The organism is Bradyrhizobium sp. SZCCHNR1017, from assembly GCF_032381375.1.
Lineage (GTDB): Bacteria > Pseudomonadota > Alphaproteobacteria > Rhizobiales > Xanthobacteraceae > Bradyrhizobium.
Window position 1 is genome coordinate 57,236 of record NZ_JAUHIR010000010.1, and the last position, 57,671, is coordinate 114,906.

The 57,671-nt window shown below is 64.1% G+C and carries 48 protein-coding genes (2 of these 48 running past the window's edge); 25 read left to right on the forward strand and 23 right to left on the reverse strand.

The features are described from left to right. Positions 1-55, reverse strand: the start of a protein-coding gene (locus QW863_RS23465) for an ABC transporter substrate-binding protein (protein WP_315768767.1). The gene continues 1,124 nt to the left of window position 1, outside the view; 55 of the gene's 1,179 nt are visible here — the first part of the coding sequence; the start codon lies at positions 53-55; its stop codon lies beyond the left edge, outside the window. A 344-nt stretch (positions 56-399) separates the two neighbouring features. Between QW863_RS23465 and QW863_RS23470 the strand changes: the two genes are divergently transcribed. Next, entirely contained in the window at positions 400-639 is a 240-nt protein-coding gene (locus QW863_RS23470) for a hypothetical protein (RefSeq protein WP_315768769.1), read from the forward strand. Between the two features lie 15 nt (positions 640-654). On the opposite strand, the gene purU is transcribed toward QW863_RS23470, so the two are convergent. Further along, positions 655-1,518, reverse strand: a complete 864-nt coding sequence (gene purU, locus QW863_RS23475) for a formyltetrahydrofolate deformylase (RefSeq protein WP_315768771.1) — start codon at positions 1,516-1,518, stop codon at positions 655-657. A 155-nt stretch (positions 1,519-1,673) separates the two neighbouring features. Between purU and QW863_RS23480 the strand changes: the two genes are divergently transcribed. Beyond that, entirely contained in the window at positions 1,674-2,507 is an 834-nt protein-coding gene (locus QW863_RS23480) for a uroporphyrinogen-III synthase (protein ID WP_315768773.1), read from the forward strand. 58 nt (positions 2,508-2,565) lie between these two features. Here QW863_RS23480 and QW863_RS23485 read toward each other — a convergent pair whose 3' ends face one another. The 3 genes from QW863_RS23485 to QW863_RS23495 form a co-directional block, all read right to left on the reverse strand. Beyond that, a complete protein-coding gene (locus QW863_RS23485; protein ID WP_409977956.1) occupies positions 2,566-3,513 on the reverse strand; it encodes a GDP-L-fucose synthase family protein in 948 nt (315 codons plus the stop codon). Beyond that, the gene (gene gmd / locus QW863_RS23490) at positions 3,497-4,579 is read right to left on the reverse strand and encodes a GDP-mannose 4,6-dehydratase (RefSeq protein ID WP_315768775.1); all 1,083 of its coding nucleotides are present in this window, start codon (positions 4,577-4,579) and stop codon (positions 3,497-3,499) included. Before gmd ends, QW863_RS23485 begins: the two co-directional genes overlap by 17 nt. Positions 4,580-4,710: 131 nt before the next feature. Continuing rightward, the gene (locus tag QW863_RS23495) at positions 4,711-5,385 is read right to left on the reverse strand and encodes a Crp/Fnr family transcriptional regulator (RefSeq protein ID WP_315768777.1); all 675 of its coding nucleotides are present in this window, start codon (positions 5,383-5,385) and stop codon (positions 4,711-4,713) included. A gap of 327 nt (positions 5,386-5,712) precedes the next feature. Here QW863_RS23495 and QW863_RS23500 point away from each other — a divergent pair, with 327 nt between their 5' ends. The 10 genes from QW863_RS23500 to QW863_RS23545 all read left to right on the forward strand — a co-directional run bounded on the left by QW863_RS23500 (position 5,713) and on the right by QW863_RS23545 (position 19,862). Beyond that, a complete protein-coding gene (locus QW863_RS23500; RefSeq protein WP_315712912.1) occupies positions 5,713-6,534 on the forward strand; it encodes an ABC transporter ATP-binding protein in 822 nt (273 codons plus the stop codon). Beyond that, positions 6,531-8,462: a long-chain fatty acid--CoA ligase gene (locus QW863_RS23505; protein ID WP_315712913.1), complete on the forward strand. Its 1,932-nt coding sequence runs from the start codon at positions 6,531-6,533 to the stop codon at positions 8,460-8,462. The genes QW863_RS23500 and QW863_RS23505 overlap by 4 nt, the downstream gene beginning before the upstream one ends. A gap of 121 nt (positions 8,463-8,583) precedes the next feature. Further along, entirely contained in the window at positions 8,584-9,477 is an 894-nt protein-coding gene (locus tag QW863_RS23510) for a branched-chain amino acid ABC transporter permease (RefSeq protein ID WP_315712914.1), read from the forward strand. Positions 9,478-9,480: 3 nt separating this feature from the next. Then, positions 9,481-10,554, forward strand: coding sequence for a branched-chain amino acid ABC transporter permease (locus QW863_RS23515; protein ID WP_315712915.1), 1,074 nt, complete (start codon positions 9,481-9,483; stop codon positions 10,552-10,554). Between the two features lie 58 nt (positions 10,555-10,612). Continuing rightward, a complete protein-coding gene (locus QW863_RS23520; RefSeq protein WP_315712916.1) occupies positions 10,613-11,899 on the forward strand; it encodes an ABC transporter substrate-binding protein in 1,287 nt (428 codons plus the stop codon). Between the two features lie 166 nt (positions 11,900-12,065). After that, positions 12,066-12,902, forward strand: a complete 837-nt coding sequence (locus QW863_RS23525) for an ABC transporter ATP-binding protein (RefSeq protein ID WP_315712917.1) — start codon at positions 12,066-12,068, stop codon at positions 12,900-12,902. A 126-nt stretch (positions 12,903-13,028) separates the two neighbouring features. Next, positions 13,029-14,249: a phenylacetate--CoA ligase family protein gene (locus QW863_RS23530; protein WP_315768939.1), complete on the forward strand. Its 1,221-nt coding sequence runs from the start codon at positions 13,029-13,031 to the stop codon at positions 14,247-14,249. A 137-nt stretch (positions 14,250-14,386) separates the two neighbouring features. Next, a complete protein-coding gene (locus QW863_RS23535; protein WP_315712918.1) occupies positions 14,387-15,577 on the forward strand; it encodes a CaiB/BaiF CoA-transferase family protein in 1,191 nt (396 codons plus the stop codon). Between the two features lie 167 nt (positions 15,578-15,744). Further along, complete coding sequence (locus QW863_RS23540; protein WP_315712919.1) at positions 15,745-15,906, forward strand: hypothetical protein; 162 nt, start codon at positions 15,745-15,747, stop codon at positions 15,904-15,906. A gap of 896 nt (positions 15,907-16,802) precedes the next feature. Continuing rightward, complete coding sequence (locus QW863_RS23545; protein WP_315712920.1) at positions 16,803-19,862, forward strand: autotransporter domain-containing protein; 3,060 nt, start codon at positions 16,803-16,805, stop codon at positions 19,860-19,862. Positions 19,863-19,923: 61 nt separating this feature from the next. On the opposite strand, the gene QW863_RS23550 is transcribed toward QW863_RS23545, so the two are convergent. From QW863_RS23550 to QW863_RS23575, 6 genes are all read right to left on the reverse strand, one after another. Next, a complete protein-coding gene (locus QW863_RS23550; RefSeq protein ID WP_315712921.1) occupies positions 19,924-21,444 on the reverse strand; it encodes a tripartite tricarboxylate transporter permease in 1,521 nt (506 codons plus the stop codon). 119 nt (positions 21,445-21,563) lie between these two features. Beyond that, positions 21,564-22,106: a tripartite tricarboxylate transporter TctB family protein gene (locus tag QW863_RS23555; protein WP_315712922.1), complete on the reverse strand. Its 543-nt coding sequence runs from the start codon at positions 22,104-22,106 to the stop codon at positions 21,564-21,566. Positions 22,107-22,138: 32 nt separating this feature from the next. Further along, positions 22,139-23,125, reverse strand: coding sequence for a tripartite tricarboxylate transporter substrate binding protein (locus tag QW863_RS23560; protein WP_315712923.1), 987 nt, complete (start codon positions 23,123-23,125; stop codon positions 22,139-22,141). 132 nt (positions 23,126-23,257) lie between these two features. Then, positions 23,258-24,055 (reverse strand): enoyl-CoA hydratase/isomerase family protein, encoded by a 798-nt coding sequence (locus QW863_RS23565; protein WP_315712924.1) that lies wholly within the window; start codon positions 24,053-24,055, stop codon positions 23,258-23,260. Then, positions 24,055-25,248, reverse strand: a complete 1,194-nt coding sequence (locus QW863_RS23570) for a pyridoxal-phosphate-dependent aminotransferase family protein (RefSeq protein ID WP_315712925.1) — start codon at positions 25,246-25,248, stop codon at positions 24,055-24,057. The genes QW863_RS23565 and QW863_RS23570 overlap by 1 nt, the downstream gene beginning before the upstream one ends. A gap of 209 nt (positions 25,249-25,457) precedes the next feature. Continuing rightward, positions 25,458-26,663 (reverse strand): alanine--glyoxylate aminotransferase family protein, encoded by a 1,206-nt coding sequence (locus QW863_RS23575; protein ID WP_315768781.1) that lies wholly within the window; start codon positions 26,661-26,663, stop codon positions 25,458-25,460. A gap of 127 nt (positions 26,664-26,790) precedes the next feature. Between QW863_RS23575 and QW863_RS23580 the strand changes: the two genes are divergently transcribed. The 5 genes from QW863_RS23580 (at position 26,791) to QW863_RS23600 (ending at position 32,874) form a co-directional block, all read left to right on the forward strand. Further along, the gene (locus QW863_RS23580; RefSeq protein WP_315712927.1) at positions 26,791-27,549 is read left to right on the forward strand and encodes a GntR family transcriptional regulator; all 759 of its coding nucleotides are present in this window, start codon (positions 26,791-26,793) and stop codon (positions 27,547-27,549) included. A 113-nt stretch (positions 27,550-27,662) separates the two neighbouring features. Then, positions 27,663-30,617, forward strand: a complete 2,955-nt coding sequence (locus QW863_RS23585) for an FAD-binding and (Fe-S)-binding domain-containing protein (RefSeq protein WP_315712928.1) — start codon at positions 27,663-27,665, stop codon at positions 30,615-30,617. A 167-nt stretch (positions 30,618-30,784) separates the two neighbouring features. Further along, positions 30,785-31,213 carry a GlcG/HbpS family heme-binding protein gene (locus tag QW863_RS23590; protein ID WP_315712929.1) on the forward strand — a complete coding sequence of 143 codons (429 nt, stop codon included), beginning with the start codon at positions 30,785-30,787 and terminating at the stop codon, positions 31,211-31,213. Positions 31,214-31,419: 206 nt separating this feature from the next. Then, positions 31,420-32,424: an SDR family oxidoreductase gene (locus tag QW863_RS23595; RefSeq protein WP_315712930.1), complete on the forward strand. Its 1,005-nt coding sequence runs from the start codon at positions 31,420-31,422 to the stop codon at positions 32,422-32,424. Positions 32,425-32,511: 87 nt separating this feature from the next. Then, complete coding sequence (locus tag QW863_RS23600; protein ID WP_315712931.1) at positions 32,512-32,874, forward strand: VOC family protein; 363 nt, start codon at positions 32,512-32,514, stop codon at positions 32,872-32,874. A gap of 1 nt (position 32,875) precedes the next feature. Here QW863_RS23600 and QW863_RS23605 read toward each other — a convergent pair whose 3' ends face one another. Further along, positions 32,876-33,742 carry a GNAT family N-acetyltransferase gene (locus QW863_RS23605; RefSeq protein ID WP_315712932.1) on the reverse strand — a complete coding sequence of 289 codons (867 nt, stop codon included), beginning with the start codon at positions 33,740-33,742 and terminating at the stop codon, positions 32,876-32,878. Between the two features lie 101 nt (positions 33,743-33,843). Here QW863_RS23605 and QW863_RS23610 point away from each other — a divergent pair, with 101 nt between their 5' ends. After that, positions 33,844-35,091 (forward strand): DUF418 domain-containing protein, encoded by a 1,248-nt coding sequence (locus tag QW863_RS23610; RefSeq protein WP_315712933.1) that lies wholly within the window; start codon positions 33,844-33,846, stop codon positions 35,089-35,091. Positions 35,092-35,788: 697 nt separating this feature from the next. Here QW863_RS23610 and QW863_RS23615 read toward each other — a convergent pair. The 5 genes from QW863_RS23615 to QW863_RS23635 all read right to left on the reverse strand — a co-directional run bounded on the left by QW863_RS23615 (position 35,789) and on the right by QW863_RS23635 (position 43,612). Beyond that, positions 35,789-36,568: an enoyl-CoA hydratase/isomerase family protein gene (locus QW863_RS23615; protein ID WP_315712934.1), complete on the reverse strand. Its 780-nt coding sequence runs from the start codon at positions 36,566-36,568 to the stop codon at positions 35,789-35,791. Positions 36,569-36,640: 72 nt separating this feature from the next. Further along, the gene (locus tag QW863_RS23620; RefSeq protein WP_315713633.1) at positions 36,641-37,378 is read right to left on the reverse strand and encodes an esterase/lipase family protein; all 738 of its coding nucleotides are present in this window, start codon (positions 37,376-37,378) and stop codon (positions 36,641-36,643) included. After that, the gene (locus QW863_RS23625; RefSeq protein WP_315712935.1) at positions 37,378-40,803 is read right to left on the reverse strand and encodes an acyl-[ACP]--phospholipid O-acyltransferase; all 3,426 of its coding nucleotides are present in this window, start codon (positions 40,801-40,803) and stop codon (positions 37,378-37,380) included. The genes QW863_RS23620 and QW863_RS23625 overlap by 1 nt, the downstream gene beginning before the upstream one ends. 267 nt (positions 40,804-41,070) lie before the next feature. Next, positions 41,071-41,337, reverse strand: coding sequence for a hypothetical protein (locus QW863_RS23630; protein WP_315712936.1), 267 nt, complete (start codon positions 41,335-41,337; stop codon positions 41,071-41,073). A gap of 187 nt (positions 41,338-41,524) precedes the next feature. After that, positions 41,525-43,612 carry a molybdopterin oxidoreductase family protein gene (locus tag QW863_RS23635; protein ID WP_315712937.1) on the reverse strand — a complete coding sequence of 696 codons (2,088 nt, stop codon included), beginning with the start codon at positions 43,610-43,612 and terminating at the stop codon, positions 41,525-41,527. A 361-nt stretch (positions 43,613-43,973) separates the two neighbouring features. Here QW863_RS23635 and QW863_RS23640 point away from each other — a divergent pair, with 361 nt between their 5' ends. From QW863_RS23640 to QW863_RS23650, 3 genes are all read left to right on the forward strand, one after another. Beyond that, positions 43,974-44,660, forward strand: a complete 687-nt coding sequence (locus tag QW863_RS23640) for a GntR family transcriptional regulator (protein WP_315713634.1) — start codon at positions 43,974-43,976, stop codon at positions 44,658-44,660. Positions 44,661-44,715: 55 nt separating this feature from the next. Further along, the gene (locus tag QW863_RS23645; protein ID WP_315712938.1) at positions 44,716-45,714 is read left to right on the forward strand and encodes a TRAP transporter substrate-binding protein; all 999 of its coding nucleotides are present in this window, start codon (positions 44,716-44,718) and stop codon (positions 45,712-45,714) included. A 206-nt stretch (positions 45,715-45,920) separates the two neighbouring features. Continuing rightward, positions 45,921-46,166: a TRAP transporter large permease subunit gene (locus tag QW863_RS23650; protein WP_315712939.1), complete on the forward strand. Its 246-nt coding sequence runs from the start codon at positions 45,921-45,923 to the stop codon at positions 46,164-46,166. A gap of 29 nt (positions 46,167-46,195) precedes the next feature. Here the strand turns inward: QW863_RS23650 and QW863_RS23655 are convergent, their stop codons facing one another. Both QW863_RS23655 and QW863_RS23660 read right to left on the reverse strand, forming a co-directional pair. Continuing rightward, positions 46,196-46,927, reverse strand: coding sequence for a Crp/Fnr family transcriptional regulator (locus QW863_RS23655; RefSeq protein WP_315712940.1), 732 nt, complete (start codon positions 46,925-46,927; stop codon positions 46,196-46,198). Between the two features lie 571 nt (positions 46,928-47,498). Beyond that, positions 47,499-48,212 carry a helix-turn-helix domain-containing protein gene (locus QW863_RS23660; RefSeq protein WP_315712941.1) on the reverse strand — a complete coding sequence of 238 codons (714 nt, stop codon included), beginning with the start codon at positions 48,210-48,212 and terminating at the stop codon, positions 47,499-47,501. A 138-nt stretch (positions 48,213-48,350) separates the two neighbouring features. Here QW863_RS23660 and QW863_RS23665 point away from each other — a divergent pair, with 138 nt between their 5' ends. Then, positions 48,351-48,668 carry a cytochrome c gene (locus QW863_RS23665; RefSeq protein WP_315712942.1) on the forward strand — a complete coding sequence of 106 codons (318 nt, stop codon included), beginning with the start codon at positions 48,351-48,353 and terminating at the stop codon, positions 48,666-48,668. A gap of 10 nt (positions 48,669-48,678) precedes the next feature. On the opposite strand, the gene QW863_RS23670 is transcribed toward QW863_RS23665, so the two are convergent. From QW863_RS23670 to QW863_RS23680, 3 genes are read right to left on the reverse strand one after another with little or no spacing between them, the layout of a single operon-like run. After that, entirely contained in the window at positions 48,679-49,779 is a 1,101-nt protein-coding gene (locus QW863_RS23670; protein WP_315712943.1) for an ABC-type transport auxiliary lipoprotein family protein, read from the reverse strand. Positions 49,780-49,782: 3 nt separating this feature from the next. Then, complete coding sequence (locus tag QW863_RS23675; RefSeq protein ID WP_315712944.1) at positions 49,783-50,562, reverse strand: ABC transporter ATP-binding protein; 780 nt, start codon at positions 50,560-50,562, stop codon at positions 49,783-49,785. Positions 50,563-50,564: 2 nt separating this feature from the next. After that, a complete protein-coding gene (locus QW863_RS23680) occupies positions 50,565-51,701 on the reverse strand; it encodes an ABC transporter permease (protein WP_315712945.1) in 1,137 nt (378 codons plus the stop codon). A gap of 430 nt (positions 51,702-52,131) precedes the next feature. Here QW863_RS23680 and QW863_RS23685 point away from each other — a divergent pair, with 430 nt between their 5' ends. Further along, positions 52,132-52,638 (forward strand): phage holin family protein, encoded by a 507-nt coding sequence (locus tag QW863_RS23685; protein ID WP_315712946.1) that lies wholly within the window; start codon positions 52,132-52,134, stop codon positions 52,636-52,638. A 38-nt stretch (positions 52,639-52,676) separates the two neighbouring features. On the opposite strand, the gene QW863_RS23690 is transcribed toward QW863_RS23685, so the two are convergent. Further along, positions 52,677-55,370: a bifunctional acetate--CoA ligase family protein/GNAT family N-acetyltransferase gene (locus tag QW863_RS23690; protein ID WP_315712948.1), complete on the reverse strand. Its 2,694-nt coding sequence runs from the start codon at positions 55,368-55,370 to the stop codon at positions 52,677-52,679. A 246-nt stretch (positions 55,371-55,616) separates the two neighbouring features. Here QW863_RS23690 and QW863_RS23695 point away from each other — a divergent pair, with 246 nt between their 5' ends. After that, entirely contained in the window at positions 55,617-56,606 is a 990-nt protein-coding gene (locus QW863_RS23695; protein WP_315712949.1) for a zinc-dependent alcohol dehydrogenase family protein, read from the forward strand. A 22-nt stretch (positions 56,607-56,628) separates the two neighbouring features. Further along, on the forward strand, positions 56,629-57,671 hold the 5' portion of the coding sequence (locus tag QW863_RS23700; RefSeq protein WP_315712951.1) for an AAA family ATPase. It continues 502 nt past the right edge of the window; 1,043 of the gene's 1,545 nt are visible here — the first part of the coding sequence; it begins with the start codon at positions 56,629-56,631; its stop codon lies off the right edge, out of view.

Below are 57,671 nucleotides of genomic sequence, written 5' to 3' on the forward strand. Positions count from 1 at the left end.
CAGCCGCGGCAAGAGCCGCACTGGCGAGCGTCAGTGTCTTGCTTCGCACGAACATTGAAACTACCTCCCTGGTCGGATCAGGACCGCAGCCCCCGGCCATTGTTGTCTTAACCGTGCGATCTCGTTCACGATATCGCGGGCGCATCGCTGCGGACTCGGGACCCCGTTGTCAATGGCGATCATGGGAGGCTTCGTGAACGGTAGGTTTCCGCAACGGACCACCAATCCGTGATTGGTATATTAATACCCAAATCATCGAACGGCCAAATTTTGCCAATTGATGGCAAGTCGTTAGGGTCCAGGCCGCGGGTCGCCCGCAGCACGAAAGGTCACCCATCAATGCCGGCCAGACACCCCCACCGGACCAGACTGTTTCCGGCCGCGATGATGCTTCTCGCCATGGCCGGGCCGATCCTTTCCGGCTGCTCGTCGATCAATGAGAAGGTCGGCGCGGGGATGGGCGATCTGATGCCGCAATGGGCCGGCGGTCTGCCGGCCGACGCGCCACCCCGGCCGGGCACCGCCGAATACGACCGGTTCATGCAGGAGCGCGAGCGGCAGCGGCAGATGCCGGCCGCCGAACGCGACAAGGAGACGCAGTCCAATGCCAACGCGCAGGCGACCGTCCCCGGCCGCTGACAAGCGGTGACGACATCAATCCATGAAGACGACGGTCTTGCGGCCGTTGAGGATGACACGGTCCTCCAGGTGATAGCGGATCGCCCGTGCCAACACGCGCCGCTCGATGTCGCGGCCCTTGCGCACGAGATCGTCCGGGGTGTCGCGATGGCTGATGCGCTCGACGTCCTGGTCGATGATCGGGCCCTCGTCGAGATCGCGGGTGACGTAATGGGCGGTCGCACCGATCAGCTTGACGCCGCGCTCATAGGCCTGGTGGTAGGGTTTGGCGCCCTTGAAGCCTGGCAGGAACGAATGATGGATGTTGATGCAGCGGCCCGACAGGCTGGCGGACATCTCGTCAGACAGGATCTGCATGTAGCGCGCCAGCACGACGAGATCGGTCCTGGTCTCCTCGACCAGCTTCAGGATCGCCTGCTCCTGGTCGCGCTTGGTGTCCCTGGTGACGGGCATGTGGTGGAACGGAATGTCGCCGAAATCGAGCCCGGCATAGGTCTCACGCGGATGATTCGACACGATCGCGGTCGGAATCATCGCCAGGTCGCGGGTGCGCCAGCGATAGAGGATGTCGACCAGGCAATGGTCGAACTTCGACACCAGCAGCATCACCCGGCGCTGCCCGGCGCGGTCGCGCATCTGCCAGTCCATCGCAAAGCGCTCGGCGATCGCGGCGAAGCCGGTCTGCAGCGCCGGCAGGTTGACGGCGAGATCGGCGGCCGTGAACACCACCCGCATGAAGAAGTGACCCGTCTCGAAGTCGCCGAACTGCTGGGCATCGAGAATGTTCTGGCCATTGTGGGCGAGGAAGGTCGAAACGGCCGAGACGATGCCGGGACGATCCGGGCAGGACAGGGTCAGGACATATTGGTGGTCGGACATGGCGATGACGTACCGGGCGGATGATATGAGGGGAATGATGCGGCAGGCTTGGCGCCCGTTCGGGCCCTGCTCTACCACCCTCCGCGCCCTTGCGCCAACGCTCGGCGCGGGGGCAGGATGAACAAAACATCAACTCTCATACTTCGAGCATCGCCATGGCTGACAGGCTGACCGGCAACCGCATCCTGATCCTGGAAACCCGCGAGGAGGCGCAGTTCTCGCGGCTGCTCGCCGAGCAAGGCGCCGACGTGCTGCAATGTCCGATGTTCACGATCCAGGATGCGCCGGACCCCGCGCCGATCGAGGCCTGGATCCGCCGCTGCATCGAGCGGCCGTTGGATGATCTCGTGCTGATGACCGGCGAGGGTCTCAGGCGGCTGATGACCGTGGTGCGCCGGATCGGCGTCGAGGCCGAGTTCATCGCCGCGCTCGGCAAGGCCCGGAAGTTCACCCGCGGCCCCAAGCCAGGGCGTGCCTTGCGCGAGCTCGGCTTGGAGGCGCAGGTCACCACGGAGAAGCCGACCTCGGAAGGTGTTGCCGAACTACTGGCAAGCTACGACCTCAAGGGCCATCGGCTCGGCCTGCAGCTCTATCCCGACAAAGATCATTCCGCGCTGATCGGTGCAATCAAGGCTGGTGGCGCCGAGGTCGATCCGGTGCTGCCCTATGTCTATGACGCCAAGGCGGCGGATGCGAACATCCTCATCGCGATCGACGAGATGATCGCCGGCCATGTCGATGCGATCGCGCTGACGAGTTCGGGCCAGCCGCGGCGGCTGTTCGACGTCGCCAAGGCGCACGGCGTGGAGGATCGACTGCGGCAGGGCTTGGCGCGTACGCCGATCGCCTCGGTTGGGCCCGTGGTCACGGAGGAGCTGGCTGCGCATGGGCTGGCGCCGTCGATCACGCCAGCGGGCGAGGCCTATTTCATGAAGCCGCTGATCTCGGCGATGGCGACCGCGCTGGGCGCGAAGGCGCAGCGGGTTTGATCGCGCTCCTGGAGAGCCGTCATTGCTTCGGCGCTTCGCGCCTCGCAATGACGGAGAACTAACCCTGCCCTGTCTCGCGCAGGAACGCCTGATAGGCCCGCGCGATGCCGTCCTCCAGCGTCGTCGTCGCGCGCCAGCCGAGCGCGGCGAGGCGCGACACGTCGAGCAGCTTGCGCGGCGTGCCGTCTGGCCGCGAGGTGTCGAAGCTGATCCGTCCCTGATAGCCGACCGTCGCCGCGACCACACGGGCGAAATCGGCAATCGTGATGTCCTCGCCGGTGCCGATGTTGACCAGCCCGGCGTCGGAATAGGTCTTCATCAGGTGCACGCAGGCATCCGCCATGTCGTCGACATAGAGGAATTCGCGCCGCGGCGTTCCCGTGCCCCAGACGACCACCTCGGGCGCATCGGCGAGCCTGGCCTCGTGGAAACGGCGGATCAGCGCCGCGACCACGTGGCTGTATTCAGGATGGTAGTTGTCACCGGGACCATAGAGATTGGTCGGCATCACGTTGATGAAGTCGGCGCCGTACTGGCTGCGATAGGCCTCGACCATCTTGATGCCGGCGATCTTGGCGATCGCATAAGGCTCGTTGGTCGGCTCCAGCGGCCCGGTCAGCATGGCGTCCTCGCGCAGTGGCTGCGCGGCAAGCTTCGGATAGATGCAGGAGGAACCGAGAAACATCAGCTTCTCGGCGCCGTTCACATGCGCGGCGTGGATGACATTGGCAGCAATGGCAATGTTGTCGTAGATGAACTCGGCGCGCAGCGTGTTGTTGGCGACGATGCCGCCGACCTTCGCCGCAGCGAGGAACACGACCTGCGGCCTGGCGCGCGCGAACCATGCGAACACCGCCGCCTGGTCGCGCAGATCGACCTCGCTACGCGGCACCGTCAGCAACTCGACGCCTTCGCTCGCCAACCGCCGCACCAGCGCGCTGCCGACCATCCCGCGATGGCCGGCGACGAAGACACGCTTGCCGCGGAGATCAAACGGCGTGGCCACTGCTCGCCTCCCGCCGCGCGGCGCACAGATCGCTGGCGACCATCTCCTTGACCAGTTGAGCGAAGCTCGTCCTTGGTTTCCATCCGAGCTTGTCGCGCGCCTTGCTGCAATCGCCGATCAAGAGGTCGACCTCGGTCGGGCGGAAATAGGTCGGGTCGATCCGCACCACCGCCTTGCCGGATTTGGCGTCGATCCCGGTCTCCTCGACCCCCTCGCCGCGCCATTCGATGCGGCGACCGACCTCGGCGAAGGCGAGCTCGACCAGTTCGCGCACCGAATGGGTCTCACCGGTCGCCAGCACGAAATCGTCGGGCGTATCGGCCTGCAGGATGCGATGCATGCCCTCGACATAGTCGCGCGCATGGCCCCAGTCGCGCTTGGCCTCGAGATTGCCGAGATAGATCGTCTCCTCCAGGCCGGTTTCGATGCGGGCGACGCCGCGGGTGATCTTGCGGGTCACGAAGGTCTCGCCACGGATCGGGCTCTCGTGGTTGAACAGGATGCCGTTGCAGGCGAACATCCCGTAGGCCTCGCGATAGTTCACCGTGATCCAGTAGCCGTAGAGCTTGGCGCAGCCATAGGGCGAGCGCGGATAGAACGGCGTGGTCTCCCGTTGCGGGATCTCCTGGACCAGGCCGTACAGCTCCGAGGTCGAGGCCTGGTAGAACCGCGTCTGCTTCTCCATTCCGAGAATGCGAATGGCTTCCAACAAGCGCAGAACCCCGAGCGCGTCGGCATTGGCGGTGTATTCCGGACTCTCGAAGCTGACGCCGACGTGGCTCTGGGCGGCGAGATTGTAGATCTCGTCGGGGCGGATCTGCTGCACCAGCCGGATCAGGTTGGTGGAATCGGTCATGTCGCCGTAGTGCAGCAGGAACGGCACGTTGCCTTCGTGCGGATCCTGGTAGAGATGGTCGATCCGCGCGGTATTGAAGGACGATGACCGCCGCTTGATCCCGTGCACCGTGTAGCCGAGACCGAGCAGATATTCGGCCAGATACGCGCCGTCCTGGCCCGTGACGCCCGTGATCAGCGCCACGCGGCCGCTGCAGTCCTTCCCCGCCATGCTCACTCCAACACCGTCTCGGCCCTTCAAGGCCGGAGTTCCCGGTGAGCAGTCCACAGCCGAGGCCGCGGGTCAAGCTCAACGACGAACCAGCGCCGGATAGACCCTGAAGGGCCTGCGAAAAGCGGAATCTAATCCCCGTAACAGCGCAGGCGGTCGAGATCGATGACCGTCACTCCGCCATATTCCACGCGCAGCAAGCCTTCGCGCTCCAGCGTCTTCAGGCATTGGTTTGCATTCTGCCGCGACAGGCCCGAGAGCGCTCCGATCTCCTCCTGGGTGATCTCCAGGTGACGGGTCGTATTCGGGTAGAGGATCGGGTTGAACAGCGAAGCGATGCTGCGGGCGAGCCGCGCCGTCGCATCCAGCGTGCGGCCGACCTCGACCAGGCCGATGAACTGGCCGAGCCGCTCGTTGAGCTGGGTGACGAGGAATCGGTTGAAGCCGACGCTGTTCTCGAACAGCCACATGAAGGTCGGCCGCTCCATCAGCGCGACGCGCGTATCGCGCAGCGCCACGACGTCATAGCGGCGCGGCTCGTTCTTCAGCACGCTGCCCTCGCCGAACCAGGCGCCCGCCGACATGCCGGCGAATGTCGTCGCCTTGCCGCCGCGCGACACCGTGCTCATCCGCGCGAGACCGGTGACGATCCCGGTCCAGTAGTCGAATTGGTCGCCGCGAAGGAAGATGTGCTCGTTGGCCGCAAACGACCGCTCGACGATGCCGGCCGCAGCCGTGTCGATTTCCTCGGGCTTCAGATGGCGAGACCAGGGCGCGATGCGCAGAAGGGTATCGGGAGAGATCAAGCCGGCATCTCGTCTCGTCGAAGCTCGCGGCGACCATATTGCATCGCAACAATCCTGCAGTGAATTTTGCCTGGGAATTGTCAGGCGCAAGACAATTCCTGATAGCGCTTTCCCCTATCGAGGACCACCGTCTTCGACTCGCGCCTCTGGACACGGACGAGGCGCATCGAGATGCGGCAAAATGCGCCCGCCCGGGCGGCCCGTCATTCGTCGGATGGCGCGGAACCGATGCCCGGGATAGGATTGCACCAATGCGACGAACTCAACGTCGCACGACACGATGCCTGAAGAGCGCACCAAGCGCCGAAGACAGTTCGGGAGGACGACTTGGACTATACGTTGGAAGCGCGCGGAGTGTCGCTGCGTTTCGGTGGGGTGCGAGCCCTGACCGACGTCAGCTTCGGCGTGCGCGAGGGCGAGTTGTTCTCGATCATCGGCCCCAACGGCGCCGGCAAGACCTCGATCGTCAACTGCATCTCCGGCCGCTACAAGCCGACCGAAGGCCGCCTGTTCCATCGCGGCCGCGACATCACCGGCCTGCCGCCGAGCGCGCGCGCCAACATCGGCATCGGCCGCACCTTCCAGAACCTCGCGCTGTTCCACCACATGAGCGTGCTCGACAACATCATGGTCGGGCGCCATCACCTGCTGAAGAACAATTTCCTCACCGGCTCTCTGTATTGGCTCACCGGCGCGCGGCGCGAGGAGCTGAAGCATCGCGAGAAGGTCGAGCAGATCATCGACTTCCTCGACCTGCAGTCGGTGCGCAAGGCGCCCGCCGGCACCCTCTCCTACGGTTTGCGCAAGCGCGTCGAACTGGCGCGCGCCATGGCGCTGGAGCCGCATCTGATCCTCCTCGACGAGCCGATGGCCGGCATGAACTTCGAGGAAAAGGAGGACATGGCGCGCTACATCGTCGACCTCAATGAGGAATTCGGCATGACGGTCGTGATGATCGAACACGACATGGGCGTGGTCATGGACATCTCCCATCGCGTCATGGTGCTCGATTTCGGCCGCAAGATTGCCGAGGGCGACCCGGCCGCCGTGCTCGCCGATCCTCACGTCAAGCGTGCCTATCTCGGCGAGGAGGACGAACTGCTGGTCGATCCCGACGAGGCGCCGTCCATCGCGGAGGACGCGGCATGATGGACTATGCGGGTCGCGTCAAGCAGGCCGACACCTATCCGAAGCTGCTACGGCTGAACGCGAAAGAGCACGGGACGGAGATCGCGCTGCGCGAGAAGAATCTCGGGCTGTGGCGCACCTTCACCTGGGCCAACTACCAGGCGCGCGTGCGCGATTTCGCGCTCGGCATGGTGGAGCTCGGCCTCGGCAAGGACGACGTGATCGGCATCATCGGCGACAACCGGCCGGACTGGGTTGCCGCGGAGGTCGCGACGCATGCGATCCGGGCCATGAGCCTCGGGCTCTATCGGGACGTGCTCGACGACGAGGCCGCCTACCTGCTCAATTACGGCGAGGCACGACTGGTGTTCGCTGAGGATGAGGAGCAGGTCGACAAGCTGCTCAACCTCGCCGAGCGCGTGCCGGCGCTCAAGCACATCGTCTATTCCGATCCGCGCGGCATGCGCAAATATGACGATCCCAGGCTGCTGCCGGCGGACAAGCTCGCCGAGCTCGGCCGCAACCGGGCGGCGCGCGAGCCCGATCTCTACGACCGCATGGTCGATGCAACCGTCGGCGACGACGTCGCCATCCTCTGCACCACCTCGGGCACGACCTCGCATCCAAAGCTCGCGATGCTTTCGGCCGCGCGCGTGCTCAAGCATTGCGCCACCTATCTCGCCTTCGACCCCAAGGGACCGCAGGACGAATACGTCTCGGTGCTGCCGCTGCCCTGGATCATGGAACAGGTCTATGTGCTCGGCAAAGGTCTGCTCTGCCGGATGAAGGTCAACTTCGTCGAAGAACCCGATACGATGATGAACGACTTCCGCGAGATCGCGCCGACCTTCGTGCTGTTTGCACCGAGGGTGTGGGAGCAGATCGCGGCCGACGTCCGTGCCGCCGTCATGGACGCCTCGCCGCTGAAGCAGCGGCTCTATCATCTGGGCATGTCGACCGGCCTTGCCGCGCTGGAGAGGGGCCAGCATTCGAGCCTTGCCGACATGCTGCTGTTCCGTGCGCTGCGCGACCGGCTCGGCTTCACCCGGTTGCGCTCGGCCGCCACCGGCGGCGCCGCGCTCGGGCCCGACACGTTCAAGTTCTTCCGCGCCATGGGCGTGCCCTTGCGCACGCTCTACGGCCAGACCGAGCTGCTCGGGGCCTACACGCTGCACCCGGCCGACAAGGTCGATCCGGACACGACGGGCGTGCCGATGGCTGAGGACATCGAGATCAAGATCGACCAGCCCGACAGCCAGGGGATCGGCGAGATCCTGGTACGCCATCCGAACATGTTCCTGGGCTACTACAAGGCCCCGGAAGCCTCGGCCGCCGACGTCAAGGACGGTTGGATGCATTCGGGCGACGCCGGCTATTTCAACGAGGCGAAGCAGCTCGTCGTCATCGACCGCATCAAGGACCTCGCCGAGACCGCGCGCGGCGAACGCTTCTCGCCGCAATATATCGAGAACAAGCTGAAGTTCTCACCGTATATTGCCGAGGCCGTCGTGCTCGGCGCCGGCCGCGAGCATCTCGCCGCGATGATCTGCATCCGCTACTCGATCATCTCGAAATGGGCGGAGAAGAACCGCATCGCGTTCACCACCTACTCCGATCTCGCCTCGCGCAACGAGGTCTACGCGCTGTTGCAGAAGGAGGTCGAGACCGTCAACGCCCACCTGCCGCCGGCGCAGCGCATCGCCCGCTTCCTCCTGCTCTACAAGGAGCTCGACGCCGACGACGGTGAGCTGACACGTACGCGCAAGGTGCGTCGCAGCGTCATCAACGAGAAGTACGCCGATATCATCGACGGCATCTATGGCGGCAAGCCTGCCATCCCCGTCGATACCGTCATCCGCTTCCAGGACGGCACCACCCAGCGCATCCGCACGACGCTGAAGGTGGTGGATCTGGGTGGACATGGCGCCATGGCGGAGGCCGCGGAGTGATGCGCCTTCTGCCACATGAGGTCGTCATGCGCGGGCTTGACCCGCGCATCCATCCTCTTCCGAAAACCTCCTTCGCGATGGATCGCCGGGTCAAGCCCGGCGATGACGAGTGAGAACGATCATGAACACCGCCTTCCTCATCCAGCTCCTCGTCAATGGCCTCGTCGTCGGAACGCTCTATGGCGTGGTCGCGATGTCGTTCGTGCTGATCTACAAGGCGACCCAGGTCGTCAATTTCGCGCAAGGCGAGCTGCTGCTGATCGGCGCCTGGGTGTGCTGGGCATTGCTGACGAAATATCAGGTGCCGTTCTGGGTCGGCATGCCGCTGACGCTGGTCTTCATGTTCGCGTTCGGCATCGCGATCCAGGTCGTGATCCTCCGTCCGATGATCGGGGAGCCGATCATCTCCGTCATCATGGTCACGATCGGCCTTTCGACCGTGTTCCAGGCGGCGCTGAAATGGATGTTCGGCGTCAACCCGCAGCCGTTCCCGCCAGTGTTCGCCAGCACGTCCGTCGACCTCTTCGGACTTCAAATCCAGACGGTCTACGTCATGAGCCTCGTGGTATCGATCCTGATGATGCTCGGCATGGCGTGGTTCTTCAAGGCCTCCAAATATGGCCTGGCGATGCGGGCGACCGCCTTCAACCAGCAGGTCGCGCAATCGCTCGGCATCTCCGTCAAGAACGTGTTCGCGATGGCCTGGGCCATCTCGGCAACGGTCTCGGCCGTGGCAGGTGTTGTCGTCGCCGTGGTCAACGGCGTCTCCTCCGGCCTGTCGGCCTACGGCATCAAGGTTTTTCCGGCGGCGATCCTCGGCGGCCTCGACTCGGTCGGTGGCGCCGTGCTCGGCGGCATCATCATCGGCCTCCTCGAGAACATCGCGCAATATGTCGACAGCCAGTATCTGCACTGGGGCAATCTGTACGAGATCGCGCCGTTCTACGTGCTGATCATCATCCTGATGATCAAGCCCTACGGCCTGTTCGGCACCAAAGACATCGAGCGGATCTGAATCATGGTTGCGCGCTCCACGATACCCGCCGGCGACTTCCGCACCTCCTACGCGGCCGACACCACGATCTTCCCGACCAGAACCAGCCGCAATTTCGCGATCGCCGGCGTGATCCTCCTGTGCTTCGCGCCGCAGGTGTTCTCCGAATACTGGCTGTCGGTCTCGATCCAGATCGGCATCTTCGCCATCGCCGCCCTAGGCCTCAACATCCTGGTCGGCTTCACCGGCCAGATCTCGATCGGACAGGCCGGCTTCTTCCTGCTCGGCGCCTTCACCTCGGCCTATATCAACAACACCTACGCGATCCCGGTGTTCTTCGCGATCCCGCTCGCCGGGGTGATCACAGCACTCGTCGGGCTGATTTTCGGACTTCCGGCGGCGCGGCTGAAGGGTCTCTATCTCGTCATCGCCACCCTCGCCGCGCAATACATCCTGCTCGACTTCTTCTCCCGCGCCGAGTGGTTCTCCGGCGGCTCGGTGCCGGCCTCCGCCAATCCGTTCTCGATCTTCGGCTATACGCTGCGCGGCGACCGGCAATATTTCTACGTCGTGCTGGCCTATGTCGTGGTGTGCTACCTCCTGGTCACCAACCTGATGCGCACCCGCGACGGCCGCGCGCTGATCGCAATCCGCGACCACTATCTCTCGGCCGAGATCATGGGCATCAACCTGACGAAGTACCGGACGCTGTCGTTCGGCCTCGCCGCGTTCTTCGCCGGCATTGCCGGCGCGCTCTACGCGCACTACCAGCTGGTGATCTCGCAGGAAGGCTTTGGCATCGAGCGCTCGATCCTGTTTCTCGCCATGATCATCATCGGCGGCACCGGTTCGATCATGGGCACCCTGATGGGGACAGCATTCGTCGTTCTGCTGCCGGAATCGATGGAATGGCTGAGCCACCACCTCAAGGGCGGCGCGATCGACAAGGCGCTCGCGCTCAACAACAACATCACTTTTTTGCGCGAGATTGCGATCGGCCTGATCATCATCGCCTTCCTGATGTTCGAGCCCGACGGGCTGGCGCATCGCTGGCGCCAGATCAAGACATACTGGAAGCTCTATCCGTTCTCACATTGAACTCAACCAACAGGGACCGGCGACAATCCGGCCCGAACGCATCACAGGAGGAAGCACTATGACGATGAAATCATTGCTCGGCTCGGCGGCGCTGGCGCTGCTCGCAGGCGCCTTCGCCTCAACGGCGCAGGCGCAGCAGATCGCAATCGGACATCTGCAGGATCTCTCGGGCGGCACGTCCGACGTCGGCACGCCCTATGGCCAGGCCGTGATGGACACCTTCGCCTGGGTCAACAAGAACGGCGGCATCGGCGGCAAGCAGCTCGCGGTCGACAGCAACGACTACGGCTACCAGGTGCCGCGCGCGATCGCGCTGTACAAGAAGTGGTCGGCCCCGGACAACAAGGTCGCGGCGATCATGGGCTGGGGCACCGCGGACACCGAGGCGCTGACCGGCTTCCTCGCCAACGACAAGATCCCTGACATGTCCGGCTCCTACGCCGCCGCGCTGACCGACCCTGAAGGCACCAGCGGCAAGGCCAAGGCCGCGCCGTACAACTTCTTCTACGGCCCAAGCTACTCGGACGCACTGCGCGCCGAGCTGACCTGGGCGGCCGAGGACTGGAAGGCCAAGGGCAAGCCCGGCAAGCCGAAATTCGTGCACATGGGCGCCAACCATCCCTATCCCAACGCGCCGAAGGCCGCGGGCGAAGCGCTCGCCACCGAGCTCGGCTTCGAGGTGCTGCCGCCGCTGGTGTTCGCGCTGGCGCCCGGCGACTACAGCGCGCAGTGCCTGAGCCTGAAGAGCTCCGGCGCCAACTACGCCTATCTGGGCAACACCGCGGCCTCCAACATCTCGGTGATGAAGGCCTGCAAGAATGCCGGCGTCGACGTCCAATTCCTGTCCAACGTCTGGGGCATGGACGAGAACGCCGCCAAGACCGCGGGCGATGCCGCCGACGGCGTCGTCTTTCCGCTGCGCACCTCGGTGGCCTGGGGCGGCGATGCGCCGGGCATGAAGACGGTGCAGGAGATCTCCAAGATGTCCGACCCGACCGGCAAGGTCTATCGACCGGTGCACTATGTCGCCGCGGTCTGCTCGTCGCTCTACATGAAGGAGGCGATCGAGTGGGCTGCGAAGAACGGCGGCGCCACCGGCGAGAACGTCGCCAAGGGCTTCTACCAGAAGAAGGACTGGGTGCCCGCAGGGATGGAAGGCGTCTGCAGCCCCTCGACCTGGACCGACAAGGATCACCGCGGCACGATGAAGGTCGACCTCTATCGCGCCAAGGTGACCGGCCCGACCGATGGCGACCTCAACGATCTCATGGCCAAGGGCACGATCAAGCTCGAGAAGGTCAAGACCATCGAGCTGCCGCGCAAGGCGGAATGGGCGGGTTGGTAAGTTGCCAGGTGGCCGCTGATTCAACTCAGCAGCCGCTCCGCACGCCATCGTCATCCCCCGCGAAAGCGGGGGATCCAGTACGCCGCGGCTTCTCCACCGAGCATCGGCGGCTCTGGAATACTGGGCCCCCCGCCTACCGCGGGGGACGACAGTGAGGTGAACGGATATGGTTGAGACCCTCGATAAGCCCAATGCAAATGCGACCGCGAGCGCAGCCCCCCTGCTCTCCGTCCGCAACATCGAGGTCGTCTATGACGACGTCATCCTGGTGCTGCGCGGCCTCAGCCTCGACGTGCCCAAGGGCGCGATCGTTGCGCTGCTCGGCGCCAACGGCGCCGGCAAGTCGACGACGCTGAAGGCGATCTCCGGCCTGTTGAAGACCGAGGACGGCGAGGTCACGCGCGGCGAGATCATGTTCGACGGCACGCGCATCGACGGCATCGATCCGGAGAAGATCGTCCGCCGCGGCATCTTCCAGGTCATGGAGGGCCGCCGCATCGTCTCCGACATGACGTCGCTGGAGAACCTCAAGCTCGGGGCGTTCACGCGATCCGATCGCGAGGTCAACAGTGACATCGAGATGGTGTTCAACTATTTCCCGCGGCTGAAGGAACGCACCGGCCTTGCGGGTTATCTTTCCGGCGGCGAACAGCAGATGCTGGCGATCGGACGGGCGCTGATGGCGCGGCCGAAGATGATCCTGATGGATGAGCCGTCGATGGGCCTGTCGCCGCTACTGGTGAAGGAAGTGTTCGCGATCATCAAGGAGATCAACAGGGATCTCGGCGTCACCATCCTGCTGGTCGAGCAGAACGCGCGCGCGGCGCTGTCGGTGGCCAGCCACGGCTACATCATGGAACAGGGAAAGGTGGTGCTCGACGGCACCGCCGACAGCTTGCGCGACAACGAGGACGTCAAGGAATTCTACCTCGGCGGCGCCGGCGACCAGCGCAAGAGCTTCAAGAACCTGAAGAGCTTCAAGCGGCGGAAGCGGTGGCTGTAGCCGAACTCTCTCCTCGTTATGGCCGGGCTTGACCCGGCCATCCACGCACGAGCCGCAACGATGAACGACGTGGATGCCCGGGACAAGCCCGGGCATGACGACCGCAAGATTCAAGGACTGGGTACGATGACCCACTACGATGCCCTCGAAACCCGTGATCCCGCAGCCCGCGAGCAGGATCTGTTCGGCCGCCTGCCCGACGTGCTGCACGCGGCGATGAAGGCGCCGGCCTATGCCGCGCTGCTGCAGGGCATCGATCCCCAGGACATCACGACGCGCGCTGCGCTCGCGCAACTGCCGGTGCTGCGCAAATCCGAGCTGCCTGCCCTGCACAAGGCGGCCCCGCCATTCGGCGGCTTCGTCGCGCAGGCGCCCGGCGCGTTCTCGCGTCTGTTCACGTCGCCCGGGCCGATCTTCGAACCGGAGGCGGCGCACAGCGATCCCTGGCGCGGCGCCCGCGCCCTGTTCGCCTCGGGCTTCCGCAGCGGCGATATCGTACTCAATACCTTCAGCTATCACCTCACGCCCGGCGGCTTCATCTTCGACGCCTCGGCGCGTGCGCTCGGCTGCGCGGTGATCCCGGCTGGCCCGGGCAACACCGAGGCGCAGTTCGAGCTGATCGAGGCCTATCGCCCGATCGGCTACAGCGGCACGCCCGACTTCCTGAAGATCCTGCTCGACAGCGCCGCCTGCGCCGGCCGCGACGTGTCCTCGCTCAAGCGCGCGCTGGTGTCGGGCGCGGCGTTCCCGCCGTCGCTGCAGGCCGAAATCAAGGCGCGCGGCGTCGATGCCTATCAGGCGTTCGGCACCGCCGATCTCGGCATCGTCGCCTATGAGACCGCAGCGCGCGACGGCATGGTCGTCAACGAGGACCTGATCTTGGAGATCGTCCGCCCCGGCACCGGCGATCCGGTGGCGCCAAGCGATGTCGGCGAGATCGTCGTCACCTCGCTCGATCCCCACCATCCCTGGATTCGCCTTGCCCTCGGCGACCTCACCGCCACCCTGCCCGGCACCAGCGCCTGCGGCCGCACCAACATGCGCATCAAGGGCTGGATGGGCCGCGCCGACCAGACGACCAAGATCAAGGGCATGTTCGTGCGCCCCGAGCAGGTCGCCGAGATCGGCAAGCGCCACCCGGAGCTCGGCCGCCTCCGCCTGGTCGTCACCCGCGCCGACGAGACCGATGCGATGACGCTGAAGGCGGAATGCGCCTCGCCATCAGATGGCCTGCAGGACGCGCTCGCCGCCAGCCTGCGCAACATCACCAAGCTCGGCGGCAGCATCGAGCTGATCGCACCAGGCACGCTGCCCAACGACGGCAAGGTGATCGCCGACGAGCGGTGAATTCCTCGTGTTGTTCCCGTAGCAGGAAGCCCTGCGCCAGCGGCATGAGCGGGGCGGCCCGCACCGCCCGCACGCAATTGTCGCCTCCCGCGCGCTCTCCTATACAGCCATGTCACGTTCTCTCGGAGTTCGTCCGCATGGCCTTTCCGCGCGCGTCCAAAGCCCTGTCCCGCTTCACTGTCCTCGATTTGACGCGGGTGCGCGCCGGCCCGACCTGCGCACGGCAGTTCGCCGATTGGGGCGCCAACGTCATCAAGATCGACGCCATGATGGAGGATGGTGGCGAGGCCCTGGGCGGCCCGCGCCGCGGTTCCGACTTCCAGAACCTGCATCGCAACAAGCGCGCGATGACGCTCAACTTGAAAGACCCAAAGGGCGTCGAGGTGTTCATGCGGCTGGCCAAGCGGGCCGATGTCGTCATCGAGAACTATCGCCCTGATGTGAAGACCAAGCTCGGCATCGACTACGAGGCCGTGCGCAACGTCAATCCGCGCATCGTCTATGGCAGCATCTCCGGTTTCGGCCAGGACGGCCCCTATGCGAAGCGGCCGGGCTTCGATCAGATCGCGCAGGGCATGGGCGGGCTGATGTCGATCACCGGCGCGCCTGGCGAGGGCCCGATGCGCGCGGGCATCCCGATCGCCGATCTCTCCGCAGGCCTGTCCTGCGCGATGGGCATCCTCACCGCGCTGCTCGAGCGCGAGGTCTCCGGTGAGGGCCAGTGGGTGCAGACGTCGTTGTTGCAGGCGCAGATCTTCATGCTCGACTTCCAGGCCGCACGCTGGCTGATGGAGAAGGAGGTCGCCCCTCAAGCCGGCAACAACCATCCGACCAGCATTCCGACCGGCGTGTTCAAGACTTCCGACGGCTACATCAACATCGCCGCCACGGGGGGACGGATCTGGGAGCGGCTGTGCCAGACGCTCGGCGCGCCCGAATGGATCGACAATCCGGACTACGCGACCGCGCCGGCGCGCTCCAAGAACCGCGATGCGCTCAACGCCGAGATCAATGCGCGCACGCTGGCGAAGACGAGCGAGCAATGGGTCGCCGAGCTCAATGCCGCCGGCGTGCCCTGCGGGCCGATCTACGCGATCGATCAGATGTTCGAGGACCCGCAGGTGAAGCATCTCGGCATGGCGCAGCAGGTCGCCAGCGACGACGGCCGCGACATCACGCTGGTGGCGCAGCCCTTCACCTTGTCGCGCACGCCGAGCCGGATGACGGCACGGCCGCCCGAGTTCGGCGAGCAGACTGAGGAGATCCTCTCCGAGTTCGGCTTCACCGATGGCGAGATCGCCGATCTCCGGCTGCACCGCGTCGTGTGAGCAGGTGCAATATGACCAAGCTGCGGCATCCCGCCGCTGTGGCCCAGATGTCACCACGTTGGAACTTCGACCTGGGCGGGATTGAGGCCAGAGGGAGACCGCGTTAATCTCTTCGCATCAGTTGATCGCGGACCCCTTCGGCCCGCGCGTGTGAGGAGTAGCCTTCCATGAGCGCGACGGAATTGAACGAGTTTCTGACGGCGATGGACATGGTGCGCGACGTCAACGCGGCCGCTCTGAATCACGTCGGCGTTCTGCCGTTCGACGAAACGATGCTCGACAACGAGTCCGACTGGTACCACATGCCGGTTGCGGAGAAGGCCCACTGAGGCTGACTCGCCTCGGGTCCGCGCGCCCGCTGACCTGCATCATCTTTGCTCGAAGCCTTCGTTCCGAAAGCCGGACGGAGGCTTTTTCTTTTCGAGGGCGACGGGATGAGCTGCGAACTCTGATCCACCGAACGCAAAAAAAAGCCCGACGCACGCGCCGGGCAAGGTGATCGTCTCGGGAGGAAACATCAGGGCGCGATGACCAGAGATCAGGCACCGCGCGTGAGCAGAACGATATCTGCCCATGAATGGAGCCTATCACCGCTCTGCCTAAAATGCTGTCATCGCAAAGACACAACCTCTGGAGAAGCACCGGACGGCTTCGAACATCGGTACGATTGTTTTGGTGTTCCCAGCCAAGTCCTATCCACCACAATCCGCGAACCAATTACGGCATGGTCCCAATCAGAGACTCGCAACTGATGCCGATGGTCGTGGGAGCCTCAGCGTGTGGCCTGTTCACCCGCCGCGTTTGGTCTGCTCGGTCCGCGAGGCTGACGCGCAGGGAGAATCTGGGCAATTCAGGTGCTCGTCGCGGTCTATCCGCAGCGTTTGAGGCAGGATCGCTGATGCCACAGCCCATGCTGCACAAGCCCGCCGCATGCGCGCCATTCGGTTGCGGAACGACCACGCACAACCGGAGGCGGAGGCTGGTTCGTATCGAATGTTGCACGACGGTCACAGGCAGCGACGAACTTAGGCCGTCTCGAAATCCACCCAAAAAATCACAGTACCCGCCGAGACGATCTTGGCTGCGATATGCCGTCTGGCACGATTGGAGGCGCCTGACGGCGCCTGCACGACATGGATTCAATCGCGAAGATGCAAAGGCTGACGTGCTGATCGCAAACCGATCCGGTCCCCATACGGTCTCGCGCTCGAGGCGGTTGTGCTGGTTGTCAGCGGCCGCGCTGGTCACCCCGGTGCTTGCGGCGGCGCCAGCCGTTGCGCAGGCCACCAGAGGCGGCGCCGGCGGCAGCAGCCAGGACACCTTCGCCAATGGCGGTGCCAGCTCGGCCACGGCCGTTGGAAATGTCGGCGCCAATGCACCTATTCCTACCCGAGGCGGCGGCGGTGGCGGCGCCGGCACACTCGGCGGGGCCGGCGGCAGCGATTCGACCGGTGCCGCACCGGGTGGCAGCGGCGGGATCGGTCCGGGCGCCAACGGACTAAGCGGTCAAAGCGGCTTCTCGATTCACAGCGGAGGCGGAGGTGGCGGTGGCGCACATGGCGCCGTCGTAACCACGGACACGAGCAACTCCGCAGCGCTGTCCGGCGGCAATGGTGGACGTGGCGGCGCCACCACCGGGGATTTCGGCGGTGGCGGCGGCGGCGCCGGCGGATACGGGGTGGTCGTCGATGGCAACGGGCTCACCTACAGCAATGGCAGCAGCATCACGGGAGGCAAGGGCGGCAATGGCGGCGCGGCTGCCTCGCTAAATGTCGTCGTGAATGGCTGGGGCGGCAATGGCGGCCAGGGCGGTTACGGTATCTTTCTGACGGGAAGCAGCGTCGTGCTGAACAACGCCGGCACCATCAAAGGCGGTGGCGGCGGAAATGGTGGTGACGCGCCATCCAGCACCCAACCGAATGCGAGTGGCGACGGTGGTAGTGGTGCCGCCGGCGTCGCCTTCGCCGCGGGCGGCACGCTGATCAACTCCGGCACCATCACCGGCGGCGACGCAGGCGTGGCCGGCGCGACGGATACCAGTCACTCCGGCACGGCTGGAACGGCCGGTGCGGGCGTCATCGGCGCCAATCTCGCGATCATCAACAGCGGCACGATCTCGCGCGGTAACGGCTTCGGATTGTTCGCAGCCCCCGCCGCCATCAGCTTCACCGGCGGCAGCAACGTGCTGGAGATCTGGGCGAGCTCGATCATCAATGGCAACGTCGTCGGCACCGGCACCGATACGTTCCGGCTCGGTGGCGCCGCGAACGGCAGCTTCGACGTTTCCACGATCGGCGCGACCGCACAATTCCAGGGCTTCTCGAGTTTCGTGAAGACGGGCACCGCGACCTGGACGCTGACCGGCACGACGACCGCGGTTACGCCGTGGAGCATCAACCAGGGCGCGCTCGCGGTGTCATCAGATGCCAATCTCGGCGATGCTTCCGGCAGCGTGTCGTTCGGTGGCGGCACGCTGCAATATCTCGCCGGCTTCAGCTCCAGCCGGACCGTGACCCTCAATGCCGGCGGCGGCACGTTCGATACCAACGGCAACAACGCGACACTCAGCGGGACGATTTCGGGCACGGGGGGGCTCACCAAGGTCGGCGTAGGCATCCTGACCTTGTCAGGCACCAGCAGCTACACCGGGGCGACGACCATCGACGGCGGCGTGCTCGACGTCGAAGGTGCGATCACGAACACCTCTGGGGTGACCGTGAATGCCGGCGGCACCCTGACGGGTGCGGGTCTCGTCGATCCGCCGATGACGGTCGGCATCAATGCCGGCGGCACGCTGGCGCCGGGCAATGGCACCGCCGGCTCGTCGATGACCATCGTCGGCAATCTCGCCTTCCAGTCCGGTGCGTACTATCTGGTGCAGCTCGATCCGACCACGGCCTCATTCGCGAGCGTCACCGGAACGGCCACCCTCGGCGGCGCCACCGTCAACGCCGTGTTCGGCACCGGCGGCGGTTATATCGACAAGCGCTACACCATCCTGACCACGAGCGGCGGCATCTCGGGCGGCTTCGGATCGGTGGTGAAGACCAACCTGCCCTCCGGCTTCAAGACCAGCCTGAGCTACGACGCCAACAACGTCTATCTCGATCTGATCCTCGCCTTCGCCGTGCCCGGCGGACTCAACGGCAATCAGAAGACGGTCGGCGATACGCTGTCGGCGTTCTTCGATCGCACCGGCGATATTCCCGTCGTGTTCGGCAAGTTGAACCAGGCGGGCCTCACGCAAGCGTCCGGCGAGAGCGCCACCGGCGTGCAACAGACCACGTTCAACGCCATGAGCCAGTTCGCCAGCCTGCTGACCGATCCCTTCGCACAAGGTCAAGCCAGCGGCGGGGGCGCGATCAGCTATGCTGACACATCCCGCAAGCGCACCGATGCTTTCGCGATGCTGACTGACGACAGGCCGGCCGAGTTTGCGCAGCGCTGGAATGTCTGGGCGGCGGGCTTCGGCGGCTCGCAAACGACCAGCGGCAATGCAGTCGTCGGCTCCAACGATACCACCAGCCGCATCGCCGGCACCGCCGTCGGCGCCGACTACCGGATCGCACCGCGCACGATTGCGGGCTTCGCGCTCGGCGGCGGCGGCACCAGCTTCAGCGTCAACGGCCTCGGCTCCGGCCGCTCCGATCTGTTCCAGGCCGGCGCCTATCTGCATCATCATATCGGCCCGAGCTATCTGAGAGCGGCCCTGGCCTATGGCTGGCAGGACGTCACCGCGGATCGCACCGTCACCATCTCCGGTGTCGACCGGCTGCGCGCGACCTATCAAGCCAATGCCTGGATCGGCCGCATCGAGGGCGGCACGCGCTTCGTCGCTCCCATAGGCGGCATCGGCCTGACGCCTTACGCGGCTGCGCAGGTGACGAGCCTGCGCCTACCGGCCTATGTGGAGCAGGCCATCTCCGGCACGTCGACCTTCGCACTGAGCTACACCGGCAAGACCGTCACCGACACACGCACCGAATTCGGCCTACGCACCGACAAGTCCTACGCGCTGGCAGACGGCGCGCTCACCTTGCGCGGCCGCCTCGCCTGGGCGCACGACTTCAATCCCGATCGTTCGGTCGCGGCGACGTTCCAGACGCTGCAGGGCGCAAGCTTCGTCGTCAACGGCGCCGCGCAGGCGCGCGACTCCGCGCTGACGACGACCTCGGTCGAGATGAGCTGGCAGAACGGCTGGAGCGCCGTGGCGACGTTCGAAGGCGAGTTCTCGAGCGTCACCCGTTCCTATGCCGGCAAGGGCAGCGTGCGCTACTCGTGGTAGGAGCGGCGTAGCCGATCGAGCGCAGGCGTCCAGCTGGCAGGGGTGATCAGCGACAACCGTACTAAGCCTCGGCCTTCGCGGCCGGCGCTCCCGACTTGCTGAAGGTCGCGATCACACGATCGATCAGCGGCCAGAACAGCAGCACGATCGCCAGCGTCGTGATGGTGCCCACCAGCCCGTTCGCCCAGAACACCTTCATGTTGCCGCCGGAGATGATCATCGACTGCCGGAACGCGTCCTCGGCACGGCTGCCGAGCACCAGCGCCAAGGTGAACGGCGCCAGCGGGATCTTGATCTTCTTGAAGACATAGCCGACGACGCCGAAGCCGAGCATCAGCCAGACGTCGAACATCGCGTTCTGGATCGCGTAGGCGCCGATGGCGCAGGACACCACGATCATCGGCGCCACGGCCGCGAACGGCACGCGCAGGATCGAGGCGAAGATCGGCACGGTGGAAAGCACGAGCACGAGGCCGACGACATTGCCGAGATACATCGAGGCGATCAGGCCCCAGACGAAGTCCTTGTGCTCCACGAACAGCAGCGGGCCGGGATTGAGGCCCCACACCATCAGGCCGCCGAGCAGGATCGCCGCGGTGCCCGAGCCGGGGATGCCGAGCGCCAGCATCGGCAACAGCGCCGCCGTGCCTGAGGCATGCGCTGCGGTCTCAGGCGCGAACACGCCCTCAATGCGTCCCTTGCCAAAACTGTCCGGATTCTTGGAGAATCGCTTGGCGAGGTTGTAGCCCATGAAGGAGGCCGCGATCGCGCCGCCCGGCGTGATGCCGAGCCAGCAGCCGATCACCGAGGAACGCAGCAGGGTCATCCAGTATTTCGGCAGGTCCTTCCAGACGGCGAGCACCGTGCGCAAGGAGATCGCGGCGGCGTGACCGCGCAGCGCCAGGCGTTCCTCCATCGTCAGCAGGATCTCGCTGATGCCGAACAGGCCGATGACCGCGACCAGGAAGTTGATGCCGCGCAACAGATCGGTCGAGCCGAAGGTCATCCGCAACTGACCGGACACGGTGTCCATGCCGACGCCGGCAAGCAGCAGACCGAGCGCCATCGCAATGACCGTCTTGTGCTTGTCCTCGCGTCCCAAGCCCACGAATGAGCAGAAGGTCAGGAGATACACGGCGAAGAATTCAGGCGGACCGAACTTCAACGCAAACGACGAGATCCAGGGCGCCAGGAAGGTGATCAGCATCACCGCGACCAGCGAGCCGATGAACGACGAGGTGAAGGCGGCCGTCAGCGCCTCCGCCGCCTTGCCCTGCTGCGCCATCGGATAGCCGTCGAAAGTGGTCGCCACCGACCACGCCTCGCCGGGAATGTTGAACAGGATCGAGGTGATGGCGCCGCCGAACAGCGCGCCCCAGTAGATGCAGGACAGCATCACGATGGCCGAGGTCGGGTCCATCGAGAAGGTCAGCGGCAGCAGGATGGCGACGCCGTTGGGCCCCCCCAGCCCTGGCAGCACGCCGACGAAGACGCCGAGCACGAGCCCAACCATCATCAGCAGCAGCGTCTTCCAGGTCAGGAGGACCGCGAACCCGTGCAGCAGCAGACCCAAGGCTTCCATGATTTCATTCCAACTGTTTCCTCGTCATTGCGAGCACAGCGAAGCAATCCAGAGTCGAGTGCGCAGCCCTGGATTGCGTCGTCGCGTTGCTCCTCGCAATGACGGCGGAGAGACCGGTGTCAGTACCCGAACGCCGCTTCGAGCGGGCCCTTCGGCATGATCACGTCGAACACGACATCGAACGTCACGAACATCACGGCGCTGAACAGGAACGCCGTGAGCAGCGATTTCCAGATCGCGATCTTGCCGACGAGACGCATGAACCCGGCGATGAGCAGGAAGCTCGCGACATAGATGCCGAGAAACTGCATGGCGATGCAGAACAGCAGCGTCGGCACGAACACCGCCATCACGCGCCGCAGTTGCGCGCGCGTCACGAAAGTCTCGACCGCTTCTTTGCTGGACAGAAACGCCGCGCCGATCCCGTAAAGGCTGGCGCCGCCGAGGATGACCGAGAGATAGAACGGAAAGTAGCCGGGCTCCGGACCGGTCGAGTCCCAGGACGCACCGGTCCGCCAATTGTCCCAGGCGAGTACGGCCGCGAGCGCGAGCAGCAGCAGCGAAACCGCGACGTCGACGGTCCGGGTGGAGGTGACGGCCGGAGAATTCTCCTCCGGCGCGGTCGGATCGTCGACGGCAATCTCGAGCTCAGCGTTGGACATCGATCCTCCTCATCCCCTCGCCCCGCCCAGCCTCACTTGGCGACGAAGCCGGCTTCCGTCATCAGCTGCTTGTTGAGCGAGCCGTCCTCTTCGAGGAACTGCAGCATGTCCTTGCCGGTGAGGAAGATCGGCTTCAGCGCCTGCTTCTCCATGTAGTCCTTGTACTCCGGCGTCTGCACCAGCTTGCTGAACAGGTCGATGTAGAACTCCTGCTGTTCCTGCGTCACCTTGCCCGGCAGGAACATCGCGCGCAGCATCAGGTATTGCACGTCCAGCCCCTCCTCCTTGCAGGTCGGAATGTCGTTCCAGGACTGCGTCTCCGTGACCTTGGTCGTGTAGGAGATACGCTCCTTGTCGAACACGCAGAGCGGACGCACTTGGCCGGCGCGCCAGACTTCGAGATTCTCGGAAGGATTGTTGACGTTCGCTTCGGTGTGCCCGCCGACCAGTTGTGTCGCGGCCTCGCCGCCCGACTTGTAGGGCAGATAGGAGAACTTGGCGCCGGTCTTCTTCTCCATGAAGACCGTGAGCACGTGATCTTCGCGCTTGGAACCGGTGCCGCCCAACTTGAACGGGGAGCTCGACGCCTTGGCAGCCTCGATGAACTCCTTCACCGTCTTGGGGCCGCTGACGTTGTCCCACAGCACGAACTGATCGAGTGCGATCACCGCGACCGGCGACAGCTCGTGCCAGTCGAACGGCAGCTTGGCCGACAGCGGCAGCATGTAGATCAGCGAATAGGCGATCAGGATCTTGTTCGGATCGCCGTCGCTGGACTTCATGTACATCAGGGCTTCGGCGCCCGACGCGCCGCCCTTCAGCGACACGACAACCGGCTGCTTCAGAAGATTGTTCTTCTGAATGGCAGCCTGCATCATCCGCGCCATCTGGTCTGATGCGCCGCCGGCGCCTGCGGCGACGACAATCTCGACCGGCTTGGTCGGCTCCCAGCCGGCAAAGGCGGGCGCAGTTGCGAAAAAGGCCGCCGTTGCGGCCGCGATCTTGATGAGTTTGCGCACGTGTTTCTTCCCCGTTCGAAGCGCCAGCTTGCATCCTACCAGGATACTGCTGGCTTATTGTGGTCAGTTCAAGAACACAAGCATGATGCGGCCTCATGTTCCTCGGCATAAGGTCGCAAGCACGGCATCGGACTACTTGCCTTTCCAGTTCGGCGTCCGCTTGCTGAGGAACGCCTCCATGCCCTCGCGGAAATCCTCACTCATATAGGCGCGCAGGATCAAATCCTCGCCCTCGTCCCGCGACAGGGTCCGGCGAATGCGGCGCACCGCCTCCTTGGTCACCTCGAGGGTGATCGGCGCGTGCGAGGCGATGAGCCTCGCGGTCTCCAGCGCGCGTGTCTGCAGCGTCTCGACGTCAGGCACGATCTCGTTGAGCAGACCGAGCGCGAGCGCCTCCGGCGCCTCGACCAACCGTGCCTTGAAGATCAGATCCTTGGTGCGCGCCGGTCCGATCAAGGAGACCACGCGCGAGATGTTCGACATCGACAGGCAGTTGCCGAGCGTGCGCGCGATTGGAAAACCGATACGTGTCGTCTCGGTGCCGATGCGAATGTCGCAGCAGGCGGCAATGCCGGCGCCGCCGCCGGTGCAGGCGCCCGCAATCGCCGCAATCACCGGCACACGGCACAGCTCCAGCGTGCCGAGCACGCGGTCGATCCGCGCCTCGTAGTCGAGCGCATCCTGCGCGGTCTTGAAGGCGCGGAACTGGGAAATGTCGGTGCCGGAAGCGAAAGCCTTGTCGCCCGCGCCGGTCAGGATCAGCGCCTTGATCGACCGGTCGGCGTTGATGGCCTCGCAGATCGAGGCCATCCGGTCGTACATCGCGAAGGTCATCGCGTTGCGCGCCTGCGGCCGGTTGAAGGTGATCTTGGCGATGCCGTCGTCGACGGCATAGATCAGATCGTCGGAGCCGGTCACAGGCGCGGTCATCAGGCCACCTTCGGAATTGGCGCCGCCTCGCGCGCCTTCAGGACGTCCATTGCCGCGAGCACGCCACCGGCACGATGCGGCACATTGGCGAGCGCAAGGCCCATCTCGACGCCGGCGAGCGTCCCCATCAGCATCAGGTCGTTGAAGTGACCGATATGACCGATGCGGAAGACCTTGCCCTTGATCTTGTTGAGGCCGGTGCCGAGCGACATGTCGAAGTTTTCCAGCACCGTCTTGCGGAACTGATCGGCGTCGTGGCCCTCAGGCATGACCACGCCGGTCAGCGCCGGCGAATGCGCCTGCGGATCGGCGCATTGCGTATCGAGGCCCCACGCCTTCACGGCGGCGCGCGTCGCAAGGCTGTGGCGGCGGTGGCGGGCGAACACGTTCTCGTGCCCCTCCTCCTCCAGCATCTTCAGCGCCTCGTTGAGGCCCATCAGCAGATTGCAGGCCGGCGTGTACGGGAAGGTGCCGAGCTTGTTGAAGGTGATGATCTCCTGCCAGTCCCAGTAGGAGCGCATGCCGGGATTGGCCTTGGCGGCGGCGAGCGCCTTCTCCGAGACGGCGTTGAAGCCGAGGCCCGGCGGCAGCATCAGGCCCTTCTGCGAGCCCGCGACGGAGACGTCGATGCCCCACGCGTCGTGCTCATACTCCATCGAGCCGAGGCCGGAGATGGTGTCGACCATCAGGAGTGCCGGGTGGCCGGACCGGTCGAGCGCCTTGCGCACCTCGAGCGGCGGCGTCAGGCAGCCGGTCGAGGTCTCGTTGTGCACGACGCAGACGGCCTTGATCTTGTGCGCCTTGTCGTCGACCAGACGCTGCTCGATCGCCGCGATGTCGGCGCCATGACGCCAGTCGCCGGGGATGAAGTCGACGTCGAGCTTGAACTTGTCGGCGATGCCACGCCACAGCACGGCGAACTGGCCGGTCTCAACCATCAGCACCTTGTCGCCGGGCGCGAGCGTGTTGACGATCGCAGCTTCCCACGCGCCGGTGCCCGACGACGGATAGATGATCACCGGCTGCTTGGTGCGGAAGATCCGCTGGCTGGCCGCCAGCACGGCAAAGCCGAGCTCGGCGAACTCGGGGCCGCGGTGGTCCAGCGTCGGCATGTCCATCGCGCGCAGCACGCGGTCGGGCACGTTGGTCGGCCCCGGAATCTGAAGAAAATGCCGTCCCGTGTGCACAGTCATTGGCGTCCATCCCCGGTCGTTTGGTTGGTGCGCGGACGTGGCATGCCACGCGCTGGCCGCGCTTTTCTCCCGCCGGACCGCTGGCGTCAACAAAGAAGACGCAAGCACCGATCGCTTCGGGCCGACATCCCTCAGATGCACACAACCCCCCCTTCTTCTGTGCAGTGCGGCATAGCGGGACGCCCCAGCTTGCTGCACGCGGTTTGGCCTCATTTCACCGCCGCAAGCTGGCGCGGCGCATTGCCCTGCGATGGCTCATCCAGCAGCACCATCGCGGCATCGACACCGCCCGCGCGATGCGGCACGCCGGCCGCACGCAGCCCCATCTCGACTCCGCTCAGCGCCGCCATCAGGGTCAGCGCATTGCACTCGCCGAGATGGCCGATGCGGAACACCTTGCCCGCGACCTTGGACAGGCCCGAGCCGAGCGACATGTTGTAATTGTCGAGCACGACCCGGCGGAACTGATCGGCGTCATGGCCCGGCGGCATCAGCACGGCGGTCAGCACCGGGGAAAAATCCTTCGGCTCCTGGCACAGCACCTCGAGACCCCAATGCTCGACCGCAGCGCGGGTCGCGGCCGCAAGCCGCTGGTGGCGCGCGAACACCTGGTCGAGCCCCTCCTCGAGCAGCATCGCAATCGCTTCGCGCAGGCCATAGAGCAGGTTCGTTGCCGGGGTATAGGGGAAGAAGCCGTTCGCGTTCAGCTTCAGCATGTCCTCCCAGTCCCAGAACGAGCGCGGCATCTTGTTGGCCTTGGCAACAAGGCGCGCCTTGTCCGAGACGGCGTTGAAGCCGAGCCCCGGCGGCAGCATGAAGCCCTTCTGCGAGCAGGATACGGCGACATCGACCTTCCACTCGTCGAAGCGGAAGTCGGCCGAGGCGAGACCGGAGATGGTGTCGACCATCAGCAGCGCAGGATGCTTGGCGCGGTCCATCGCGGCGCGCACCTCACCGATCCGGCTGGTCGCGCCGGTCGAGGTTTCGTTGTGCACGACCATCACCGCCTTGAGCCGATGACCGGCGTCGGCGACCAACGCCTCCTCGATGACGGCAGGGTCGACGCCACGGCGCCAGTCGCCGGGAATGAAGTCGACCTCGATTCCCCACCGCGCCGCCATCTGCCGCCACAGCGTGGCGAAGTGGCCGGTCTCGACCATCAGCACCTTGTCGCCCGGCGACAACGTGTTGACGATGGCAGCCTCCCATGCGCCGGTGCCCGAGGACGGATAGATGATCACCGGGCTCGTGGTCTTGAAGATCGCCTGCGAGCCGCCGAGCACGGCCTTGCCGAGTTCGGCGAACTCGGCGCTGCGATGATCGATCACCGGCATATCCATCGCCCGCAGCACCCGCTCGGGCACCGGACTCGGACCCGGAATATGCAAGAAATGACGGCCTTGGGGACGGGTCACGACAGGGCTCCGGCCGACGACGGCATTCTGGCACCCATGATTGCATTCAATCCTTCAGCATGCAAGAGCTTAAGCGCATGCACGTACGAGGTCGACCACATCTGTAACTACCGCTACAATGCGTAAGATGAATTCCACGATTCCCGATATCGAGACGCCACCCTTGGCCGGGCCAAGCGGTCGATCCGTGCCTGCGCGGGACGAGACCTCGCTGCATGACGAGATCCTGGCTCGGCTGCGCGACTACATCGTCGAGGGCCATGTCGCCGACGGCGGACGCCTGTCCGAGCGCCAGCTCTGCGAAATGCTGGGGGTGTCCCGCACCCCCTTGCGCGAAGCGCTCAAGGTGCTCGCAGCCGAGGGGCTGGTCGAGCTGCTGCCCAATCGCGGCGCCCGGGTGCGCCCGCTCAGCGCCGCCGACATCCACGAATTGTTCGACCTGATGGGAGGCCTCGAAGGCCTCGCCGGACGCCTCGCCTGCGAGAAGATTTCAGATGAAGCGATTGCGGAAATCGAGCAGTTTCATCATGATATGTACGGATTCTACATGCGGCAGGACATGCAGGGCTATTTCCGCATGAACCAGTTGATCCACCGGGCGATCGTCGACGCCGCCGCCAACGCCACCCTTCATACGACCTATGAGAGCCTGGCGGGCCGCATCCGCCGGGTTCGCTTCTCCGCCAATTTCGCCCGCAAGCGCGAACGCTGGAGCGAGGCCATGCGCGAGCATGAGCTGATCCTCGATGCCCTGCGCCGGCGCGCCGGAAGCGAGCTGTCCGACATCCTGTTCCAGCATCTGCGCAACAAGGGCGCGGCTGCGATCGCGTACTTCGCCGAGAGCCAGCCGCCGCTGGCGGGAGCCAAGCCAGACAAGGTCGAATAACGCCGGGGATTGCCCAAATTTGCATGCAATCAGATTGACGCATTTGCGGAAATGAATGACACCGGGCGGAACAGCGCCCGCCGGACGACAGCCGGGCCCGACCAGGGATCACCATGCCGAACGCCAAAGCCGGTCCGTCCAGGCTCGAACAGAAGCTCCGCGCCGAGATGACGGGCGACGTCTTCTTCGACCGCTTCAACCGCGGCCGCTACGCCACCGACGCCTCGTTCTACCAAGTCATCCCGGCGGGCGTGGTCGTGCCGCGCACGATGGACGAGGCGCTGCGTGCGCTCGCCATCGCCCGCGACGATGGCCGCATCGTCACGCCCCGCGGCGGCGGCACCTCGCAATGCGGCCAGACCGTCAACGAGGGGATCGTCGTCGACTTCTCCAAGCACCTGAACCGCATCGTCTCGCTCGATGTCGAGGGGCGTACCTGCGTGGTCGAGCCGGGCATCGTGCTCGACGACCTCAATCGCCAGCTCAAGAAGCACGGCCTGTGGTTTCCGGTCGACGTCTCCACGGCGTCGCGCGCCACGATCGGCGGCATGGCCGGCAACAATTCCTGCGGCGGCCGCTCGCTGCGCTACGGCACGATGCGCGACAACACCATCGCCATCGAGGCCGCGCTGGCCGACGGCACGCTGGCGCATTTCGGCGAGGTGGCGCGAGACCTTCGTGACGTCAGCGCGCCGGAGAGCGCGCGCACGCTGTTTCGCGACATGCTGGCGCTGGGCGAGCGCGAGGCCGCGGAGATCGCCGACAGGTTTCCCAAGGTGCAGCGCCGCGTCGGCGGCTACAATCTCGACGCACTGACGCCGCGCAACGCCGCCAACAACCTGGCGCATCTGCTGGTCGGCTCCGAGGGCACGCTGGCCTTCTCCACCCGGATCGAGCTCAAGCTGTGGCCGCTGATCCGCACCAAGGTGCTCGGCGTCTGTCATTTCGGCAGCTTCTATCAGGCGATGGATGCGGCCCAGCATCTGGTCAAGCTGAAGCCGATCGCAGTCGAGCTGGTCGACCGCACCATGATCGGGCTGGGCCGCGACATCGCGATGTTCCAGCCGGTGATCGCGGCGGCGGTGCGCGGCGATCCCGACGCGATCCTGGTGGTCGAGTTCGCGGAGGAGACGAAGGACGAGAACCTCGCGAAGCTGAAGCAGCTCTCCGAGCTGATGGGTGATCTCGGCTTCTCCTGGAGCAACGAGATCTGCAAATGGGGCGGCGTCGTCGAGATATCAGACCCTGTGCTGCAGACCGCCGTCGCCGACTTCCGCGCCGCCGGCCTCAACGTGATGATGTCGATGAAGGAGGCCGGCAAGCCGGTGTCGTTCGTCGAGGACTGCGCCGTGCCGCTGCCCCACCTCGCCGACTACACCGCGCGGCTTAACGAGGTGTTCGCCAGGCACGGCACGCGCGGCACGATGTACGCGCACGCCTCCGAGGGCTGCCTGCATGTCCGCCCGGTGCTGAACCTGAAGCTGGAGAAGGACGTCAAGGCGATGCGCGCCATCGCCGAGGAAGCTTTCGCCATGGTGCGCGAGTACAAGGGTTCGCATTCCGGCGAGCATGGCGATGGCATCGTGCGCTCGGAATTCCATGAGCAGATGTTCGGCAGCCGCATCGTCGCCGACTTCAAGGAGGTCAAGCAGCGCTTCGATCCGGCGAACGTGCTCAATCCTGGCCGCATCGTCGATCCACCCAGGATGGACGACCGCTCGCTGTTCCGCTATCCGCCGGACTACCGCATCGACGACATCAAGCCGGTGCTCGACTGGTCGGCCTATCCGGGTGCCGCCGGCGGCTTCCAGGGCGCGGTCGAGATGTGCAACAACAACGGCGCCTGCCGCAAGCTCGACGGCGGCGTGATGTGCCCGTCCTATCGCGCCACCCGCGACGAGAAGGATGTCACGCGCGGCCGTGCCAATACCTTGCGGCTCGCGATCTCCGGCCAGCTCGGTCCCGGCGCGCTGTCGTCCGACGAGATGATGGAGACCTTGAAGCTCTGCGTCTCCTGCAAGGCCTGCCGCCGCGAGTGCCCGACCGGCGTTGACATGGCCAAGATGAAGATCGAGGTGCTGGCGGCCCGGGCGACGACGCATGGCCTCACGCTGCGCGACCGGCTCATCGCCTATCTGCCGCGCTATGCCGATATGGCTGCCCGCATCGCGCCGCTCGTGAACCTGCGCAATCATGTTGCGCCCCTGCGCGTGCTGATGGAGCGCGTTGCGGGCATCAGCGCCAAGCGCAAGCTTCCGGCCTTCCGCACCGACACCTTCCGCGTCGACGCCGACGCGTTCGGTCCGGCTGATGGCCCCGAGGTCGTGCTGTTCGGCGACACCTTCAACCGCGTCTATGAGCGCGAAAATCTCGACGCCGCGCTGCGCGTGCTGATCGCCGGCGGCTATCGCGTCTACGTGCCCAAGCCGGCCGATGGCGGCCGCGCCCTGTGCTGCGGCCGCACCTTCCTCTCCGCCGGCCTCGTGGACGAGGCCAAGTCCGAGCTGCAGCGCCTGGTCGAGACCTACGCGCCGTTCGCCTCGCGCGGCGTGCCGATCATCGGCCTCGAGCCAAGCTGTCTGCTGACGCTGCGCGACGAACTGCTGTCGCTGCGCAACGACGCCACCGCGAAAACAATCAGCGCACACGCGCTGCTGCTGGAAGAGTTTCTGGCGCGCGAGGCCGAGAGCGGCCGGCTGGCGCTGCCGCTCGCCCCCCTGCCCGGTAAGGCCTTGTTGCACGGCCATTGCCATCAGAAATCCTTCGCCGCCTTCAAGCCTGTCGAGCAGGTGCTGCGACTCATTCCGGAGCTCACGGTCGAGACCATCGAATCCTCCTGCTGCGGCATGGCCGGCGCGTTCGGCTATGGCGCGGAGACCTACGAGGTCTCGTTGCAGATGGCGGAGGCGTCGCTGCTGCCCGCCGTGCGCAACGCCGACGCCGCAACGTTCATCGTTGCCGACGGCACCTCCTGCCGCCACCAGATCCAGGACGGCGCCGCCCGCGGTGCCGTTCACGCCGCGCAGCTCCTGGCGATGAGCCTGGAGCGGGCGCAAGCATCAACGTAGGTCACGAGAGACCGGACGCCGCGGAGCGCGACCTCAATGTTCGTCATTGCGAGGAGCGAAGCGACGAAGCAATCCAGACCTTTTCCTTCGCCCTGGATTGCTTCGCTTCGCTCGCAATGACGGATGATAGAGCCGACTTTTCATCACAAATCGCAAAGGACACCGACATGGCTGATCTCAAGCTCGACGCCGCTCGCAAGATTCTGGATGCCACGCTCGCGAAGGGCATCGAGAATAAGCTCAAGCCGCTCGCCGTGATGGTGCTCGACGCCCGCGGCTGCCTGAAGGCGGCCGCCGCCCAGGACGGCACCAGCCTGATGCGGGCCGAGGTCGCGCATGGCAAGGCTTATGGCGCGCTGGCGCTCGGCCTCGGCTCCCGCGCCCTGTTCCAGCGCGCCCAGGAGCAGGCCTATTTCATCGACGCCGTGAACACGCTGGCCCAGGGCCGCATGGTCCCGGTGCCCGGCGGCGTGCTGATCATGGACGGCACGACGCTCGTCGGCGCCGTCGGCGTCTCCGGCGACAGCTCCGACAATGACGAGATCTGCGCCGTCGCCGGTATCGAGGCCGCCGGCCTCAAGGCCAATCCGGGCTGAGCTCCGGTCGCACCCGCAAAGCTCAGCGAGCTTTTCCGTCCCACAATCTCGAGGGGGCTGGCCGCCCTCTCGGAGCCTGATCGATCATGCGTCGAATTCCACGGCTCAGATCGCGGCTGACGGAGAATTCATTCGGCCGGCTTGACCGGCCCGAAACATTGCCGGCTGCTGCACGTTTGTATGACGGGGCGCGTGGAGAACCGGACATGCCTCGCAGACGAACTCGCACCATCATCATCACTGGCGCCTCCGCCGGCGTCGGCCGTGCCATCGCGAACCGCTTCGGCGAGGCCGGCGATCGCATCGGCCTGATCGCGCGCGATGAGCATGCGCTGCGCGACGTCCAGCGCGAGCTACAGGCGCGGTTTGCCCATGCCGAATACGAGGCCGTCGATGTCGCCGATGCGCAGGCCCTGTTCGACGCTGCCGAGCGGCTCGAGCAGCGCCTGGGTCCGGTCGACATCTGGATCAATGACGCCATGGAAACGGTGTTCTCGACCGTGGCCGACATCACGCCGGAGGAATTCCGCCGCGTCACCGAGGTGACCTATCTCGGTTTCGTGCACGGCACGATGGCGGCGCTGCGATCGATGCGCCGGCGCGGCGAAGGCCGCATCATCCAGATCGGTTCGGCGCTCGCCTATCGCGGCATTCCGCTGCAGGCGGCCTATTGCGGCGCCAAACATGCGATCCGGGGCTTCACCGACTCGCTGCGGGCCGAGCTGATGCACGAGCGCTCAGGCATCACGCTCTGCATCGTCGATCTGCCCGCGGTGAACACACCGCAATTCGACTGGGCTCGCGCGCATCTTGCGCATACGCCACGGCCAATGGGCCGGCCGGTGGAGCCTGAGGTGATCGCTGACGCCGTCTATCGCGTTGCCGATGGCGGCTTCCGCGAATATTGGATCGGCTGGCCGACGCTGCTGACGATCCTCGGCAACGCCGTCGCCCCGGCCTTGCTCGACCGCTACCTCGCCGCCAAGGCGATCGCCGGGCAGCAGACCGACGTGCCGCTGGTGCCCGACCGCACCGACAATCTCGATCACCCGGTTACACGCCTGCACCGCACACGCGGCTCGTTCAGCCGCGGCGCGGCCCTGCACGCGATGCTCGTGCCCGGCGATGTGGCCCGCGCCGCGACCGTCGCAATCGGGGCCGCTGTCTTCTTTGCGCTGGGAGCGACGCTGAGCCGGCGGGGGAGGCGCTAGGCCGCGCGTTGCAACGCGGTGCTTGCGTGACACCGGCGAGATGCGCTTCTCTGCTCCGCGCTATCCATTCCCATCCGGAGCGCCTGCATGACCATCGAAAGCATCAGCGCGATCACCATTGCCACCCACGATATGGCCCGCGCAGTCGCCTTCTATCGCGCGCTCGGCTTCGACGATATCCCATATGGCGGCGCCGACGGCCCGTTCACGACCTTCCGCATCGGCACTGGCTATCTCAACCTGATTGTCGTGCCCGAGGATAAGCAGTGGAGCTGGTGGGGCCGCATCATCTTCCATGTCTCGGACGTCGACGCCGTCTACGCCAAGGCGCTGGCTGCCGGCTTCTCGCCCTCCACCGCGCCGCGCAACGCCGAATGGGGCGAGCGCTACTTCCATCTCACCGATCCCGACGGTCACGAATTGAGCTTCGCGCGGCCGCTCGGCAAATGAGCTAGCCGAGTTCGAAAGTGGTGACGCCGAACAGCCGCTCGATGCGTAGTGGCGCGATCGGGCGGGTGTACATGCGCGCGGTCTCGAACACCGGCTTCAGTCCGAGACTCTCCGCCAGCGCCACCGCCTCCGAGTTGATCGCCGGCACATCGAGGAAGACCTCGGAGTCGCCGATCTCGCTCAGCAGCGCCGAGACGATGGCCGCGGCATCGGCCCGGCTGTGCGCGACCAGCGGACCGATCTTAGAGCCGGTGCGGCATGGCCGGATCACGCCCCAGGCGGCAAGCGCGCCATCGCGGATGACAGCGCGGCCGACATGGCCGGGGGCTCCGATCCAGGCCTGCAGGAACGCGCGGCGCGGCGCCGGAAACACAGCCGCATCGGAGGCCTCGATATCGGCCAGCGGCACGTCGCTCAGCGCAACGAAGTCCGATCGCGCAGCAGCCGGCAGCACCGTAGCGGCCTTCCCGCCGTAGCGGACATTGGCATAGGCATATTTGAAGCCGGACTTTCGATAATTGTCCTGCTGCGCGACGACACCGTCGAGGCCGACGACACGCGATCCCGCATGCGCCATCGCAGCCTGCCAGAGCCGCAGGCCATAGCCATGCCCGCGCAGATCAGGACGTACGATGTAGAAGCCCAGAAACGCGAAGCGTTCGTCGTAGTTGACGCAGGACACCGTCGCGACCGGCACACCGTCACGTTCGGCGATGAGAAATCCCTGCGGATCGACCACGGAAAAGCACGCGGCGTCGGACAGGCCGGGATTCCAGCCCTCGGCCGCCGCCCAGTCGAGGACTAGTGGAATCTCGTCAGGCCGCATCGTTCGGATGAGGAGGCCGTCGGCTGCATGGGACGAGGTCATGTCCTCATCCTCATGCCTTGAACACAGCCCCGCATCAGCAACGAGGCCTTGACTGAGGCCATCTCCACTGCTCCTGCTTCACCGTCGGCATTGCCGCGCCGATGAGACGTCGTACCACCGAGGTCGATTTGACAGCCCTTCTTAGCAGAGACATCGCGCAAAGTCCGCCTCCCTCCGTCGCGACCACCGACCGTCTTGTCAGCCTCGACATCCTCCGCGGCCTCGCTTTGTTCGGGGTGATGGCCATCAACGTCGTATTTGAGTTCCGTATCTCGATCTTCCAGCAATTTCTGCCGGCAACGACAACGCATGAGACCGGCACAATCTTCTTCGGAGGTTCATTGTCGCCAAAGATGATCGATCTGCTGTGGACCATCATCGGCGACTCGCCCTTCAATCGCGCCATCGAAGATGGTCTCGCGCGCGCCGTCTCCATGAAGGCGTTTGCCCTGTTCTCGCTGCTGTTCGGCATCGGGCTGGCCATGCAGTTCGACCGGATCGCTCCGGAGCGACGTATCCCCCTGCTGCTCCGGCGGCTGCTCGTCCTGCTCGCGATCGGCATTTTGCACCTGACGCTGCTGTGGAATGGTGACATCCTGACCGAATATGCGCTTGCCGGACTGCTCGTGCTGCCGTTCCTGTTCGCGCCAGGCTGGCTGGTGATCGCGAGCAGTCTCACCCTGCTCGGGCTGTACTTCACCGGCTGGCTGATTCCCGTGCTGCCGCTACCAAGCTCCTCTTGGATGATGCAGCATGTCGTCGATGCCAATCGCATCTATGCCAACGGCAACTTCCCGCATATCCTCGCCTTCCGGCTTTCCGAGATCAGCGCTATCGCGCCGCTGCATCTGTGGATCTTTCCGCGCACGCTCGGACTTTTCCTCGCCGGCATCGTCATCTGGCGATCCGGCCTTCTGCGCGATATGCCGCATCACCGCGTCATGCTGCTGCTGACGGCCCTGGCCGCACTCGCTGTCACGATCGACGCCGGCGCATCGCTTGCGACTGTGAGCCTGGCGCTTGCCTATGGCGCGCTGATCCTTTCAGCTGCAAGCACCATCTGGGGCGCCCGCCTGCTCGGCTGGGCGGCTCCCGTCGGCCGGATGGCGTTCACCAACTATCTCATGCAGTCCGTCATCTTCGGCGTCGTGTTCTACGGCTATGGCCTCGGCCTGTTCGGCCGGCTCAGCGTCTCGCTCGCACTCGGCATCGGCGTGGCTGTCTATGTGCTCCAGATGATCGCAAGCTGGTGCTGGCTGAGGCTGTTTCAGTTCGGCCCCATCGAATGGCTGTGGCGCAGCCTGATGTACAACAAGCTGCAGCCGATGCGGCTTCGGCCGCACTCCTGATGCGACTTTACCCGTCGGGTTACTATGTCGCACCCCGACGGGTGTTGCGCCGTCGGGCAAATCAGCTGCACATTTCCCGGCGTCACGGCCTACGAGAGGGGCGCCTCGCGATCGTCACGAGCGTTGGGCCGGTGATGCGATGGCCGTCGCGGCATCAGGCGCGTTTGCGCAAGACGACTGGTGGCGTGGCGGACGGCGAAATCGTGTGGTCCTGACATCCCGACGCTGATGTCAACTCGCGACGAGACTTTGCTTCGCGCGGGGATGGTGGCCAGAAAGCCCGGCGCACCAGGGAGACCACGTATAAGCCGTAAGCCCGTCGCGCAGGGAAGGCCGGTAGTTGCGGCCAAACCTGTGGTGACTGCCGCCTGCTTTTCTTCCTGCAGGCGGGCCATGGGGGCGGCGAGCTCCCGGCCTTCCCTGCGCCCTCTTCGTTCAGAGGGCGAAATCTGACGCAAGACTCGGACGCGAAGCGTCGCGAGATCGCGGATCCATGTATCACCCTATGTGGACAAATATTGTTGGAGCAAAGAACCTTTCCACCCCTCCACTGTCATCGACCGCGAAAGCGGCTACCCAGTATTCCAGAGGCCGTGGTCATCGAACCGGGAGGCCTCGGCGTACTGGATGCTCCGCCTTCGCGGAGCATGACAGCGGCAACAACAGAGCCGCCGTCACACACTCTACCCGCAGCGAGCTACTTCCCCGGCCACACCGGCTTGCGCTTCTCGGCAAACGCCCTCAGGCCCTCCTTGGCGTCCTCGGTCATCGCGAGCAGCGCGATCTGGCTTTCGAGATAGGCGATGGACTCGTCGAACGACATCGAGGCGATGGCGCGCATGGCGTATTTGCCGCGGCGGATGGCGGTCGGCGACTTGTCGACGAGACGGCCGATCAGCCAGTCGATCTTGCCGTCGAGCTCGGCGGCGGGAACGACATGGTTGAGCAGCCCGGCAGCCTGTGCAGTCTTGGCGTCGAACGGCTCGCCCGTGAGCGCCCATTCGTTGACGAGACGCGGCGGCGCGATACTCTGCAAGAGGCTCAGGACCTGCATCGGGAACACGCCGACCTTCACCTCCGGCAGGCCGAAGACCACGTGATCGGCTGCGACCGCCATGTCGGTCATGCACAGCAAGCCCATGCCGCCGGCCATACAGACGCCGCCGACGCGCGCAATCGCCGGCTTGGTGGAATTCTGCGACAGCCGGAGCAAGTCCGCGTAATCGACATTCGGGCGGGAGAAATCCATCGCGAAGGCCGCGCCGGAGTTCTGCAGGTCGGCGCCGGCGCAGAACGCCTTGTCTCCTGCGCCGGTCAGCACGATCACGCGCACCTCGGGATCGTCATGCGCCTTGCGATAGCCGCGCGAGATCCCGGCGATCACGTCGCCATTCAGCGCGTTGCGCTTCTCCGGACGATTGATGGTGATCCAGAGGGCCTGCCCGCGCTTGTCGAGAATCACGCTGTCGTCGGTCATCGCCTTGCCTGTCGCTTGATGTCGAATGCGAGATTGTCGCGGGATAGCTGCCGCGGGCAAGGAAAACTTGCGTCAAGAGGCCGCGCGGCGGCCGATCTCGGCGATGACCCCGTGCAGCAGCGGACGCACCGGCTCGAACTGGCCAGTGCGCAGGAACGCGATGGTCTGCCGGAACGACGTCGGATGCACCAGCAGGCCCATGTGCGACGCCTTGATGGTGGTGTGGTCCGTCATCCCGGCGAGCTTGCAGCTCTCGACGGAGACGCGGCCGTCGTTCGGCCACGGCAGCAGGAACAGCCCGGCGATCGGATCGAGGAAGCGGTTGCCGGCGATCACGCCGATCTCGTAGTCGGCGGGTGGCAGAGAGGCGAGCGTGACGTCCTTCGTGGTCACCAATTGCAGGCCGGCCGGACCGAAATAAGCGCGATAGAGCCCGACGTTCTGCAGCCGGTCGGCAAGCTCGCTGCCGCCATTGGGCGTTCCCAACATGACGACACGGCCGAGCCGCGCCGGCCGATGCTTCGCAATCGCGACCCGTGCCAGCAGCCCGCCCATCGAGTGGGTCACGAAGTGGATCGGACCGTCGATCCCGGCGGTGAAATCGGCGATCGCCGGGCGGATGTCGTCGGCAAGAAACTCGAGCGGTTTCTTGCGGCTTTCATAGTCGAGGTTCAGCGTCGCAAAACCTGCGCGCTGCAACCGCTTTTCCAGTGGACGCAGCATCAATGATCGGCCGGCGATGCCATGCAGCAGCACAACCCCCGCGCCGCGGGGGCCACTGTGCTGAGAACGCCGGCGCAGCGATGCGATCACGCGACTTCCCGCTCCTCCGGCTCGCGCTCCGTCGTAGCGGTTGCCGCACTCGCCTCGGCAAGTGCCTTGGCGCCGACATAGTCGGTCTTGCCGGAACCGAGCAGCGGGATCTTGTCGACCACCATCACGACGGCCGGCACCGCAAGCTCCGGCGCACCTTGGCCCTTGACCTGGCGCTGCATTGCGGAGCGTTCGGCATCCTTCTGCGTCGTGATCAGCACGATGCGCTCGCCCTTGCGCTGATCGGGGATCGACACCGCGACCGAAGCCGCCTGCGGCCACAAGGTCGCGGCGATCTGCTCGACCACCGTCAGCGACACCATCTCACCGGCGATCTTGGCAAAGCGCTTGGCGCGGCCCTTGATCGTGATGAAGCCCTGCGCGTCGATGGTGACGATGTCGCCGGTGTCGTGCCAGCCCTCCGGCAGCGCCTCGAGCACGCCGGGATTTTCGGCCCTGACATAGCCGAGCATGACATTGGGCCCCCGGACCGAAAGCCGCCCGCCCTCCTCGATGCCCGGCACCTTGTCGAGCCTGTACTCCATCAGCGGCGACAGGCGCCCGACGGTGCCGACCCGGTTGGCCATCGGCGTGTTCATCGCCAGCACCGGCGCGGTCTCGGTGACGCCATAGCCTTCGAGCAGGCGGATGCCATAACGCTCCATGTAGATCTGCCGTGTCCGATCCTTGACCGGCTCGGCGCCGGCGATGACCAGCCGCAGCGTGCGGAAATCATAGGCATGAGCGGAGCGTGCGTAACCAGTCAGGAAGGTGTCGGTGCCGAACAAGATCGTGGCGCCAGTCTGATAGATCAGTTCGGGCACGATCCGGTAATGCAGGGGCGACGGGTACATATAGATCGGAATGCCCGCCAACATGGGCATCATCATGCCGCCGGTGAGGCCGAAGGAGTGGAACACCGGCAAAACATTGAACACAAGATCGTTAGCGTTGGCATCGACCCTCGCCAATGCCTGGGCGGCGTTCGCGAGAATGTTGCGATGGGACAGGACGACGCCCTTTGGCGTGCCTTCGGAGCCGGACGTGAACAGAATCACGGCGGGGTGGTCGGCATTGCGGGCGACGCGCGGCCTGGTGCCGTCGATCATCCCCTTGATCTTGTCGGCCAGGCTGACCGAGGCCTTGACGTCCTCGAGATAGACCAGACGGGCCTGCCCCTCGATCGCCGCGATCAGCTTGTCGAGCTTGCCCTTCTCGATGAAGGCCCGCGACGTCAGAACGGTCGTGACCTGCGCCGCCTTCATCGCCGCCAGCACGTTCACCGGGCCGGCGGAGAAGTTCAGCATGGCCGGCACGCGGCCGATCGACTGCAGCGCCATGAAGACCACGGCGACGCCGGCGGAGTTCGGCAGCAACAGGCCGATGTTCTCGCCCACCATCGTTCCCTGCTCGAGCTTGCGGCTGAGCACCTGCGAGCCAAGCAGCAGCTTGCGATAGGTCAGCTTGGTGCCGAGCGGATCCTCGATCATCACCTTGCCGGTGTCGTGGTCGCGATGGGCATGGGCGAGCGCCTCGAACAGCGTTCGATCCAGCATGGCGTTCTTCACCATGGCTTCGATCATCACGTCCTGCAGCGCAGCGCCAGCTGCATTGCGGCGGGTCTTGCCCTTGAGAGCCGCATCGATGGTGAGCTTCACCGGCGGCAGGATCGTCACCGTCACCTTGGGAAACCACGAGCGCTTGATCTGGCCATCCTTGAGATAGCTGAGATGCGAGCGCTGCGCGCCCTCGATACGGACCGGCACCACGACGGCGTCGGCCTTGTCGGCGATCATCGCGGTGCCGTCATAGACCTTCATCAGTGAGCCCGACACCGTGATGCGGCCCTCCGGGAAGATCACCACCGGTTCCTGGCTGGCGACCAGCTTGATCAGATCGCGAGCACCGAGCGGCTTGGTCGGGTCGATCGTGATGTGGCTCACAAGTTTCAGGAAGACCTTCGCCCACCAGGCCTTGGAGATCCCGGTGTCGACGGCAAAGGTGGCATCGATCGGCAGCACCGCGTGGAGCAGCGGACCGTCGATCAGGCTGACATGGTTCGGCGCGATCAGCATGCGGGTGCCGGCCGGCGGCAGGTTCTCCAGCCCACGCACCTCAGTGCGGAATAGCGCGCGGAACAGCATCGCGCCGAAGTCGCGCACGCCCTCCCTGCCCCATTTGTTGAGCACGAACCAAACGGCGCCGAAGCTCGCCAAAGCCAGACCGAAGAATATCCAGGCGATCGAGACGCCTGCGGCCTGCAGACCGGCCACGCCCAGCGAGCCGACCACCATGAAGGCGGCCTGCAGCACGTTGCCGGCAGCGATGACCCGAGCGCGCTCAGTCGGCTCCGACCAGGCCTGCACCGCGGCGAAGGCAGGAACCACGAACAGGCCGCCACCAAAGGCGAACATCGCGAAATCAATCAGCATGCGCGCTCCCGCCCAGGAGCCGACGAAGGCGAGCGGCGAGAGGTCCTTCGCGGTCGCTGTCGTCCCGATCGTCCAGGACAGATCGAGACCGAGCACGCCCATGAGGATGGCGCCGATCGGCACCAGCGCGAGATTCGGCCTGACATGGCTGAGATGCGCCGCGAACAGCGAGCCGATGGCGATGCCGATCGCGAAGACGGCGAGGCACAAGGTGACCACGCCCTCGGTGCCGCCGACGACATCCTTGACCAGCGCGGGCAGCAGCGACAGCACGACGGCGCCGACCAGCCAGAACCACGACACGATCACCATGCCGTCCCACAGCCGGGGCATGGCATGCAACGACTTCAGAAGGTGCGAGGTCGATGTCCAAGGGTTGGCCGTGATGCGCAGATCCGGTGCCGACGGCGAAGTGTGCGGAATGCGCGACGCCGAAGCCCAGGAGATCACCGCGAGGCCGATCACGGCGAGAGCGACCCATCCCATATGCGACGAGCCGGAGACGAGCTGGCCGCCGGCGATGGTGCCGATCAGGATGGCCATGAAGGTCGCACCTTCTACCAGCGCGTTGCCAGTAGCGAGTTCACCGACCGTCAGTTGATCCGGCAGCATGGCGTATTTCACGGGGCCGAACAGCGCGGCGATGACACCGAACATGCCGAGGGCGACGAACAGAAGCGGGATCGAATGCAGAAAGAAGCCCAGTGCCGCGAAGCCTGCGGCGAAGATTTCCGCGAACTTGAGCCGGCGCGCCACGATTCCCTTGACGTATCGATCCGCCAGCTCGCCGCCGAGCCCGGACAGGAGGAAGAATGGGAAGATGAAGACGGCGCCCGCCACGGTCACAAGCGCGTCGCCATGCGTTGCCACGGCGCCGTAGAGCAGCATGATGACCAGCGCATTCTTCAGAACGTTGTCGTTCAGCGCCGAGGAGAATTGGGCCCAGAACAGCGGGGCAAAACGACGCGACGACATCAACTGCTTGATCATGATCGATTCCTGGTGTGCTGCAGCGGCTTGGCCGCAAGGACCGCAAGAGCCTTGGTTGGTGATGAAATGAGGTGGTGCCGGTGATGCATCCCGTTAGACGCGGTCATGCGTTTTCGCGTTCTCTGTTGGTCGCCGACCAGCACGAAGAGTAGCGCGAAGGTCGTGTGCAAAAGGCTTATCCAGACCTGTGGGAGCTGGAGGAGATGTATGGAACGCAAGGACATGGTGACCGCTTCGTTGCGCCTGAGATGGTGATTCGAGACGAGGTCAGGTCAGTTCGCTCAGGTAACGGAAGCAGCCGAATAGGCCGCCACGGCGAAGCCGGTGCCCTTCGCGCCCGGCGGCACGAAAAAGACGTTGTCCGGCCAGCCGCCTCGTTCGTCGCGCAGCGAGCAGACCGGCAACATCACAGGCATTTGCGATGCGCTCGACACGCGCCGTCAAAAGGTGAGACGCGGACCGGGCCAGACCGTTCAGCATCACCATGGGATTGATCGAAAAAAGTTGCGGAGCGCGAGAGCTGAGAACCTGCATGGGACTTCTCCATATTTTTGAGCGTTGCTCAAAAATACTTACAACAAATTTGAGCGACGCTCAAGCGGAGAATGCAAGAGGCCAGATAAAGGTAAAATAATCCTATGAACGGCCCGTCCTAGGCGTGAGAGGTGAATAACGCCTTGGAAGCAAAAGGGATGTTGATAACTCGGCTTTGCCGAGCTGGTCAGCCCGCCGATTTGCGCAGCCAGACCTTGTTGTCGTGGAAGGCAGCGCCCCCGATCGGAGCGACGGTGTCGGCTGCGGTGAGCACGTTGATGCCCCGTCCACTGATATGGGCGCGATTGGGATGGATCGATTCGGCGATCAGCACCCCGCGTTGAACTCCGTCGAACAGCCGGGCGGCAAGCGAGGTCTGTCCGCGCTCATTGCCGAGCGTGACGATGTCGCCGTCGACAATGCCGAGCGGGGCTGCATCCAGCGGATGGATCATGACGGAGGGGCCCCCTTCCCGCGCCTGCGACGATGGCGTCTCGTTGAAGGAGGTGTTGAGGAACGAGCGAGCCGGACTTGTCGCAAGCCGGAACGGATGCTGCTGATCGACCTCTTCGGTCACCGCCCAATGGTCGGGCAATGACGGCATGCGCTCCGGATTGCCCATGACGCGGCCGAATGGCGGATGAGCCCAGTCGGCCTTGAAGTGGAATTTACCGTCCCTGTGCGCGAAACCGTCGAGATAGTGCGAGGTGCGAAAGTCCGGCTGAAGGTCACGCCAGACATCGGCCTCGAGCCCGGCGATATCGCCATGGCCGCTCTTCTTCAACGTCGCATCGATCAGCTCGCGCGGCGACATCTCGAAGCCCGGATGCACCGCCCGCAACCGGCGCGCTAGGCCCTGCAGCACCTCATGATTGGACCGGCACTCGCCGGGCGGGTCGATCAGCTTCGGTCCGACCGAAATGTGCTGATGGCCGCCGCCGTAATAGAGATCGTCATGCTCCATGAACATCGTGGCGGGCAGCACGATGTCCGCCATCTGCGCCGTCTCGGTCATGAACTGCTCGTGGACGGCGACGAAAAGGTCTTCGCGCGCAAATCCGTTGCGAACCAGCTCCTGCTCGGGTGCCACCGTCATCGGATTGGTGTTCTGGATCAGCATCGCCTTGACTGGCGGGCCGCCACAGAGGGCCACCGCGTCTCCCGTTAGGATGCGCCCGATCTGGGACTGATCGAGAAAGCGAGTGGAATGATCCACGGCGTCGTGGCCCTCGATGATGGACTCGTCGAAATGCCACAGCGCCGCGTTGTTGAAGAAGGCACCGCCTCCTTCGTATTGCCAGGCGCCCGTCACGGCGGGAATGCAGGATGCCGCATGCATCTGCGTCGCGCCGTTCCTGCTGCGGGTGAAGCCATAACCCAGTCGGAAGAAGGTCCGCTTCGTCTCTCCGACCAGACGGGCGAACGCCTCGATCTCGGCCACGGGAACGCCAGAGATTTGCGATGCCCATTGCGGCGTCCGCGTCTGCAGATGCGCTTCGAGTTCCGCAGGGCAGTCCGTGTACTTCTCCATATAGGCGCGGTCGGCAAAGCCATCGCGAAACAGCACGTGCATCACGCCGCAGGCAAAGGCGCCGTCTGTGCCCGGGCGCAGGATGATCTTGATGTCGGCCTGCTTCATCGTCTCATTGTCGTAGACATCGATCGCCGCGATCTTGGCGGCCCGCTCTTTTCGGGCGCGCGCGGCATGAGTCATGACATTGACCTGCGTGTTCACCGGGTTCGTGCCCCAAATCACGACCAGGTCCGAGAGCGCCATCTCCCGCGGATCGACGCCGGCGATCTTCCCAGTGCCGATGGCAAAGCCGATACGCGCGACATTGGCGCAGATCGTCGAGTAGAACCGCGAATACTTCTTCACATGGGTGAGACGATTGAGGCCATCGCGCATCACGAGCCCCATCGTGCCCGCGTAATAATACGGCCAGACCGACTGAGCGCCAAAGTCGCGCTCCGCCTGGAGAAATCGCTCCGCGATCTCGTCCAATGCCTCGTCCCAGGACATGCGTGCGAATTGCCCTGAGCCCTTCGGACCGATGCGACGCATCGGATGCATCAGCCTTTCAGGATGATGAATCCGCTCGGCATATCTCGCGACCTTGGCGCAAACCACGCCAGCCGTATAGGTCTGCCGTTTCGAGCCGCGAACGCGGCCGATCGTCTTCCGATCGAGCACTTCGACGTCGAGCGCGCAGGCCGACGGACAATCGTGCGGGCAGGTAGAATGGCGGATATCGACCCGAGTCTGCTGGTTCATGCCCGATTGGTAGCATCAAAGAATGCATCCGCCGAGAGCATTCGCGAGGCATTCGCACGAACGAGATTCGTGCGTGTCTGCTCCACCGCAGATTTGCTTCTGGATGTGGACAAGTCGCCGCCGACAACGGCCGATCCGGCGTTAGGGGCGAGATGAAGACGGCAAGAAAAGACGATAGGCTCTGTTGCGTGCTCGTGGTTGCTGCCTGCGTACAGCGCAGTGCACCATCACGAGTCCTCAGCTGACGGCAATTTCGATTGCAAAGCCAGTTTCATATATTAATATATCAGCTGAGGAAACGAAGATGTCCGGTCGACCCCCGAGGAAATTGGCCGCAGCGCCACGGCCCGTGGTCGCCCGCATGCGCCGCAATGGTCGCCCCCGCGGCGCGACAGCAGCGTCACGCATCTACACCGATCTCAGGTCCGAACTCGTGTCGCTCGTGCGCCTGCCGGGCGAACCGATTTCGGAAGCGCAGATCGCGACGGCCTATGGCGTCAGCAGGACACCGGTCCGCGAGGCCATTCTGAAACTCGCGGACGAAGGGCTGGTCGAGATCTTTCCGCAGTCCGGCATCTTCGTCTCGCGCATTCCGGTCGCAGCACTCCCCGAGACCATCATCATCCGAAAGTCTCTCGAAGAGACGACCGCACGGATGGCGGCCGAGCATGCGACATCGAGCCAGTTGCTCAACCTGCATGCGACCCTCGAACGTCAGCGCGAGGCCTGCGCCGCAAAGGATCGCGAAGCCTTCCACCAGGCGGACGAGATGTTTCACGCTGGCATCGCCGAGGTCGCCGGCTATCCCGGGATCTGGAAGCTGATCGTTCAGGTCAAGGTTCACGTCGACCGCTATCGTCGACTGACCCTGCCGCAGATCGGACGGATGGCCGAAGTGATCGCAGAGCACGAACCAATTCTCCAGGCCATCGAACGGCGCGATCCGGATCGTGCCAGGGCTGCCATGGCGAGTCATCTGGAACGCCTGCTCGACGACATCTCTGAAATTCAGACCAAGAATCCAGAGTATTTCGATCAACCAGGCTAACGAGATGATCGCATCGAACCTTGCGGCGACACGATCATTCCGTCGGAGAGACGCCATGAAAAGACGCGATTTCATCAGACTGAGCGTGGGCTTTGCGGGCGTTGCAACGCTGCCGCCGATCTCGGCCGCCCTTGCGCAATCGAAGGCGGTGTTCAAGGCATCCGACGTTCAGCCGCCGGGTTATCCGACGGTTGCAGCAACAGAAAACCTCGGCAAGAAGCTTGCAGCGGCAACCAACGGCAGGCTGTTGATCCAGATGTATCCCTCCGCTCAGCTCGGCGGCGAGAAAGAGACTATCGAGCAGACCCAGATCGGGGCGATCCAGATACTGCGGGTCAGCGCCGGCGCGCTCGGCCCGATCGTCGACGACGTCAACGTCGTCAACATGCCCTTCCTGTTCAAGAGCATCGAACATTCTGAAAAGATGATGGACGGTCCGATCGGTCAGGACCTTCTGGACCGCGTCAGCGCCAATGCCAGCGCAAATCTCGTCGCACTCTGCTGGATGAATTCTGGCGCGCGCAGCATCTACAACACCAAGAAGCCCATCAGGACGGTCGAGGACGTCAAGGGGCTGAAGATCCGCGTGATCGGCAATCCCATCTTCATCGACATGATGAACGCGCTCGGCGGCAACGGCGTCGCGATGGGCTACGATCAGGTCTTCAGCGCGCTGCAGACCGGCGTGATCGACGGGGCCGAAAACAATCCGCCGAGCTACGTCTCCAGCAATCATTGCACGGCCGCGAAGTACTATTCGCTCACCCAGCATCTCGTCATTCCGGAAATCCTCGTGTTCTCGAAGCGGTCCTGGGCAAACCTGTCGACCGACGACCAGACCTTGATCAAGAAGTTCGCGCGCGAAGCGCAGATGGAGGAGCGCGAACTCTGGAAGGCCTACGAGCGGGAAGCGATTGAGAAGGCCAAGGCCGGTGGCTCCGAGATCGTCGAAATCGCCAACAAGGCGCCGTTCCAGAAGGCCGTGAAGCCGGTCTGGGACAAATACGGTCCGAAGTACCAAGAAATGATCAAGCGCATTCAGGACATCGCATAGACCGCACGCTCGGTTCGGACGATCAGGAGGCTTACGATGGCCGGACTCTATCGCCGGGCGATGGATGCACTGTATCCCGCTTGCGTCATCGTGGGCGTAACGGCGCTCGTGCTGATCTCAGCCGTCATCCCTTGGGCGGTCTTCACCCGCTACGTCCTGAACGGCGCCGCTTCCTGGCCCGAGGCGATGGCCGTCCTGTTGTGCTGGTGCCACCAAGCCCTAACGCCGTCCTTCACGCGCTCGCGACCGGCGGGACGATCTCGATCAGCGCGCTGTTCATGGCGGGTGTATTCCCGGGGCCGCTGCTCGGCTTCTCGCTGATCCTGCTCTGCATCGTGATCGCCTATCGCGAGGGCCATCCCCCACGGCCAGCGGGTCCGGCCAAGGATTTGGTCGTCCGCCGCCCCCGAAATCCAGCTCGCCGCCGGCGAGATACGGCCATCATCGGCTAGGTAGGACGCCGGAAAATGCCTCGCCGCCCCTACTCGTCTTCGTCTTGACCAGCCTCCGCCAATCCGCGTAGCGGCTCGGGGTTCAGAAGCACGATCGCCCCGTGCTCGAGGCGGACCCAGTCCCGCGCCGCCCATGCACGCAACTGCTTGTTGATGCTCTCCCGCGTCATGCCGACCATTTCGCTGATCTCTTGCTGCGTGATGGCAATGGTGCGGCTCGCGGCATCCAGCTTGCGCTTGTCGGTCAGGCCGAGCAGCGCACTGGCAAGGCGGCGGGGAAGATCCTGAAGGATGACCTGCTCGACCTGGTCGCTGGTCCAGCGCAGCCGATCGCAAAGCAGCTCGATGAACTTCATTGCCAGCACCGGCTGGCTCTTTACGAACGGCAGGAATTCGCGCCGATCGATGACCAGGATCTCGCAGTTCGTATTGGCCGTTGCATCGGCTGTACGTTCTCGTCCGTCGAGCACGGCGACTTCGCCGAATATCTCGCCGGCGCTGATCAGGTTCAGGATAGCATTGCGGCCGTCGGGCGACGAGACACTGATTTTGACGGTGCCACTGATCACGGCATACAAGCTCGAGCCGGGATCGCCTTTTGAGAAGATGGTTGCACCGCGCTTGAGCGATGTCGGCTTGGCGTAGCGGCAGAGCTGATCGACCGCATCAGCCTCGAGTTCACGAAAAATCGGATGCTGACGCAGCACCGACAGCTTGCCGTTGTTGGTAGGTCGGACGCTCGCCCGCTTTTCCTCAGCCACACCGCATCTCCCAGGCGTCCGAATACCGCCGCCCAAGGGAGAGGTCCAAAGCCGGTGGCCAAAGCCCCGCGAATGTCAGGGGACTATGGACACGCCTACAGCCACCAGCAAAGACGATCCCTCAGACTTGCGACCACCGATCCTCGATTTCATTGCACCTCGGAATACGGCAGATCGGCGGATTGTCCAGGAAAATGCGGCGAACGCTCAACGGCGAAGCCATGTGCCAATCGACGCCGGAGGCGTTTCCGCCGCCGATACGGGCCCGGCATACATTGTGCAGCGCGTGGGAATCGTCCAGCCGCCCCGTCGGACCAGCAGCGCTACTCTTCTGAGCGCAAGATGCCGCAGTCCAAGGGTAGCCTGTACCTCACACCCGATGCCTTGTCTGTGAATCAGCCCAAAGCAGGACCGCGGCGAACCCGACAAAGACCCCCACAACTGCAAAGCTGACCAACATAGCGTCGAGCGGCATGTCTCTCTCCCCTGTTCGAGTTTGAGATACAGTTCCCTACCGGCTGCGCGACAGTCCTTGATCCAGATCAATGCAATGCGGATTTCGCCAACGATGTCAGGCAGCAGCCATTGCTTCGGCTCGTGCCGAGTCCCGAAGCGAGACGCCCCCGGGCAGGATCGCGATGATGCCCTCCCGTTCGAGCTTCGTGAACGTTCGACTGACGGTCTCGATGGTGAGCCCGAGATAGTCGGCGATATCCTGCCGACTCATCGGCAACGGTACCATGTTAGAGGGTCCCCGAAGCTCCACCAGCCGATCCCTCCAGCCAACGAGGAATGTCGCGACCTTCTCCTCGGCTGATCGGCGCCCAAGAAGTACCATGTGATCACGCGCCTGATTCAGCTCCTGCACGGCCAGTTCGTTCATCCGGCGCAGCAGATTCGGCTTGTCCTCGGCAAAGCGTCCGAACGGTCCCTTCGCGAACTGGCAGACGGTGACGGGACCGATCGCGTCAGCCGAAAATCCGTGCCGTTCCTCCGTCGTCATGCCGACGAAGTCACCGGGGAGCGCAAATCCGACGATCTGCCTGCGTCCGTCGGGGAGAAGCTTGTAGAGCCTCATGACCCCATCCAATAAATTGTAGAAGCAGGACGATGTGTCTTCCTGCGCGAAAACCGTCTCGCAGGTCGCAAAATGCGCTCGGCGGCTGAGGTGCTCGAATTCGCGCATTTCGAACTGGTCGAGCGACGCACAGACACTGAATCCCCGCACGGCACAATCGGCACAGGCCTGCCCGTGGAAATCGATTGCAACAAGAGACGTCTTCATACGGGGGCTCCGGTGGGCCAAGCGCAAAGAGAATGATTGCATTCTAACGGACGCTCGAAGTTCCGATTGATTCAAATCAAACGAACCAACAATCCGGGCCCTATCGTGGCCGCCACTCCCAACCAATGGATATCGTGAATGCAGCGGCTTGTTCTGTGCCACCTTCTCGCCGCGATTGCGTTAGCGACCCCGTCATACGCGGCGTCGACGGCGCAGCAACGCGGACAGGCTTTCGCGAAGGCCCACTGCGCACGATGCCACGCCATTGGTCGAACGGGAGATAGCCCGTTCGAACCGGCTCCTCCGTTCCGAAGCCTCCATCTCCGCTACCCGATCGAATCTTTGGGCGAAGCGCTCGCGGAGGGGATCATGACTGGTCACCCGGCCATGCCCCAATTCCAGCTTGCGCCGCCGCAGATCCACGATCTGCTCTCGTATTTGAAGAGCTTGGAATAGCCCGATCGATTCAGAGCGCCTGTATCGTCCAGGTCAGAATCGATTTGGCAATCCGGCCGAAGGCCTCATCGAAGGCGGACACGGCATCAGCAGGATCAAGCCGGGCAACGGGCTGGCTTTCGTCAAACAGCCGAGACGCGATGGCCTTGCCGTTCTTGTCGACGAGGCGAGCCGACAGGCCAATTTCCACCGCGGCGGTATCGCCATTGATCCGGAAACGGCGGACATCGATCAGCAGCTGAAAATCCGGCTGGCCCAGATCGGATGTCCGCAGCGGAGCGTGGGCCACATCGTAGTTCTCGAAGGCATCGATCAGACGTGATTGCAACAACTTGGGGATGCTGTCAGCCCACAGGAAATCACCGAACCCGGGGTAGTCCTTTGTGGGCGTGAACAGCATGCGCTGAGTCTGCAGCATCGCCACGGCCGTGGGCTCAGGTATCGAGAGCTGACCCTTGATGGTCTTGTTGACCGGCCCCAGTTCTCTTGGCGCGCTCAGATCATAGGTGACTTTCTGTGCTGGAGCACCGCCTCCCGTCATTTTCTCCAGACCCGAGACGATTCCATCGAGCTTGCCGGTATTCCGCGCGAGGCCGTCCGAGAATGTCTTGAGGTTGGCGATCGTATCTTTGAGCGGCCCGGCATTCTCCGCAAGAACTGCGTCGACACGCCGCAGGGCGTCCCGGGCGGCCTGCGTCATGCTTTGTCCGGCGCCTGGTTCTGCAATCAAGGTCGATACGGCACTCGCCGCTCCTGCAGACGCGCCGCCCTCCAGCGCGATCACCGGCACTCCGGTCAGCCCCTGAAATTCCAACCCTACTTTGGTGTCGGCGCGCACCGGGGTCGTCGACGCCACGGAAATCGTTGCGTTGACCCGACGCGGATCGTTCGGCGCCAGACCGAGCTCAGTCACCTCGCCGACCCGGATTCCGTTGAACAGAACGGCAGCCCCGACCAGCAGGCCGGGCACCGAGCCCTCGAACTGCACGTGATAGGTCGTGCGAGGCCCGAGTCCTCCGGTGTTGTTGAGCCAGTAAACGAAGCCAAAGATCGCGACGATGGCCGCCAGCACGAAGCCGCCGATGACAGCGAAGGGCGCACGGGTTTCCATCTTTCAACTCGCTTTTGGTTGCAGCATCTGGGATCGCTTGCCGTGAAAATAGGCTTTGACCCATGGATGTTCTGATCGGAGGAGGTCGCTCATAGGACCAATCGCCACGATCCTGCCATCGGCCAACGCAGCGACACGGTCGCAGACCGTGTTGAGGCTGGCGAGGTCATGGGTCACCATGAACACCGTCAATCCCAACGTCAGCTGGAGCGTCTTGATCAGGGCGTCGAAGTCGCCGGCGGAGATCGGATCGAGGCCGGAGGTCGGCTCATCAAGAAATACGATCGCCGGATCGAGAGCGAGGGCGCGCGCCAGCGCGGCGCGCTTCGTCATGCCGCCGGATAGCTCGGCTGGGAATTTATCACCGTCCTCTGCGCGAAGGCCGACCATTTCGAGCTTGGCTATCGCGATCTCATCCATCAACTCCTGCGACATCTGCAGGCTCTCGCGCAGCGGAAACTGTACGTTCTGTTTGACCGTCAGTGACGAGAACAGAGCACCCTGCTGGAACAGAATTCCCCAGCGCTTCGCTGCAGCCTGCGTCGTCCGCTCCTCGGCGCCCCCAACGGTTGTCCCCATGACCTCAATGGTCCCGCTGCGCCGAGGAATGAGTCCGATGATCGTCCGCATCAGGACGGATTTTCCGCCGCCCGACGCGCCAACCAACCCGAGAATCTCACCGCGACGAACGTCGAGCGAAAGATTGTTCAGAACGAGCTGCCGGCCGAACCCGACAACGAGATCGGTCACGCGGATCGCGCTGGACACGCCAAGATCATCCATCGCTACATTCCAATGGACGCAAAAAACACGGCGAAAAGACCATCGAGCACGATGACCAGGAAAATGGATTTCACCACGGATGTCGTAGTCTGTTGCCCCAGCGATTCGGCACTACCTTTCACACGAAGTCCCTCACTGCAGGCAACAATGCCGATCACCAGGGCCATGAACGGCGCCTTCAATATTCCCACTTCGAAGTGCGTCACCGAGATGGCATCGTGTAGCCGGGCGATGAAGATTGCCGGTCCCATGCCGCCATAGAGCTGGGCCACCAGCCCTCCTCCATACAGGCCAGCCATCGAGCCGATGAAGGCGAGAATTGGCAAGGTCAAGATCAACGCAACGATACGGGGCAGAATCAGCACCTCGACAGGATCAAGTCCCATCGTCACCAGCGCGTCGATCTCCTCGCGCATCTTCATCGATCCAAGCTCGGCCGTGTAGGCGCTTCCCGACCGCCCTGCCACCATGATCGCGACGATCAGAACGCCAAGCTCGCGCAGGACCAGAATTCCGACCATGTCGACGACGTAAGACTCGGCACCGAAACGTCGAAAATGGAAGATCCCCTGCTGGGCGATGATGGCGCCGATCAGGAATGTGATCAACACCACGATTGGAATGGCCTGCCACCCGATGCGGTACATCTGATAGACGAGGGAGGTCACGCGCAGAGATTGAGGCCGGCGCAGCGTGCGCAGCAGCGCAAAGAACAGCGCGGCCAACATGTCCAGAAACACCTTGATGTCCTGGGCGGCCCCCAGACTCGAACGACCGAGGTCGGTGAGTTTGGCGAGGATCGGGTTCAGTCTCGGTGCCGGCTCGACGACTCGTCGATTGACCTGCCGGACCTCCTCGACGAGGCCGATGTAGTTTTCTGCTACCCCGATTATCTCGACCCGACGATCGCCCGCAGCAGCCCGGCGGCCGAGCTTCTCAAGCAACCAAGCACCGACGGTATCGATTTCGCTGACGGCCCCAAGATCGAGCTTCACGGCGGTCGCGCTGTTGATGCTGTTGCCGACAGAGCTGGTCAAGCTCTCGAGCTCTGCCACGTTCAGGGACACCCATGATCCGCTCGGACGAAGCTCGAGCACATCCTCCGTCGTCGCCGCGGTCAGTCCCGGATGAGCACGCAATTGGATGTCTCCCTCAGTCGGCGTGCCGAGGCACACCCGTTCCTAAATCGCGCCGATCTGCCTCGCTTGATCTGCGTCAATCCCGTCAGCGCAACGGGTTGAGCGAAATCAAGCATCGTGCCGAGCTACGTTCTACAGTGATCTTGACGCAAGGACAAAACATGGCCATCGACCCGACGACCCTCCGGACCCAGCTGGAGAGCCTGACGCGAGAGCTAAGCCAGCTGTTGCGGGGCGCGGGTACGCCGCGTGACAACCGGACGCGCAACCAGCCGCCGGAATGCTCGCTGCAGCGATCGAGGCGCTAGACATGCGTCTAAGCGAGACAGACGTTCAGGTGGAACGAATGATCAGGGATCGTCCGATCGTGGCGACGGCTTCGGCCTTCGCCCTCGGGCTTGCCGTTGGCCTCCTGCTGCGGAGAACTTAAGTGGATACCGAAAATGTCGTTAAACATTTACGCCTTCTCTGGCGGACGGACCGGGTCATTGCCGACATCAGGCTTCGGCACTTGCTCGTCGGGCTTGGCCTCCGGGCCTTTGCGGCGCTGATCGCCGTCTTTGGCCTCCTGATGTTCGAGCTGGCGGCTTATCTTGCATTGGTCCAGGTCACCTCCGCGGTCGTGGCAGCCGCGGCACTCGGAGCCTGCAATATCGCGATTGCGGCGATCCTGCTGATCATCGCATCCCGTGCACCGTCCGGCCGGGAACTCGAACTAGCCAACGAGATTCACTCCTCGGCGATGGACTCGCTGCAATTGGAAGCACGAGCTTTGCAGTCCCGAATCTCGAGCGTGGTCAACCATCCGCTCAACAGCCTCATTCCGCTGCTCATCGTTCCCATTGCGACGATGATCATCAGAACTCTCCGCTCGCATGGCGCTTCCGAAGGCGAGGCGGCGAGTCCGCCGTCCAATGACGACCACCATCCGACCTGAACCGATGGACCGGGTGAGAGGACACCGAAGATCTGAGCTTAGAGCCTGAGTTTGACATTGCAAAGATCGCGCTCGGTTGGATCGGTTTTGACCTCGAAACCGAGATTCCTACACATCTCCAGCATGACGACATTCTCCTGCAGGACGTCGCCGGAGATCATCTTCAGGCCCTCCGACTTGGCGTATTCGATGATCAGCTGCATCAATGCCCAGCCGAGTCCGCGTCCCTTGAGATCCGACCGCAACAGGATCGCGTATTCCCCGCTCTCGTAGACCGAGTCGGAGTGAATCCTCACGACGCCGACCAGTTCGTTTGTCGCTTCATCGAGAGCCACAAAAGCCATCGCGCGCGCATAGTCGAGCTGCGTCAGGCGCGCGATGAACTCGTGCGTGAACTCCTTCATTGGAGCAAAGAATCGAAGACGCAGGTCTTCCGCAGTGACATGCTTGAGGAACTCATGAATGGTTGGCTCATCCTCGGGTCGGATCGGCCGCGCAAGGATCCGCCAGCCGTCCTTGACCTGGAGATGCCGCTCCCATTGGCTCGGATAGGGCCGAACGGCGAAATTCGACGGACCAGAGCCTTTGAATTTCGGCGGAACCCTGCCGACGGCGACGCGCGCATCGACGGCCATGACGCCGCTCTCGTCGGCGAGCAGCGGATTGATATCGAGTTCGCGAATCTCCGGAACGTCTGCTGCAAGCTGCGCAAGCTTGACCAGCACCAGTGCGACTGCATCGGGCTTGACCGCTGGGACATCACGATAGGCGCGCAGCAATCGTGAGACGCGCGTCCGCTCGATGAGGTTTCGCGCCAGATGGAGATCGAGCGGAGGCAGACCGAGCGCCTTGTCGTTGATGATCTCGACGGCGGTACCGCCCCTGCCGAACACGATCACGGTTCCAAAGGTCGGATCGTCGGCAATGCCCATGATCAGCTCCCTCGCCTTGGCGCGGACGATCATGGCTTGCACGATCACGCCGGAAATCCGTGCGTCGGGCCGAACGGCCTTCGCGCGGGCCATGATCTCGTTCGCGGCGTTACGCACGGCCTCGGCCGTAGTGAGATTGAGCACGACACCGCCGACGTCGGATTTGTGAATGATATCTCTCGACAAGATCTTGAGCACGACAGTTGTGCCTTGAGCGAACAACTGCTCCGCATATCCGACCGCCTCGTCGACCGAGGACGCAGCGAACGTCGGCACCATCGCAATATCATAGGCCTCCAGCAGGCGACTGATCTCGACCGGATCGAGCCAGGTCCGCCCGTCGGCGAGGGCTGTCGCTACAATTCTGCGGGCTGCCTCGACGTCGGGCGCAAAAGAGCTCGGCATGGCCGGCGGCACAGCGGCAAGCGATTCGACCACCTCCCGATGACGAACGAGATGCATGAAGCCGCGAACGGCATCATCCTCCGTTGGGTAGTTCGGAATTCCTGCCCCGCTCAAGGTCTCGATGACCGACTGCTCCGCACCGACCCATGCCGCCAGAACCGGCTTTGCCCAGCGCCGGTGCTGCTTTCGATAGGTACTGACGAACTCGGTGACAGCCGTGGCAATGGCGCTCGCGGATGCAATCGCGGTCTGAACGTTCATGACGAGAATTGCATCGTTGGCTCGATCGGCGAGCAGCGCCTCGAGCGCGAGCGTGTAGCGTGCAGCATCGGCATCGCCGACGATGTCGACCGGGTTGGATCCGGACCAGGTCGGCGGCAGGATGGCGTCGAGTTTGTCGTGGACGACCGGCGAGAGTGCGGCAGGCACGCCTCCGAGCTCGACCAGTCGATCCACCGCGAGCACGCCGATCCCGCCGCCATTCGTGAGAATGGCGAGCCTCTTGCCCATGGGCGACTCCACCCGCCCCAGCGTTTCGGCGCAGTCGAACAACTCGCGCAGATCGGAGACCCGCAGAACGCCGGCCCGGCGAAAAGCCGCATCGTAGACGGCATCCGCTCCCGCCAGCGCGCCCGTATGTGTCGCGGCAGCTTGCGCACCGACGGCACCGCGGCCCGATTTCACGACCACAACCGGCTTGACCCTCGCCGCCGCTCGCGCCGCGGACATGAACTTTCGAGCGTCCTTGACGGCTTCGATGTAGAGCAGGATCGCGCGGGTCCCACCGTCCAGCGCGAAGTGGTCCAGAAGATCTGCGAGATCGACGTCCAACTGATCGCCGATCGAGACGATTCCAGAAAACCCAACACCGCGCTGAGCAGCCCAATCTACCATCCCCGCCGCGATAGCGCCGGACTGTGAAATGAGCGCCAGGCTGCCTGCAACCGGCATGTGCGCCGAAAAGCTCGCATTGAGCTTGATGGTCGGCATCATGATGCCGAGACAGTTCGGCCCAATGAGACGCATGCCGTATTTCTGCGCTGCCTTCTCTGCCTGATCGGCGAGGGACCCCTCTCCGTGCCCGAGACCCGAGGTAATGATCAGAGCCCCTGCCGTCCCTAACGCGCCTGCGCGATGAATGAGATCCGGGATCGAAGGGGGTGGCGTCGTGATCACCACAAGTTCCGGCACAAACGCCAATTCGGCGAGACTGCCAACGGCTGCGATGTTGGATATTTCCCGATAGCGGGAATTGACCAGGCCAAGCTTGCCCTCGAACCGCGCCTTGACGATATTGTCGAGAATGGCCTTCCCTACCGAGTTCGGTCGCGGACTCCCTCCGATCAGAGCGATGGAGCGAGGCAAAAGCAGGTTCCGCAATCGGTAGGTCGACATTTGCACGTCCAACATCAGTTGGTGAAAGGCGGGTGAATCCCGGAGATTGATCTTAGTTTCAATCCGCAGCGGGTCTAGCGCGACTTATCATCCCAGCATAGTGATGCAATACCGCTCCGTTCCCCGACCGTACCTGCCGGCTCTGCTCGGTAGGCCGCAGTATTCGAACCAAGTCCTTGACGAGCATCAAACGATTGCCGGGCTGATTATCTTATTACCCTGCAAATTCGTCCGAGAGGCTCTCCGATGCGAGCGATGGTTCTGCGAAAGCCCGGAGCGCCTCTGCAGCCCGAGACACTCGCGGACCCCGATCCTGGTCCCGGTGAGATCCGCGTCAAGGTCAGGGCATGCGGTGTGTGTCGCACTGACCTGCATGTGTTCGACGGTGAGCTTCCCGACATCCGGTATCCGATCATCCCCGGACACGAGATCGTCGGTCATGTCGATCAGATTGGTCCTGGTGTGACGACGCACAGGCTCGGCGAGCGGGTCGGAATTCCATGGCTGGGGCATACATGCGGCCACTGCACGTTCTGCGCACGTGGTATGGAAAATCTCTGCGACCAGCCGACGTTTACCGGCTATACGCGCGATGGCGGCTATGCGACCCACACCGTCGTCGACGCAAATTATGCGTTCCCGCTCGGAGGCCTGGAGGATGACATCGCCACCGCACCGCTGTTGTGCGCCGGCCTGATCGGCTGGCGATCCCTGGTCATGGCAGGGAAGGCCGAGAAGCTCGGCATCTACGGATTCGGCGCGGCCGGTCACATCGTTGCCCAGGTCGCCCGCTGGCAGGGGCGCCAGATCTACGCGTTCACCCGCGAGCACGACCAGGCTGCGCAGGATTTCGCGCGCCAACTTGGCGCCACATGGGCCGGAGCGGCGGGCCAGCGTCCCGATGTTGCTCTGGACGCGGCCATCATCTACGCGCCGGCTGGCGAGCTTGTTCCGGCCGCTCTGCGGGCTGTTCGGAAGGGCGGCCGGGTGGTCTGCGCAGGTATCCATATGAGCGACATTCCGACGTTCCCGTATTCCCTCCTCTGGGGAGAACGCCAGGTGGTGTCCGTCGCCAACCTGACGCGGCAAGACGGTCTCGATTTCCTGCGAGTCGCGCAGCAGGCTCAAATACGGACCCATACGACGCCCTATCCGCTATCCGACGCAAATGACGTTCTGGCCCGCCTGAGGCGGGGTGACGTCGTCGGCGCGGCGGTGCTCATCCCGGACTTTTGAATTGAACGTGGCAAGACCGCCCATGGCATCACCATCCGATCAGGAACTGGTCTTCTCCTTCCTGGGCAATACCGCCCGACATCCAGGTGTCCGCCGGATCGACACGCACGCGGCTTCCGTGTTTCTGATCGGCGACCGCGCTCTGAAGATCAAGCGCGCCGTTCGGCTGCCATTTCTGGACTATTCGACGCTCGATCGGCGCAAGGCCGCGTGCGTAAAGGAAATGGAGATCAATCACCCGTTTGCTCCGGACATCTATCTGCGTGTCGTCGCCATCACCAAGGCGCCAGACGGGTCATTCGATGTCGGTGGATCCGGCACTCCGGTCGAATATGCCGTCGAGATGCGTCGCTTCGATGACAGCCAGACGCTTGATCATCTTTCTCGCCGCCAGCAGTTGGACGTCGGATTGGGCGAGCGTCTGGCAGAGACGATCGCGGCGTCGCATGCAGTCGCCGTTCGGAGCTCCTCCAATCTGTGGACGGACTCCATTCCAATCTGGATCGACGCATTCGTCGCCAGCTTTCGGACAGTCTCGCGATTTGGCGAAACGGAGGTCGAAGAACTCCGCGTCCTTTGCCACTCGGCCTTCGCGCGGCTCCGCCCCCTGCTCGAGCAACGTGCAAAGGACGGGCACGTGAAACGCTGCCATGGCGACCTCCATCTGGCCAACATTGTCCTCATTGACGACAAGCCGGTGCTGTTCGACGCCATCGAGTTCGACGACCGAATAGCCACGATCGACGTCCTGTACGACCTCGCCTTTCCACTGATGGACCTCTTGCACTTCGCGCAGCCGGTCGCTGCAAGCCACCTCTTGAACCGCTACCTCTCGACCGCGGCGCCCGACCAGACCGGAGGATTGGCTGCTCTGCCTCTGTTCATGGCGATCCGGGCCGCCATCCGTGCACAAGTCTTTGTCGCAAGGTTCGACCGCCTTGATGCTGAACACTCGGACGCAGATCGCTCCACAACGATCGAGACCGCAGAGAGCTACTTTCAACTTGCGCGCAGCCTGATTCGGCCGGCGGAGCCGAGGATGATCGCGGTCGGAGGCCTGTCGGG

Coding starts and splice junctions, on each gene's coding strand:
- QW863_RS23675 (WP_315712944.1), bottom strand. CDS start 50,562: ATGGATGATCTTGGCGTGTCCAGCGCGATCCGCGTGACCGATCTCGTT.
- QW863_RS23535 (WP_315712918.1), top strand. CDS start 14,387: ATGGCCTTTCCGCGCGCGTCCAAAGCCCTGTCCCGCTTCACTGTCCTC.
- purU (WP_315768771.1), bottom strand. CDS start 1,518: ATGTCCGACCACCAATATGTCCTGACCCTGTCCTGCCCGGATCGTCCC.
- QW863_RS23480 (WP_315768773.1), top strand. CDS start 1,674: ATGGCTGACAGGCTGACCGGCAACCGCATCCTGATCCTGGAAACCCGC.
- QW863_RS23570 (WP_315712925.1), bottom strand. CDS start 25,248: ATGACTGTGCACACGGGACGGCATTTTCTTCAGATTCCGGGGCCGACC.
- QW863_RS23690 (WP_315712948.1), bottom strand. CDS start 55,370: ATGTCGACCTACCGATTGCGGAACCTGCTTTTGCCTCGCTCCATCGCT.
- QW863_RS23640 (WP_315713634.1), top strand. CDS start 43,974: ATGCGCCGCAATGGTCGCCCCCGCGGCGCGACAGCAGCGTCACGCATC.
- QW863_RS23665 (WP_315712942.1), top strand. CDS start 48,351: ATGCAGCGGCTTGTTCTGTGCCACCTTCTCGCCGCGATTGCGTTAGCG.
- QW863_RS23525 (WP_315712917.1), top strand. CDS start 12,066: ATGGTTGAGACCCTCGATAAGCCCAATGCAAATGCGACCGCGAGCGCA.
- QW863_RS23510 (WP_315712914.1), top strand. CDS start 8,584: ATGAACACCGCCTTCCTCATCCAGCTCCTCGTCAATGGCCTCGTCGTC.
- QW863_RS23695 (WP_315712949.1), top strand. CDS start 55,617: ATGCGAGCGATGGTTCTGCGAAAGCCCGGAGCGCCTCTGCAGCCCGAG.
- QW863_RS23505 (WP_315712913.1), top strand. CDS start 6,531: ATGATGGACTATGCGGGTCGCGTCAAGCAGGCCGACACCTATCCGAAG.
- QW863_RS23595 (WP_315712930.1), top strand. CDS start 31,420: ATGCCTCGCAGACGAACTCGCACCATCATCATCACTGGCGCCTCCGCC.
- QW863_RS23605 (WP_315712932.1), bottom strand. CDS start 33,742: ATGACCTCGTCCCATGCAGCCGACGGCCTCCTCATCCGAACGATGCGG.
- QW863_RS23515 (WP_315712915.1), top strand. CDS start 9,481: ATGGTTGCGCGCTCCACGATACCCGCCGGCGACTTCCGCACCTCCTAC.
- QW863_RS23565 (WP_315712924.1), bottom strand. CDS start 24,055: ATGACCGCGCCTGTGACCGGCTCCGACGATCTGATCTATGCCGTCGAC.
- QW863_RS23645 (WP_315712938.1), top strand. CDS start 44,716: ATGAAAAGACGCGATTTCATCAGACTGAGCGTGGGCTTTGCGGGCGTT.
- QW863_RS23580 (WP_315712927.1), top strand. CDS start 26,791: ATGAATTCCACGATTCCCGATATCGAGACGCCACCCTTGGCCGGGCCA.
- QW863_RS23615 (WP_315712934.1), bottom strand. CDS start 36,568: ATGACCGACGACAGCGTGATTCTCGACAAGCGCGGGCAGGCCCTCTGG.
- QW863_RS23530 (WP_315768939.1), top strand. CDS start 13,029: ATGACCCACTACGATGCCCTCGAAACCCGTGATCCCGCAGCCCGCGAG.
- QW863_RS23670 (WP_315712943.1), bottom strand. CDS start 49,779: ATGGAAACCCGTGCGCCCTTCGCTGTCATCGGCGGCTTCGTGCTGGCG.
- QW863_RS23470 (WP_315768769.1), top strand. CDS start 400: ATGGCCGGGCCGATCCTTTCCGGCTGCTCGTCGATCAATGAGAAGGTC.
- QW863_RS23550 (WP_315712921.1), bottom strand. CDS start 21,444: ATGGAAGCCTTGGGTCTGCTGCTGCACGGGTTCGCGGTCCTCCTGACC.
- QW863_RS23625 (WP_315712935.1), bottom strand. CDS start 40,803: ATGATCAAGCAGTTGATGTCGTCGCGTCGTTTTGCCCCGCTGTTCTGG.
- QW863_RS23520 (WP_315712916.1), top strand. CDS start 10,613: ATGACGATGAAATCATTGCTCGGCTCGGCGGCGCTGGCGCTGCTCGCA.
- QW863_RS23540 (WP_315712919.1), top strand. CDS start 15,745: ATGAGCGCGACGGAATTGAACGAGTTTCTGACGGCGATGGACATGGTG.
- QW863_RS23590 (WP_315712929.1), top strand. CDS start 30,785: ATGGCTGATCTCAAGCTCGACGCCGCTCGCAAGATTCTGGATGCCACG.
- QW863_RS23585 (WP_315712928.1), top strand. CDS start 27,663: ATGCCGAACGCCAAAGCCGGTCCGTCCAGGCTCGAACAGAAGCTCCGC.
- QW863_RS23630 (WP_315712936.1), bottom strand. CDS start 41,337: ATGCAGGTTCTCAGCTCTCGCGCTCCGCAACTTTTTTCGATCAATCCC.
- QW863_RS23555 (WP_315712922.1), bottom strand. CDS start 22,106: ATGTCCAACGCTGAGCTCGAGATTGCCGTCGACGATCCGACCGCGCCG.
- gmd (WP_315768775.1), bottom strand. CDS start 4,579: ATGGCGGGGAAGGACTGCAGCGGCCGCGTGGCGCTGATCACGGGCGTC.
- QW863_RS23600 (WP_315712931.1), top strand. CDS start 32,512: ATGACCATCGAAAGCATCAGCGCGATCACCATTGCCACCCACGATATG.
- QW863_RS23610 (WP_315712933.1), top strand. CDS start 33,844: ATGAGACGTCGTACCACCGAGGTCGATTTGACAGCCCTTCTTAGCAGA.
- QW863_RS23635 (WP_315712937.1), bottom strand. CDS start 43,612: ATGAACCAGCAGACTCGGGTCGATATCCGCCATTCTACCTGCCCGCAC.
- QW863_RS23660 (WP_315712941.1), bottom strand. CDS start 48,212: ATGAAGACGTCTCTTGTTGCAATCGATTTCCACGGGCAGGCCTGTGCC.